We start from the raw sequence: 40,487 nt of genomic DNA on the forward strand, positions 1-40,487 counted from the left end.
TGATCTGGGAGCTCGATCTTTTGTCTAAAATTGTGGGATCGACCCTCATGAGTTGACGTGGCACTGTATCCGGTGCTGGGCGGGGTCAAGTGTAAGTGTTGCTGGAACTGTCGCCTGAGACGGTGAGGCGAACAAAAACCAGACACCAGCCAAAAATGATTAGCGGATTGTGCAGCAAAAGTAACGGTTTGTACAATATTGTGCAAAGATAGGTATCAAAGGGTTCTAAACTTTTTTAGCCCCTATCTGGCAATCGACCCTCCCCCTAGGGGTGCGGTAATCTCTACAGAACGATCGGAGAATTTTAACGAATTTAATGTTTTGTTTCTGAATGTAAAGAGTTATGATGATAACAAGCCAGAAATAAGCGGGGATAATTTGAGATTGCTTCGCCGTCCGCCTTACACCACAACGGTATCCCGAAAGAGTGTTGAGATGGATAGGCGGTAACGGTAGCCCAAAAAGGAATACAAGCCTCCGGCTTAAGTCGTGGAGAGATAAAAATTTTAGAAGAAAGTTAAAGCTCCCTGATTCATCTGTGGAGTCAATCTAAAATCTAAAATCTAAAATCTAAAATCGACTGACGGTCGCCCCATCCCCTGCTCAATCCCGCAGGCGACGGATTGCGGGATAGCGCCTGAACCAAACAACCTGTTACTACTACTATGTAGTGAAGTGGGGCTGGTCATGATCCTCACTATAAAATGCCTAAGAGGGAAAGCTTGCAAGTACCTCAAAGGAAGTCCAATGTCCTGTTTTAAGAATGTTGGAAGCCTATAACCCGACCCCTGGCGGTTGGTATCGGTGATGTCACAAAATCAAAGACGGCTGTCGAATTGGTAAATTTAGTCACCATCGACGGAGCTGCCCTATACTCGATTGCTATTTAAGAAGGTGCGCGCAGGCGCAGCACCATAAAGAACTCTTATGAGTTCCTGCCGCCGAGCAGAAATCCGCATCCGAGTTGGGCAACTTAGAAGGCTAAGACTCGTTATTAGGAGCATTAATGAATTTATTGTTTGAAGGCTTAGGTCTTTCGGAAGAACTCGTTCTCCATCTGGAAACACTAGGCTTTACAGAACCTACTCCCATCCAAGTACAAGCAATTCCGCACCTGTTAGCAGGTCGCGACGTTGTGGGTCAAGCCCAAACAGGGACAGGCAAAACGGCAGCATTCTCGTTGCCCATCTTGGAGCGGATTGATTTAGATGTGACTGCGGTGCAAGCACTGGTGCTGACGCCGACTCGCGAATTGGCGATGCAAGTAACTGAAGCCATCCGTGATTTGAGCGGCATCAGCAGCGACGGCCCGGTAAAAGTGGGTCGCTCTCTGCAAGTTCTGACAGTGTACGGCGGTCAATCGATCGATCGTCAAATGCAGCGTTTGAAGCGCGGCGTGCACGTCGTTGTCGGTACACCCGGACGCATATTGGATATGCTCAGCCGCGGCAGCCTGAAACTAGACAAGGTACAATGGCTGGTTTTGGATGAAGCTGACGAAATGCTGAGCATGGGCTTTATCCAAGATGTGGAAAAAATCTTGGATGCTGCACCAAAAGAACGTCAAACGGCATTTTTCTCGGCGACGATGGAACCTTCCATTCGGAAATTGGTGGCGCGGCATTTGCGTAACCCAGTCAACGTCACCGTAGAACAGCCAAAAGCAACGCCAAAGCGCATCAGCCAAGGTGTGTACATGATTCCCCGCGGCTGGTCGAAGGCAAGAGCCCTACAGCCAATCCTAGAAATGGAAGACCCGGAATCTGCACTGATTTTTGTGCGGACTCGGCAGTCGGCAGCAGAACTCACCAGCCAACTGCAAGCAGCAGGTCACAGCGTTGATGAGTATCACGGTAATTTGAATCAGGCACAACGGGAACGTTTGTTGCATCGGTTCCGCCAATGTCAGGTGCGCTGGGTAGTGGCGACTGATATTGCGGCGCGGGGTTTGGACGTGGATCACTTGACTCACGTGATTAACTACGATTTGCCCGACAGTGTGGAAAGCTACGTTCACCGGATCGGACGCACGGGCCGGGCTGGTCGCGAAGGAACGGCGATTACGCTGATTCAACCGGTCGATCGCCGCAAACTGCGTTTGATTGAACGCCACGTGCGATCGAGCTTGACAGTGCGAAACATTCCGACACGGGCGCAAATTGAAGCACGTCAGTTGGAAAAGATGCAGGGTAAAGTTCGCGAAGCTTTGGCTGGCGAACGGATGGCATCTTTCTTGCCTCTGGTGTCTCAGTTATCCGAGGAGTACGACTCCCACGCGATCGCCGCTGCTGCTTTGCAAATGGCTTTCGATCAAAGCCGTCCTGCTTGGATGGGCGCTGATTACGCTCAACAAGAAGATCCCCCGATTGGTGGAGAAAACAGCGTCAAGCCTATCTTGATCAAAAAGCGGGCTAAGACTGGTGAGACGACTTTTTCTGGAGCACCGAGTGCTCCTGTTCCCCAGAACCGCTAATTGGTAGGGTGCACTCGGTGCACCTTATTTAGAATTATTGTAGAGGTGCGATCGATCGCACCTCTACTTTTTTTATGGGTAATATCAAATCCGTTGAGATCGGAATTATTCATCTCTCTCTTCTCTTCCTCTGTGCCCTCTGCGCTCTCTGCGGTTTAATTATTCCAAAACAACATAAGTCAATATGCAAGTTAGCGATCGGACAATTTCTGTAACTAATTCTACACTGAGAACGTTAATTGATGAATTGGGTACGGAGTGTCAAAATGTGATTGCTTTAATCTATCAGCTTCAGTTACCTGATTTGAGCGATCGACAAAAAGCTGAAATTATAGCAGAGTTCCTTCCTCTCTGCAATCCATCTGAACGTGCACTGCGGAGAGGATTTTCAGACACTAATTGCTGAGGAAATGACAAAATTGTCGGATGAGGATGAAGAGGATTAAGGAGACGCGGGCGATTCCCTACGGGATAGCTACGCACGCGCGTACATGAGGAAAAAGCCCTCCTGTCAACTCACCGAAGAGCTAAAAATCCTCATAAATAAGGAATAAAGTCCTTACTACAAACTTGTGAACCGGGACTTTTGCACTGTTATTTAATATTTCAGTTTAGCTGTGTGCTCACAATAATTTTTTGCACGCGATCGCCCTTAATTTCCACAATCAAATTAGAAGCCTTTTGGTCATTGCTGTAAGTCAAGCGAGTCACTCCACTTTTAACAGATTGCGACCCGTAACCGTAAGTTTTAACGACTTTTTGGCTGTTATCTCCTAGCTTCACACCATCCATTGTCAGAAACTTGGGATTGGTAGTAGAAACTAAATAAACTTTGCCCTCCCATGCTGCTACCGTCAATCCTGAGTAAGTTAGCGTGCGAATCTTGCCACCGATGCCAGGCCCAGCAGGTTTAGTTTCGTCGCGCTGCGGTTTTCCCAACTTACGTTTTGCCTCTTCTACAGCCATCCCCAACCGAACGCCGCCAATCCCCAGGCGCGAATAGTTCAGCGCCGCCGGCTTTTGTGTCGCGCTGAGCATTCTTTCTAGAGTCACAACAGTTTGATTCATAGCGGGAACAGGACGAACTAAAGCAGCAAATCCTAAGCTCGAAATTGCGAGATTCATCATGATGCCAGCGACGGCTGTTGTCACAAACATTTTTACCATTTTTTTATAGCTTTATTTGGCAATGTATTCGCGCGATCGCCCGCTCGATCCGGATTGATACTAATAGGACTTACACAAACACTCCTGCACGCACGGCGATGCTCTGAAACCGAATTTTTTTACCAAAACTACAGACAGAAACCCGGTTTTTACCATAAATCTTAGGCTTAACAGCGAGGTATTCAGCAAGAAATCGGGTTTCTAGCGCAACCTAGGTAAGTCCTGACTAATATTTTTTAAGCTTTGAAAACCGCCAATTTCGGGCGAACCGAATTTGCTCCCGCACAAGCTTGCGTCCGCCTGCGAGGAATGAAAGAAAGAATAAAGAGGTAAATCAACGCAAATTGCTGTGATATCCTAACAAAAGCCATATCTGCATAAAATAAGTAATTTAGATGACCGCAACAGATTCTGCTAAGCACCAAAAATCCAAGGCCCTCAAACCAGGTAGCCGCCGCCCCGCTAAAGAACTTTGCAGCGAGTGCGGTTTGTGCGATACATATTACATCCACTATGTCAAGGAATCTTGTGCTTTCTTAACACAGCATATTGCAGAATTAGAAGAAGAGATTCACGGGCGATCGCGCAATATAGACAATCCCGACGATTGGTATTTCGGAGTCAGCCAAAACATGATGGCGGCTCGCAAAAAAGAGCCGATCGAGGGCGCTCAGTGGACGGGAATTGTCAGCACAATTGCCATTGAAATGCTCGAAAAAGGAATTGTAGAAGGCGTTGTTTGCGTCCAAAATACTAAAGAAGACCGCTTTCAACCGATGCCGATTATTGCGAGAAATCGCGAAGAAATTCTGGCTGCAAAAGTCAACAAACCAACTCTCTCTCCCAATCTTTCAGTATTAGAACAAATCGAAAAATCTGGGATGAAGCGGCTGTTAGTAATTGGCGTCGGCTGTCAAATTCAAGCCTTGCGAACAGTCGAGAAAAAACTCGGTTTAGAGAAGCTCTATGTTTTGGGAACTCCCTGCGTGGATAATGTCAGCCGTGCAGGATTGCAGAAATTCCTAGACACGACTAGCCGCTCTCCCGAAACGGTGGTTTCTTACGAGTTTATGCAAGACTTTAACGTTCACTTCAAACACGAAGATGGTTCGGAAGAAAAAGTGCCGTTTTTCGGGCTGAATACTAAGGAATTGAAAGATGTTTTTGCTCCTTCTTGTTTGAGCTGTTTTGATTATGTGAATTCTTTAGCAGATTTAGTTGTGGGCTACATGGGCGCACCTTTTGGCTGGCAGTGGATTGTGGTGCGAAATGACACCGGGCAAGAGATGTTAGACTTGGTAACGGATCAGTTAAATACTCAGCCGGTGATGTCTAAGGGAAACAGAAAAGAAGCCGTTCAGCAAAGCATTCCGGCTTACGAAAAAGGGGTGACTTTGCCGATGTGGGCGGCGAAGTTAATGGGAGTGTTTATTGAGAGAATTGGGCCGAAGGGTTTGGAATATGCCCGGTTTTCGATTGATTCTCATTTCACTCGCAATTATCTGTACGTGAAGCGGAATTACCCGGAGAAATTAGAGGCTCATGTGCCGGAATATGCTAAGCGGATTGTGGGGCAGTATAAGTTGCCTGAGTGAGGTGATTCGGAGAGTTTTTAATAAATGTTTTGCAGGGACACGGTATTGCCTTCTTTCCTTCAGTCCGGCAGGGGTTTAAACCCCTGCCTCAAAGCTTAAGTCCTTTGAAAAGGACTGAATCAATTATTGGTTGTGTTTGTCCAAGATGGCTTTAACTTTCAATTAGATATATAAAATTATGACACTTATAGTGGCACAGAAATATATCAATTTACCAAGGTCGATCGCACTTACTTGTTGTGCGATCCTAGCATTATCTGCAAATGGACTGTCTGCGAAGGCTGCAGAAACGCGATCGGGAAACAGTAGACAAACATTTGCCGATTGGTGTCGCCAAAAAGCTGATTTGAACCCTGAAGCTAAACATACTGTTGAGGTACTTTTGGAGATAGCTGAAACTACTGAGTGCGATGCGGCTAATCAGAAACTTTTGACTCTCACGGAACTCTACCTCTACGGCAATCAAATCAGCGACCTCAAACCCTTACAATCTTTGACTAACCTGAATCGTCTCTCCCTCCACAACAATCAAATCAGCGACCTCAAACCTTTGCAATCCTTGACTAACCTGAATTGGCTCACGCTAGGAAACAATCAAATCAGCGACCTCAAACCTTTGCAATCCTTGACTAACTTAACTACGCTCGCGCTCGGAAACAATCACATCAGCGACATCAAACCGCTAGAATCCTTGACTAGCCTGACTGCGCTCGAACTCCACAACAATCTTCTGGGCGACATCAAACCCTTACAATCTTTGACTAACCTGACAGATATCTTCCTCTACAACAATAAAATCAGCGACATCAAACCCTTACAATCTTTGACTAACGTGCCTCAACTAGACCTCAGCGACAATAAAATCAGCGACATTAAACCGCTCGAATCCTTGACTAACCTGACTTTGCTCGTCCTCAGCAACAATCAAATCAGCGACATTAAACCGCTCGAATCCTTGACTAACCTGACTTCTCTGAGCCTCAGCAACAATCAAATCAGCGACATTAAACCGCTCGAATCCTTGACTAACCTGACTTTGCTCGTCCTCAGCGGAAATCTTCTGGGCGACATTAAACCGCTCGAATCCTTGACTAACCTGAGTATGCTCGTCCTCAGCAACAATAAAATCAGGGACATTAAACCGCTCAAATCCTTGACTAACCTTACTGGGCTCTTCCTCGATACAAATCTTCTGGGCGACATCAAACCGCTCGAATCCTTGACTAACCTGACTTCTCTCAGCCTCAGCAACAATAAAATCAGCGACATCCAACCCTTGGAATCTTTGAGTAAGCTGAGCATTCTCGACCTCAACGGAAATCCGATCGCTCCTAAAACCTGCCCTCTCAAACCAGAGTCTATCTGTAAGTGGGAACCACAAACTGAACCATAAAACTTTAGTAGAATTACACCCGATCGCACTTAAATATTTCAGTCGCGAATCAAACCACATTTTGTATTACTATGCAACTCCAAATCCTGTATATTCACGCGCATATGGTGGCTGAATTCCTAGCACAATATCCTCTTTGGGTACTCCCATTTCTACCAATTCATCAGCAATCTGCCTGTCAGTTTGATTTCGCTGAATCCAGATTTTGCCATTTTTAATATCCAAATGAAACACACAGTTATACACGCGGCGGTGTCCGTCCCATCCTAAATCGACGGCTAGATAGCGATCGTTTTCTCGATCGAAAATTGTTTCTACCTCAATTTCTCCGTTAATTGGTGCTATTTTGCTGTCTTCAATTAGGAGTTTTTGAATGCACTGACGGTAATGCTCTAGTCGATCCATTTGACTATTGCCTCCTGAACTGGGTTATACACAATAAGCTTGACTTGGTGTTGTCGAACCGACGCTTGAGGTAACTCCCGACTGAAAAAAGATTCGTAAGTTGCGATGGGAACTGCCAAATATAGAGTGCGATCGGGTTCGAGCTTTTCTAAGACTAAACGGTAATTTAAAAATTGTCCCAACGCGGTATGAAAATCAGAGAGAGCTGAAGCGCTTAAAAAACTCTTGACTTCTACTGCAATTTTTTTTCCTGATTTTTCCGCCGCGAGGAGTCGTTCAGCTCCCAAATCGATTTCGACTCTCTCATTCTCGGCAAATTCTAGCCTGAGAGGATCGTGAGTAACCACCCACTCAGATTTTTCAAGACCTCGCTTCACAGCATTATGAAATATATCCTTAGCTGACACTGGTTATACCTCACCTCTAAACCTATCTTAACTGATTGGAGTAAACTTGTAGGGTGGGTCAGTGAAAAACCCCTGAATTATTGAAAAAATAACGCCAACTGACGCACCCTACAGTTGGTATAAGAGCCCGATCGCCCGTTAGCGAAAGCGTTGCGATCCGAAGGAAAGCCGGCCCCTACGGGGGCTACGCCAACGAAGAGGATCGCACACCAACATCCTCCTACAAATCAGCAGCGTGCTGCTTCAATTCATCCAAAGAAACGTATTCCAAAGTCAAGGCGTGAGTCGCGGCCAAAACCACAGGCGGCGCAACTCCCGCATCCATTGCTTCCTTCCACCGAGACGCACACAAGCACCAGCAATCCCCAGGCTTCAAACCGGGAAAGTTAAATTCGGGAACCGGAGTGCTCAAATCATTTCCATTCGACTTTGTGAATTGCAAAAACTCTTCTGTCAGTTGAGCACAAACAGTGTGAGCCCCAAAGTCGCCACCACCTGTATTGCATTTGCCGTCCCGATAATATCCTGTCATTGGCGAAGTGCAGCAAGTCTCTAACTTTCCGCCCAGCACATTTGTAGCTTCCGTCACCATCGCAACTCCTGAGTAAAACTCTTCGATCTAATTTTACACAAATCGTTGTTTATATATTTTTTTCCATTGGAAAGTTGATGAGTTTTTGTCCTCTGCGTTCTACTTCTTGTTTTCTAATCACAATAAATCCCTGGGTTTCAAAAAAAGGTCGAGCTGTAATGCTGGCTTCGGTAAATAACTTGTTAATTCCTAATTCTTTGGCTTTTGACTCAATTTGTTTTAAAATTAGCCTGCCTACTCCTTGTCTTTGAAAATCTTGATGACAGTAAAAGCGATCGATATGGCCGCTTGCTTCTAATTCCCCAAAACCTGCAATTGTATCACCCTCTTCTGCTACGAAAGTAAATTTACTGCTTAAACTTTTAGTCCAACTTTCAATATTGATATCCTCTGGAGCCCAAGCATCTACTTGTGCTTTTGTGTAATCGCGGATGTTGACTTCGTGTACCGTGTCGTAAAACAGTTTTACAATTTGTTGGGTATCACCGATTTCGTAGGTTCGTACTCTCATAAATTATCTGACTGCGATCGCTTCTTTAATATTAATTTGAAATTTTTAACCGCCGATGAACGCGGATGGATGTTGGCTTCTACCATTTTGTCTCATTTCTTGCAGGGCGATGGGTCAAAAAATTCTTCCCTATCCCTTGACAAACTCTACTACTCTGTGTTCTATTAAATATAACGACTGTTCGATATATATCAATCCTGCCCGCTGACCCCAAAAATCAATTTTGTAGTGATTGATACTATATCGCACGTTCGATATAGAATTATCAGACCAATAAATTTTAGACTTTAGATAATCTAAAATCTAAAATCTATTCACCCATGCCAAAAATAGTTGACCGCGATCAATACCGCAAAGAACTACTCAACAAATGCTTTGAGATATTTGCCGAAAAAGGTTACTCCTCAGTAACTATGCGCGAAATTGGATCGGGAATCGGAGTTTCTACAGGAACCCTTTACCACTACTTCTCAAGTAAAGAAAGTTTGTTCGAGCAGTTAATTGAATACTTGAGCTATGAAGATACAAAAGAAGAAGCACTTGCCGAACTGGGAAATCCGCCAACCCTAGCAAAAAAAGTTGAAAAACTGATGGATTACCTCAGCCAAAATGAGGATTACATTCTGAAAAGTTTGTTAATGATATTTGATTTTTGTCAACAAAAGACTCCCCAAGAAATTAATAACAATCAAACGCTTCAGCAATCGGGAAAGCGTTACGAAGAGGCAGTAACTTGCTACTTAGGTATCTCCGATCCAGCGCTCGCTAAATTTATCATTTGTTATGTTGACGGTTTGCTGGTAAGAAGGTTTTATCAAGGTGAAAGAATATCTCTGGCAGAACAATTGATTGTACTAAAAGAAATGTTGCTCGCTTATTTAGAAAAAAACTAGCTGCAAGTAGAGGACAAGTATGAATTTTCAATCTTGGATAGAACCTAAAAATCGATTAGTAATCGGAATGGCAATTGCTGGCAGCATCATTACCATCGGCACAGCTTTTTACGGGATTTCTCAGTTTGCACCGTTGGCTCAAAATACGGAACCTTTGCCAGCAGAAACACCGTCGGTGAGGAAAATAACGGCATTGGGAAGATTGGAACCGCAAGGAGAAGTGGTTCGCTTGGGAGTATCGCAGAGTTTAGATGGCGATCGCATTTCCCAGCTTTTAGTCAAAGAGGGCGATCGAGTCAAAGCAGGACAACTAATCGCGATTTTGGATGCGCGCGATCGGCTGCAATCTGTTTTAGATGAAACTCAAGAGAAAGTCAAAGTTGCTCGCTCCCGTTTAGCACAAGTAAAAGCTGGTGCAAAGTCTGGAGAACTTGCAGCACAATCTGCCACAATTGCCAAGCTAGAAGCGGAACTGCAAGGCAACAAAGCTGCACAACAAGCAACAGTCGATCGCCTGCAAGCACAATGGCAAGGCGACAGAAGCGCACAGCAGGCAACTATCAGCCGAATCACGGCCCAGTGGCAAGGGGAGAGGAAAGCACAACAGGCAACAATTAGCCGAATACTGGCACAATGGCAAGGAGAAAAAACTGCACAAATAGCAGCGATCGACAAATTACAAGCCGAGTTTAATAATGCTCAAACTGAAGATTTCCGACATCAGCAACTCGCGGGTGAAGGTGCAATTTCTAAATCCGTAAGAGATACTAAGCGGCTGGCATTAGAAACAAGTCGCCAGCAAATTAAAGAAGCACAAGCTAATCTCAGCCGAATTAATAATACGGCAAAGCAGCAACTTGAAGAAGCGCAAGCAAACCTCGATCGCATTAACAATACAGCCAAACAGCAAATTAACGAAGCAGAAGCAAACCTAACTCGCATTAACAGTACATCAATCCAGCAGCTTAACGAAGCTCAATCAATACTCAAACGCATTCAAGAAACTGGCATCGAACAACTAGAAGAAGCGAAATCAACTCTTGACAAAATAGCCGAAGTGCGCCCCGTGGACGTGCAAGCAGCCGAAGCTGAGATCGAAAGTGCGATCGCCCAAGTGAAGCGCGCCCAAACCGAGTTAAATCAAGCTTCCATCCGCACGCCCAATGCGGGAAAAATCCTGAAAATTCATACTCGCGCTGGTGAAAAAATTAGCGATGACGGCATTGCAGACTTAGGAAAAACTGACCAAATGGTAGTCGTTGCGGAAATTTATCAAACCGACATCAGCAAAATTAAGCTGGGACAAAATGCAGCCGTGACTAGCCAAGCATTTTCCGGAGAGTTGCAGGGAACTGTCAAAGAGATTGCGTTAAAAGTAAGCAAACAAAATGTGTTTAGCAACCAACCAGGAGAAAACTTGGATAGCCGAGTAGTAGAAGTAAAAATTCACCTGAATCCTGAAGATAGCAAACAAGTTTCGGGATTGACCAATTTGCAGGTACAAGTAGCAATTAAACAAAACTAAAGTCTTTACTAAAAACCTTGGAGGATTGAAAATTATGGCAGAATTTGGTCCCGATCCGAACCGACCTTATCCGATGGCAGACCAGCCCAGGGTTTGCTTTATCAAAAACTTCATAAAATCCCCCAATATTATCGTCGGCGATTACTCATATTATGACGATCCAATCGACCCAGAAAATTTTGAAAGAAATGTACTTTACAATTACGGGAGTGAGAAATTAATTATTGGTAAATTTTGTGCGATCGCCACTAATGTCAAATTCATTATGAACGGTGCAAACCACAAATTAGACGGCATTTCTACCTATCCTTTTCCCGTCTTTGGGAATGGTTGGGAAACAGCCATGAATCTATTAATCGAACTGCCAAGTAAAGGCGATACCGTCATTGGCAATGACGTTTGGATCGGCTATGAATCGGTGATTATGCCGGGAGTCAAAATCGGCGACGGTGCAATCGTGGCCGCCAAAGCAGTTGTAGTAAAAGATGTTCCCGCTTACACCGTTGTCGGTGGAAACCCCGCACGTTCAATCAGACAGCGTTTCAGCGATGCTGAAGTTGCACAACTATTAGAAATTAGGTGGTGGGATTGGGAAATTGACAAAATTTCTCGCAACATTAACTTAATTATGCAATCTGATATTAAAGCGCTCAGTAATGCTGAGTAAACTCGCCAATATAGCGATTTAAAACTAAAAACATGGAGGTTTTCCAATGCTTCAAATTGCATACTTAGTTCTCTGTATTCTGGGCACTGCTTTACCGTATTCCCAGTTTGTCCCGTTTCTCTTAGAAAAAGGGTTGAATATTAACGCTTTCTTCGGACAATTGTTTGCAAATCAAATATCCGGCTTTTTTGGTATGGATGTAATCGTCTCTGCCGTGGTTTTTTTGTTTTTTGTATTTAGCGAAGGTTCGCGTCTGAGAATGAAAAACTTGTGGATTTATATTGCCACTTTACTGGTTGGTGTTTCCCTGGGTTTGCCTTTATTTCTCCTAATGCGGCAACGCAAACTTGAAGAAACAGCTTCAATCTGATATATTGCACCATTCGTGTGAAGTAGGGGCGGGTTCACCAATAGCTTGAAAAGTTGCAGACAGGTTAAATAAACCCGCCCCTACCCACCCAAAAACCCCTTATTGACATTGGTGCAATATATCAGTTCAATAGTCCTGGACGCATGGGGGCCCATGCGAAACCGGGTTTTTTTACGAAAAGACGCGTTAGAGCATCGCAGATTCGGTAAACAACCCGGTTTCGAGGAGTCGGAGTGCGCGAGCGAACTGTTCAAATAACAACAATAAATAACCAATTCCCAATTCTGAATTCTCAATTCCCAATGCCCAATGCCCCATTCCCAATTCCCCATTCCCAAACAAAATTTATGTTTCGCAAAACACCCCTTGCATGGTTGCAAGTAACTAGAGAAAAAACTCGCCTCGCTGTTGCTATAGCAGGAATTGCTTTTGCAGATATTCTGATTTTTGTGCAACTGGGATTTCAAGATGCACTATTCGATTCTGCCGTTAAGCCGCACCAAAGTTTACAGACAGATTTAGTTTTAATCAATCCTCAATTTGAAACTTTTGCTGCGGTAAAAGACTTCAACCGAGAGCGACTTTACCAAGCACAAGGAGTAGAAGGAGTAAAATCCGTCACTTCCTTATATATTGGTATGGGAGAGTGGCGAAATCCCACAACCCGCACTACTCGATCGATTTTAATTTTTGGAATAGACCCCGGAAACATAACATTTAATTTGCCTGATGTCAATCACAACTTGCCTCAACTTCAAATGTTTAATCATGTGTTGTTTGACCAATCTTCTCGACCTGAATACGGCGAGATTGCCAATATTTTTAACAAAGAATCTACCCTCGAAACTGAACTCAATAAACGCAATATTCAAATAGGAGGAGTCTTTACTCTCGGTACTTCCTTCGTGGCTGACGGCAATGTCATTGCCAGCGATTCTACATTCATGAACTTATTTCCCGATCGCACACCCGATCGAGTTGATGTCGGCTTAATCAACCTACAACCCGATGCCGATATCAAAAAAACCCAGTCAGCGATCAAAGCTATATTGCCCGATGATGTCAAAGTTTTAACCCTAGCAGAATTTGCAGAAATTGAAAAAGGTTATTGGGCAAATGCTACTCCGATCGGCTTTATTTTCGGATTCGGTACAATTATCGGATTCGTTGTTGGTCTGATTATTGTTTACCAAATTCTTTACTCGGACGTTTCCGATCACTTAGCGGAATATGCGACTTTAAAAGCAATGGGATATAGCGATCGCTATTTAGTCGGAGTCTTAATTCAGGAAGCTCTGCTATTAGCTGTATTAGGTTTTATGCCGGGAATTGTTTTAGCCAACGGACTGTACTCGCTAGCACAATCTGCCACTTTACTGCCAATTGCGATGACAACAAATCGAGCGGTTGTAGTGTTAAGTTTGACGATCGTGATGTGTACCGGTTCCGGCGCCCTCGCCCTCCGCAAACTCCAATCAGCCGACCCTGCAGACATCTTCTAATCTGCGTTCATCAGCGTCAATCGGCCTGCATCTGCGGTCAAAAAAACTCCCCAAAATCACCATGCAAACCCTAAATTTTCCCGCTAACCCAACTACCGCAACCGAACCAGTAATTTCAGTCCAAAACCTCAACCATTACTTCGGTCAAGGCTCTCTCAAAAAACAAGCCTTATTTGACATAAATCTCGACATCCACCCCGGAGAAATAGTCATTATGACGGGGCCCTCGGGTTCGGGCAAAACAACTTTATTGACAATGTTAGGGGGGCTGCGTTCGGCTCAAGAAGGCAGTCTCAAAATTCTTGGGCAAGAAATACAAGGAGCTAGCAAAACTCAGTTAACTAAACTCAGAAAGCAAATTGGCTATATTTTTCAAGCACATAACTTGATGACATTCTTGACAGCCAAGCAAAACGTGCGAATGTCTTTGGAACTGCACGCAGAAATGTTAAATCAGAATATGGATGCTTTGTCAATAACTATGTTAGAAGCAGTGGGTTTGGGAGAGCGGGCTAATTATTACCCCGAAAATTTGTCGGGAGGGCAAAAACAAAGAGTTGCGATCGCCCGCGCGTTAGTTAGCCGCCCTAAAATAGTTTTAGCGGACGAACCAACCGCCGCTTTAGATAAAAAATCCGGGCGAGATGTCGTAGAAATTATGCAAAAACTAGCAAAAGAACAAGGCTGCACGATTTTGCTAGTAACGCACGATAACCGCATTCTCGATATTGCCGATCGAATTATCTACATGGAAGACGGCCGTTTGGCAACAAATCCGCGTCTGGTAATTAGTGATTAGTCACTTTATTTGCTGGGCCCACAGCCTCGATCGCATCCTCAAGAGCGATCGATACATGAGTCCAATGAGTTCCCCCCTGACAAAAAGCCACGTAAGGCTCCCGCAGAGGCCCGTCAGCCGAAAACTCCGACGTACTCCCATCAATAAAAGTACCCCCAGCCATCACCAACTGACTTTCATACCCGTGCATCGGAGCCGGCACCGGATCTAAATAGGAACCCACAGGGGAATTTTGCTGAACGGCCCGACAAAAAGCAATTAACTTATCAGCAGAACCGAATTCGATCGCCTGAATCACATCTCGTCTTCTAGCCAAAGGCATAGGATTCACTCGATAACCCAACTTATAAAAAACATAAGCCGTCAAATGATTGCCCTTCATCGCCTCCCCCACACAGCCGGGAGCCATAAACAAACCCTGAAACAGCAACCGATTCAAATCAAAAGTTGCGCCGCCGCTGCTGCCAATTCCTGGCGCCGTCAAGCGACAAGTTGCCGCCTCCACCAAATCAGCCCTGCCGGCAACGTAGCCTCCAGCAGGGACGATCGTACCCCCCGGATTTTTGATTAAAGAACCAGCCATCAGATCCGCACCCACAGCAGTAGGTTCGCAATCATCAACAAACTCCCCGTAACAATTATCAACAAAGCAAATTGTGTTAGGATTCTGATGTTTGACTATGGCGACGATTTTTTCAATCTCAGAAATAGACAAACTCGACCGCCAAGAATAGCCGCAAGAGCGCTGGATAAAAACTAGGCGAGTCTTTGCTGAAATAGTAGAGCTCAATGCCTGCCAATCCACACTTCCTTCGCGAGTTAGAGGCAACTCACGGTAACTAATGCCAAACTCAAGCAGTGAACCTTGACCTTGCCCGCGCAAGCCGATCACTTCTTCTAAAGTATCGTAGGGAGAACCAGCCACTGCCAACATTTCATCACCAGGACGCAGGATGCCAAAAAGAGCACAGGCGATCGCGTGAGTACCCGAAACAAACTGTACCCGGACAGCCGCAGCCTGGGCCCCTACCACTTCGGCAAACACCCCGTCCAAAGTCTCCCGACCCAAATCATCGTGGCCGTAACCCGTAACCCCTGCAAAATGGTGGACTCCAACCCGGTGGCTGCGAAAAGCTTTTAAGACTCGTTGAAGATTTTGCTTGACTGTAGTGTCAATACCAGAAAAAATCTGAAAGAGTGCCTGTTCTGCTTCCTGTAGCCGTGAAACGCTATTCATCTATACCTCGCTCACCCTTTGCGTGCGCGCTGTTCATTATGGCGTAGATGCGGCCCCTAGTTTGTAAACATAATATATTCATGACGATTGCAACTTCCAAAAAAACTTCTCCTGATTGGCCTGTCATAGGCTTTATGGCCTTTCTGCACATCGGTGCTTTATTTGCTTTGCTGCCGGGTAATTTTAGCTGGTCTGCGGTCGGGCTAGCACTCTTCCTGCATTGGGTAACAGGTGGTTTAGGAATTACTCTCGGATATCACCGCCTCGTCACCCACCGCAGTTTTCAAACACCGAAATGGCTAGAGTATTTTCTAGTTATTTGCGGTACCCTTTCCTGTGAAGGTGGCCCGATCGACTGGGTAGGAATGCACCGGTTACACCACATACATTCCGACACCGAAACAGATCCCCACGATTCCAATCAAGGCTTCTGGTGGAGCCATATGGGTTGGATGCTCTCGGATCTCCCGATCAGAGTTGAAATCCCCCGCTTTACTAAAGACATCGGCGACGACCCAGTATACAAGTTTCTCCAAGCATATTTTATCCCCATCCAAGTTGTCTTCGGTGTGTTGCTTTATTTATTAGGCGGCTGGTCTTTCGTGGTTTGGGGCGTGTTTCTGCGGATCGTGGTGGTGTTCCACTGCACTTGGCTGGTTAACAGCGCTACCCACAAATTCGGCTACCGCACCTACGAATCGGGCGATCGCTCGACCAACTGCTGGTGGGTGGCTCTGCTCACCTACGGCGAAGGCTGGCACAACAACCACCACGCCTTTCAATACTCGGCTCGCCACGGTCTCCAATGGTGGGAAATCGACTTCACCTGGATGACAATTCAATTGCTGCAATCGCTGGGTTTGGCAACCAAAGTGAAATTAGCAGAAAAATAGCGATCGGCAATTAGTCATTGGTTGTCGCTCATCAGTTCTGGACTAATAGCTTGTGACCAATGGCTAATCCTGTTTTTGCGATCGGTATAGGTTGGGTTGAACAGAGATCGAATCCCCTGGTGCGATCGACCCAACCCAAACCCGAATCAGTTATAATATAATTGGGAACAAAAAATTTTGTTTAGCAGCCAAAGTTTTTATTTTCAGAATATAGCAATCCTAAATCATTTGCATAATTATTGTAGGGGTAATCCCACGCCCGGTTGCCCGATAGATAGGGGGTAGGCACTCTTAGCACTACCCCTACCAATTTATCTGAATCATTTAGGATTGCTATACAACCGTAAATTTTTTTCAATCCTAATCCCAAATCTATCATTGATTCTTTATTAGTTTGGGCAAGTGTGCAGCAAAAAAGTTCACTGCTCAATCCCAACTATTATGCGTGAATCTAGCTCGGCATCTCATCAGAAATCAAAAAGAGAATGACAATTGCAACGCAAGAAAAACTCCAATACAATTGGAAGCACGTTATTAGTTTAGCAGGACTTCATATCGGCGCTTTGTTCGCACTGCTACCCAGTAACTTCAATTGGACAGCAGTTGGTTTAACAGTATTCATGCACTGGATAACCGGCGGTTTGGGAATAACTCTCGGATGGCATCGCCTGCTCACCCACCGCAGTTTTCAGACACCAAAATTCGTAGAATACTTTCTAGCATTTTGCGGAGCCCTTGCCTGTCAAGGAGGAATAATTGATTGGGTTGGGCTGCACCGATTGCACCACACCCACTCTGACCAAAATGCGCTCGACCCTCACAATGCCCAAAAGGGTTTTTGGTGGAGTCACCTCGGCTGGATGCTATATAAAGGTCCAGCTCACGCTGAAATTCCCCGCTGCACAAAAGACATTTCGAGCGACCCCTTTTACCAGTTTTTGCAAAATTACTTTCTGCCAATTCAAATCGCCTTTGGCGTGTTGCTTTACTTAGCAGCCGGCTGGCCCTTTGTAGTTTGGGTAATTTTTGTCCGCTTAGTTTTCGTTTATCACTGCACCTGGTTTGTTAACAGCGCCACTCACAAATTTGGCTATCGCACTTACGAAACAAAGGATAGTTCTACTAACTGTTGGTGGGTGGCTGTCCTGACTTACGGCGAAGGCTGGCACAACAACCACCATGCTTATCAATACTCTGCGCGTCACGGGATGGAATGGTGGGAGATTGACTTCACTTGGATGACAATTCAAGTTTTGGAAGCACTAGGTTTGGCTACTAAAGTGAAATTACCAGCAGCAAAATAGCAGCAATTCTGTCCTAGACGCAGAACCAATGTAGGGTGGGTACTTCGCACCTTACCGCTTCAGAAACCCGGTTCCTTTAAGAAACCGGGTTTTTTGGTTACTAATAACCTATGACTAATTAGCCCGTTTTTGCTCGCCCCGGCCGCGCAAATATTCCGCTAAAAACGCCAATCCTCCCGAACCTACTATCAACAGCACGCTGAGAGCATTAATATCAGGTTTCACCCCAGTCCGAATCCGGCTAAAAATTTCCATCGGCAGAGTTGTAGTCCCGCTACCTGCGGTAAAACTCGCAATCAAAAAATCGTCCATGCTGAGGACAAAAGACAGGAGACAACCCGAAACAATTCCGGGTATTAATTGAGGGAGCAAAACTTTAATAAAAGCTTCAACAGGCGTTGCACCCAAATCCAAGGCAGCCTCTTCTAAATACGGGTTTAAATCGGCCAATCTAGTAGAAACAGCTAGGGCGATGTAAGCCAGACAAAACACAACGTGAGCGGCGACAATCGTCCACAAACTCAGAGGAATCGCCAGCGCTGCTAAAAATACCAGAGTAGCAACTGCGGTAGCAATATCTGGAATAATAATCGGCAAGTAGGAGACTCCCTGATATAAACTCTTGCCTGGAAAGCGGTAGCGGGCTAAACCAACCGCCATCAAAGTGCCGAGTACCGCCGAGATTGCCACTGCACAAACAGCCACTGTTAAACTGTTTCTCAGGGCAATTAAAATCCGCGTATCGCTAAATAATTTAACGTACCAATCTAAGGTAAATCCTTCCCAGCCGGCGCTAAAACGCGATTTGTTAAAGCTGTAAAAGGTGAGTACCAGGATGGGCAGGTACATATAAAAAAACATCACAACGGCAAATATTACCTGCCAAGAAACCTTAAATTTAGGTTTTAAGTACATATCGGCTTGTATGTCCTCCTGTGTATTTTCGGGGGTATTTTCCATTTCTCGGTAATCGGTAATTGGTAATTAATTGGTAATTGGTAATTGGTAATCGGTTGTTGTCAGTTGTTATTTGTGAGTAGCTACCAATAACCAGTAACCAATAACTAATGACTAATAACTACTGACTAATGACTTCTTTAAATTGCATTACGATCGCCATATTTGAGCAAAAGGGCAATTCCGATACTCACTGCAAAGATTAATACCATACTCAGAGCCGAACCCAGACCCCAATTTTGAGTCGCCCCCAAAAATTGATTGTAAATTAAACGAGCCGCCGTCATGCTCGAAGCTCCACCGAGCAACTCTGGATCGACAAAATCGCCCAAACAGCTAATAAATACTAGCAAAGAACCCGCAGCAATTCCGGGCATCGTCTGAGGTACTGTCACTTTCCAGAAAGTTTCCACTGGGTTCGCACCCAAATCCTGAGATGCTTCTAGCAACCTGCGGTCTAACTTTTCCAAAGAAGCGTAGAGAATTGTCACGATATAAGGCAAATAACTGTAAGCCATGCCGATTAAAACTGCGGAGCTTTGATTAAGCAATTCTAGAGGAGGAATGCCTACAAGTGCCAGCAGCGAGTTGAGAACCCCCGTAGGACGCAGAATTGTAATCCAAGCATACGATCGCAACAGCGAAGAAGTCCACAGCGGCAACACAAAGCCTAACAAAGTTAAATTCCGCCACTTTTTCGACACATTGAGGGCGATCCAGTAAGCGACGGGAAATCCCAGCAGCAAACACAGAATAGTAGTCCCCGTTGCGAAAAAGAGCGATCGACCCATCACCTGTAAATTCAGCGGCTCAAACACTCGCAGGTAATTGCCGATTCCCGAAGGATTCACCAAATCTCCTGGCTTAATATTCGGAACCAAACTAAGCTGAAAAATCACCAAAGTTGGTATGACTAATAATAAAAGCAGCAACAAGCCAGAAGGGCCCAGCAATGCCAGTGGCCCAGCCCACGCCGACCAGCGAGAAACAGTTTCAGCCTTCGAGGGAGAACCGGGAGGAAGAGGAGGGGGAGCTTGAGTGGAAACAGCCATAAATAAATAGTTTTGAGTTTTGAGTTTTGATTTGTAGGGGCGGGTTTCACCTACAATAATCGCCTAAAATAAACAATCTCATAAACCCGCCCCCACCCCACGGTAAATCGAAATGTAATGTAGGGGCGGGTTCACCTACAATCATCGCCTAAAATAAACAATCTCATAAACCCGCCCCCACCCCACGGTAAATCGAAATCTACATGAAATTTATGGCAATAAATAAGATTAGCCGCTGGTTAATTGAGTCCAATAGCGATCGTACACGTCTATAAATTTTCCTACCGGCGCAACACCTTCGCAATTTTTCAAAGTTGCCTCAGAAGGGAAAAGAATTTCATTTTCGCGGACTTCCGGCGTCAGCAAACTAAAAGCATCTTCCGAAGGAGTTGAGAAACTGAGCCGTTCTACTAAAGAAGCAGCGACATCCGCTTGCAGCATAAAGTTAATCCACTTATAAGCTGCTTCTGGATTGGGAGCACCTTTAGGAATTACTAAAGTGTCAGTCCACAGAGAAGAACCGCTTTTTGGCACAACATAGCGCAATTTGTCATTATCTGGAATTACCTCATTAGCATCAGAAGAATAACACATAGCTACCTTCAAATCCCCCGTCAGCATTTGTGGCCGCCAAGCATCAGTGGTAAAAGATGCGATCGCCGGTTTGAGTTCAACCAACTTTTCATAAGCTTGTTTCACTTGCTCTGGGTTCGTAGAATTGAGAGAATAGCCCAACATTCGCAACGCAGCACCCATAACTTCTCGAACATCATTTGCCAGCGTCATTCGCCTTGCTAACTCCTGTTTGTGCTTCCACAAATAGTCCCAATCTTCAGGAGCTTCTTTGAGCTGTTCGCTGTTGTAAATTAAGCCTGTGGTTCCCCAACTCACAGGGACGCTGTAGCGGTTTCCTGGGTCATAGACGGGGTTTTGGAACTGTTTTTTTAGCCGATCGAGTCCGCCCAAAATCGAGTGGTCTAATTGGCTCAACAGCCCCAGTTCCGTCATCTGAATCACCATGTAGTCAGACGGGTAAATGATGCTGTAGGCGCGGGCGCCACCGGCTTGAACTCTCGCCAGCATCGACTCATTGGAGTCGAATACATCTGCGATGACGCGGATGCCTGTTTTTTCGGCAAAGCGATCGAGCAAAGCGTTATCGGTATAGCCGGCCCAAGTATAGATGAAAAGTTGGTCGGCAGAACCTTGGACGGGAGGAGCAGATTGCACGTCTGCAAGTCGCCAGCCGCAACTCGAAACAGCTAACCCGGAAATTGTCGCCGCCGAATTTTTTAGGAACTGACGGCGTGTAGAATTAGCCGGGAAAATCCTGGTAATTGGTAAGTTAGTCGGAGGCACAGTTCGATTTTAGATTTTAGATTTTAGATTTTAGATTTGGAGATTGAAGATTGAAGATTGGGGAATTGGGAATTGGGAATTGGGAATTGTTCTATGTTATTTGTTAGGATAACCAACCACCAACAAATAACCAATGACTAATGACTGATACCAACTACCAACGGCCAACTGACTAATTCCGATCGCCCAAAGCGAGACAATCAGTAGTTCCCCAGTAAGCGTAAATCGGCGTGTGCGGGTCTGGGAAAGAACCGCCAGTATTTGGCTGGCGCACTGTAATTTTATCGCCCGAAGCCAACTCAACGACGTAATGAACGTGCGTGCCCATGTACATAGTATTTTTGAGCCGCCCTTCAAAACAGTTGACCGACACTTCCGGCTGGTAGAGATTCAAATATACTTTTTCCGGCCGAACGCTGACAACAACCGAGTCGCCTGTGACACCATTCCACATATCCGACTGCTGAACGATGATTTTCAGATTGGCTGATGTGCGAACTGTGATAGTCGATCGGTCGATCGATTCTACCGTACCCGCAAACAAATTCGTATCGCCAATAAAATCCGCCACAAAAGCCGTCTGCGGACACTCATAAATTTCTTCAGGAGAGCCAATTTGCTCAATCCTGCCCTCGTGCATCACCGCAATCCGGTCAGACAGACTCATCGCCTCTTCTTGGTCGTGAGTCACCATCACAAAAGTCAAACCCAATTCTTGATGCAAATTCGACAGTTCCAACTGCATCTGCTTCCGCAACTTCAAATCCAGAGCACCCAGAGGTTCGTCCAACAGCAAAACCGCCGGTCGATTTACCAGAGCTCTCGCCAAAGCCACCCGCTGCTGCTGGCCGCCCGACATTTGACCGGGAAACCTGTTGGCGAAAGATTCCATTTTCACCAATTGCAAAACTTCCCGTACCCGTTCTTCAATTTCCGCTTTCCCCAGCTTTTTGATCCGCAATCCAAAAGCGATATTGTCCCAGACATTCATGTGTCCGAACAAAGCATAGCTTTGAAACACAGTATTTACCGGACGGCGGTAAGCTGGAGTGTTGGTCATCGACTGGCCGCGAATCATCAATTCGCCCGCCGAGGGAGTCTCGAACCCAGCGATTAAGCGCAGTGTCGTAGTCTTGCCGCAGCCACTGGGCCCGAGGATGCTAAAAAATTCTCCTTGGCGGATGTTGAGGTCAACTCCGCGGACTGCGGTTTCGCCGTTAAATACCTTAAAGACCTTGCGGAGTTCAACGTCAAGCGCTGTATCCGTTGCTGTCGTACCTTGGTTGAGTGCTGTCTGAAACATATTCGCCCTTTCCTGGGGGTAATGCACGCCACTTAAATACAGTTTAAGTTTAGACTTTTCTGTATTTTAGGTGAGGAATGTTGGATGTAACAGGTTTTGGGATTTGTTCTTTAAATTCTATCCCAGAGCGCACCATTGTCAGCAACAGGCAAGATGCCTGTTCCACAAAGAGTAAATTTTATTGTGGAACAGGCATCTTGCCTGTTCATAAAAGCCTTATTGAGAATGGTGCAACATCTCAGATCAACTGGGCATCTATTTATTCTCAGGACTTGGCGTGGGAGAGGGTTTTTGCGGTTTCTCTGTTTTGGGTGCTTCTGCTTTTTTCCACTCTGACAAAGGTCGTTGGACGGCATTTTTAAAGTCAAAAGGCACTAGCAGCACGGGCAAATTTTGGGCGGAATTTTGAGGGGGCGCTTCCGGCGGATTGGCTTGAGCGTACAAGAAGCGGCCGCTAAAGTCTGTTTTGCCTAAAACTAGGCGGTGAGTTTCCTGGTTGTCCAGTTTTACTGTGACTGTAGCTTGGGGTTGGTCTAGACCGAATTCTGGCAGTTGAGCAGCAGTAGTATTAATCGTGCGATCGCTCTTTCCTGTTGCCAGCCTGTCTAGCAAAAAATCCACCGATGCCTGACTCGCGTGTGCTTGCACTGGCAATTTCATTTCCCAGCTAGACTTGCCTCCTTTTGTAGCATAAACTCGCTCAAAAGTCAATATTTTTTCGGGAGTTTTGACTGTAAAGAATTGTACGCGATCGGAGTTAAAAGCAAAAATTTTCTGTTGTTCTTCCTTAGCAGCTTCCTGTTTAGGAGCCACTTGCATCTCGAACAAAGCAACCAACCCAGTCATGCTAAGTGCGACGGCTATCAATACAAATGTATTTTTCTGCAATTTCATAGTAACTGGGAATTGGGCATTGGGAATTGGGCATTGGGCATCGGGAATTGGGAATTGGGCATTGGGGAGTCTGTTATTAATAACAACTGACAACTGACAACTGTCAACTGACAACTGTCAACTGTCAACTAACTTATCTTCTCTTCCACCAGATAGCGCCCCCAATTCCCAGTCCGAGTAAAGGCCAAATTAGCCAAGCTAAAACCAGCAATCCTACTTGGATAGCCGTCATGTTAATGCGACGGTTAGTAGCTTTTTTCGGACTGATAGAAAAGCTTTGCTGGTCTGGTTTACTCAACCAACTGACTGAATTGAGAAACACGTCGCTATTGAGTTGTTGGTCAAACCAACCGTTAGTCACAAATTGAGATGTGCCAATTACTACCATTCGCGATGTTTTTCTAGGAGTTGAAGGCGCAGAAGGAGTTGCGGTTGGACTGGGAGATGCTGTGGGAGATGCTGTGGGAGATGCTGCTGGTGTTGGCGAAGTCGTCGGTAATGCTGGAGGCGTTGCTTCTTGCGAGACAATCACCGAATAGCTGATTGGGGAAGCTGTTGGCGAAGTTGTCGGCGATGGTGAATCTGTCGGCGATGGGGAATCTGTCGGCGATGGGGAAATTGTCGGTGAGGGTGAATCTATCGGTGAGGGTGAATCTGTCGGCGATGGTGAATCTATCGGCGATGGTAAATCTGTCGGCGATGGTGAATCTGTCGGCGATGGGGAAATTGTCGGTGAGGGTGAATCTATCGGTGAGGGTGAATCTGTCGGCGATGGGGAAATTGTCGGTGAGGGTGAATCTATCGGCGATGGGGAATCTGTCGGTGATGCTTGGGGTGAAGGCGAGGGTGAAGTAGGTGTTGGTGAAGGTGAGGGCTTTGAGGGAGTGCTGTCAGTGGTCGATCGAACTAAAGCTACACCTAATAATAGCGGGCCTTGTTTATCGGTCTTCTGATCGAACTCCAATTTCTTAGTCGTTAAATCGCTTTCCGCCCAACTTTCCTGACTCGTCCAAATCAGCGGTTTTGCCTCTATCCCTTCTACTGGCGAGTTTTCCAAAGCACGCGCAAACGGATAAAATGAAATGCCGTTGCCAAAACTTTGAGTAATCGGATGTTCGCCGTAGCGCCTGACTGTGGGAACCGTGGGGCCCAGCCCAAATCTTTGACCAGTGCCCGAAGCATCGATGGCCAAACGGGCGTCTAGTTTTACGCCCCATTCTTCCAGCAATTTGCCCAATCCCGTATCAATTGCCGGGTCTACCATTAACAATAAACTGCCGCCGCGATCGAGATAAGCTCTTAGTGCTTTAATTTCTGTATCGGAAAACGGTTTGTCCTGGCCGGGAACGATTAAAGCATCTGCATCTTCTGGCACTTCTTTGCGTTCGGTCAAATTCAGGGTTTGGACGTTGTAGTATTTATCTTTCAAAGCTTTTTCAGCTTGCTGAATTCCGCCTTGACCTTCCTGTAGCGGGCGGGCTCCTTTGCCTTGCAAAAAGTAAACTCTAGCAACGCGAGTGCTCAGGATTTCTTCTAAGCCATTGGTAAGTTTTATCTCTGAAAGACCTTGATTTGGGTCGCTACCAAAAGCGGTGCCACCTTTTTGCAGTACCTGTTTTCTGTCGCCGGATTGCAGGTAAACTTCTCCGATGCTAGTAATACTAAATTCCCGCGCTTTTCCAGGTTGGGTCTGCGGGTCAACAAACTCGAATTGGAACTTTTCGCCTCCCTCGCGTTTGTAGCTTTGCAGCAATTCTTTAATTTGGGGATTTTGGATGGGGTCAAATACCCAAACTTTGACTGTTTGTTGCAGGTTTCGCAGTATTTGTTGAGTCTGCGGCGCAAGGGTAAATTGTTGGCTTTCGGTTAAGTCGATGCGGACGGGATAGCGAACGGCTATGAAGTTAATTACTCCGAGTATCACAAAGACGGCGAGGGTAGCAATCAGGGCGTTGGTGCTGGCTTGGGTGGAACGCTGCCCCCAAAAGCTTTGTTCGTAACTCAAATATAGCAGCCAAAGGGCGATCGTCACTGCTCCGGCAATAACTAAACCGACTGTCAGCGGGTCCCATACTCCAGATACAAGTGCTGCTGTTACACCCGCTGCGATGAGGAGGGGGCCCAGCAAAAAAACGTATTTCCAATTTGTTTTCCTAATTTTCATAATGTAAATATTGAGTGACAAAATTATGGTTGAAGGATGTTATTCTATATCGCATTAGCCTGCAACCATGCTGTTAAATCGGATGGCTTGTTGAAATCGATCACGGCATCTCCTAGTTCTTCTAATTCCTGTATACCTAATTGACGGATGCTGTTTTCAGTTTCCGGTTGTATTGTGCCTAATCGCTTCACTAGCTGACGCAATATTAACGAGAGTTGAGCGGCTTTTGTCACCTGTTCTCTTGCTACATCTATGGCAATCTGCTGGTCTAGAATCCACAGTTCTTGCTTCTGCAATTCATTTAATTCTTCCTGAGTGAAGTTTGCCTCGCTGGCAATTCTAAAAGCTTTCTGAATTTCGGGAACTGCACTGAGTGTTTCTGGTACTGTCTCCAGAGTGCTGGTCTTTTCGAGAAAGTAAATCCATTGATCTGCCGTTGTTTCTAATTCTGCTAATTCCTTGCTAAATTTTGGCAGTTCGATAAATACTAATTCTATTTGAGTATCTGGACACTCAAACTGTTGCTCTTTTTCTTTGAAAACAAACCGTGACATAAATTCCGGCTGATTTTCAAACATTTCAAAGTCGGCAATTTTTAAGGAAATTACTGTTTTTAGTCTTTCGTAGCGCTCTTTTCCTGTTAATTGTTGGCTGTAGCTTTTGGCAGCGTTGTACAAAACTCTGTTCCCAAAGGAAGGCACGTTGATCAGTTGAATTTCAACTAGGGCGATTCTGCCGCCGTTAATTGTGGCTTTGACATCTAGGTGTGTGTCTTGGGTTGCGAGAGTTTGAGGTTCTGGTTGGGATTCGATTATTTCTAAGTCTTCGATGACCGGCTGTGCTTCATAAAGGATGGCGTTTAAAAAATTAATCAGGATGTCTTTGCTGTCGCTGGAACCGAATATTTTTTTGAACGCAAAGTCGATTTTGGGATTGATAAATCTCATTGTTTGAGGTATTTTGTAGAATGATTAACAGGGAAAAATAACCTTCCCTTTGCTCTTTACTTCTCTTTACTTTGGCAAAAATAACCTTCTCTGTCTCTGCCTTGTCTAGTGTTTTTAAGAACGCTGATATCGCAAGGCATCGATGGATTGGGCGGTCAGAAATACTCCTAAAATGATGTAACTGGCAAACATAATTAAACTGCTGGTATCGAAAACTCCCTTGACAAGATTGGTGTAATTTGTTAGGAGCGACAAATGTCCTAATGCTGTTCCGAAGGGGCCACCGATACTGACGGCGACTGCATCGATCACCCAGAGAAATAATACTAGAGTGAAGGTGAGGATGGCTGATAAAATTGTGCTGTCGGTGAGGGAGGAAATAAACATTCCGAGGGACAATACTCCTGCTGCTAGTAAGATTAAGCCGCCGTGTCCTAGCAGAAGAACTCCGGGGGGTACGGGTGGGGTTGAGGAACTGAGGGCGATCGCCTCGCAGAACAGCAGGGGCAGCAACATTGTGGTATAAAATGTTAAAACTCCCAGGAGTTTGCCGGTAGCAACTGCCCAGTTTGTTAAGGGCGATGTGGCTAATAGTTCTAAGGTTCCACGTTTGCGTTCTTCTGCGTAAAGTCCCATTGAGAGTACGGGTAGTACGAACAAGGAAAGGGAACCCATGATTCGCAGGAAGAGTTGCAGGAATTCGTAGGCTACGTCGATGGGAGGTTCGGTAATTCCCATTTGGTCTCGCTGGCCGATTTGGGGAATTAACCCGTCGGGGGCGAGGAGGATGGCTATTAAAAAGTAGCCGGTGATTAGCCAAAAGACTGCTGCGATGGCATAGGCTAATGGCGATGCAAAATAGCTTTGTAGTTCTTTGCGGTAAATTGCGACAATATTACTAATCATTACTAACATTTAGGAATTGGGAATGGGTAATTGGGCATTGGTAATTGGTTCATTCTGAGTCGCCTGCGGGTGGTGTTTCACTGCTGTCGCTATCCTGTTTTTTTCTTTCTATTGGTCGCTTTTTGGTAACAGGTGGCTGTTCGGGCGGAGAATCGCTACTCGGTTGTGGCTTTTTTTTAATTGGCCGATTTTTTACAACTGGTTGGGATTCTGGTTGAGAACGTTCGATCGACTTTGGTGCATCTAAAATCGGTTCAGGTTCTAGTGGAGAAAGTTCGATCGACTTTGGTGCATCTACAATCGGTTCAGGTTCTAGTGGAGAAAGCTCGATCGACTTTGGTGCATCTACAATCGGTTCTGATTCTGGCTGAGAAAGCTCGATCGACTTTGGTGCATCTAAAATCGGTTCTGATTCTGGCTGAGAAAGCTCGATCGACTCTACTGTTTCTACAATGAGTAGATTTTCGACTATCGGTTCTGACTGAGAAAGTTCGATCGACTCTTGTTTTTCTACAATTTCCAGAAAATCTGCCACTGGTTGCATTTCTGGTTCTAAATCGCTTATTTCCTCTGGTGTTTCTGCAACTGCTTGGGATTCTGGTTGAGAAGGTTGGCTCGACTCTACGGTTTCTACAACTTGCAGATTTTCGACTATCGGTTCTGGTTGAGAAGGTTGGCTCGACTCTACGGTTTCTACAATAAGTAGATTTTCGACTATCGGTTCTGGTTCATGATGCTCGATCGACTCTACGGTTTCTACAATAAGTAGATTTTCGACTATCGGTTCTGGTTGAGGATGCTCGATCGACTCTACGGTTTCTACAACTGGTTCGGATTCTGGTTCATGATGCTCGATCGACTCTACGGTTTCTACAACTTGCAGATTTTCGACAACCGGTTCTGGTTGAGGATGCTCGATCGACTCTACTGTTTCTACAACTTGCAGATTTTCGACTATCGGTTCTGGTTCATGATGCTCTATCGACTCTACGGTTTCGACAACTGGTTCGGATTCTGGTTCATGATGCTCGATCGACTCTACGGTTTCTACAACTTGCAGATTTTCGACTATCGGTTCTGGTTGAGAATGCTCGATCGACTCTACGGTTTCTACAATAAGTAGATTTTCGACAACCGGTTCTGGTTGAGAAGGTTGGATCGACTCTACGGTTTCTACAACTTGCAGATTTTCGACAACCGGTTCTGGTTCATGATGCTCGATCGACTCTACGGTTTCGACAACTGGTTCGGATTCTGGTTCATGATGCTCGATCGACTCTACTGTTTCTGAAACAACGGGCAGATTTTCGACTATCGGTTCTGGTTCATGATGCTCGATCGACTCTACGGTTTCTGAAACTTCTAGATTTTCGACAACTGGTGCTGGTGGAGAAGGTTCTATCGGGAGTTTCTCACTTTTATAAAAAACATTTTTTACAAAAGTGAGCATCCTGCTTGCTTGTTTAGATATCTGTAGCGAGTAAGATCCTCGGGTTTCTGTGACACCCAAACGGTGATGCTTCGCTTCACTCAAATCTACGGTTTCTGCAACTGGTTCAGATTCTGGTTGAGGATGTTCAATCAACTCTGCGGTTTCTGCAACTGATTCTAATTCTGGTGGAGAAAGTTCTATCAGCTCTACGGTTTCTGCAACTGATTCTAATTCTGGTGGAGAAAGTTCTATCGGCTCTACGGTTTCTGCAACTGATTCTAATTCTGGTGGAGAAAGTTCTATCGGCTCTACGGTTTCTGCAACCGGTTCCGATGCGGAATGAGAATCAGAAAGTAACTCTTCAGCTTCTGCAACTGGTTCCGATGCTGAATGAGAATCATAGAGAGACTCTGGTTTATTTGAAACGGGCAGATTGTCCGGGATGATCGTCGGTTGCGATTCAGATTGATGAGAATCGGCGATCGAGTTTTGAATTTCTGCTGCTTGTTGCAGATTTTGATCGACCTCCGGTTCGCTGTGAACCAGATTTTCTTCTGGTTTCTTTTCAGCCGCTGTCAGCCTTAAAAAGACATCTTCGAGAGTAGCGCGAGAGCGACGCATTTCGCACAGTCCAAATCCAGAGGCGACGATAGCTGTAGCAATTTCTCGTCCGGGTTCTCTTTCCGATTCGCACAATGCCCGCAGGCGGTAGCGATTCACTAAATATTGCTGGCTTGGAATCAATTCCACCGATCGAACTCCCGGCACATTTTCCAAAGAAGGCAACAGCAGACTGTTTACCAAATCCGCCTCCCCTTCCACTTCGAGTTCGTAACCCTCTCCTACAGCCAACTCTCCCATCAAATTTTCGGGACTACCCGCAGCGACGATTTTACCGCGATTGATGATGGTGACGCGGTTGCAAGTCATGCTGACTTCCGGCAGAATGTGCGTGGAAAGGATGATTGTGTGCTGGCCACCCAGACTTTTGATTAAATTGCGGACTTCGATGATTTGTCGGGGGTCGAGGCCGACGGTTGGTTCGTCTAAGATAATGACCGGTGGATCGTGGACGATCGCCTGCGCGATACCGACGCGCTGGCGAAATCCTTTAGAAAGTTTGCGGATTAAAACTTTGCGTTTATCAACCAGGCCGCAGCGTTCGATCGCGGAGGTAACTCGTCGCGCGCGATCGCCCGCAGGCACTTGCTTAATCCGGGCGACAAAAAACAGAAACCCTTCCACAGTCATTTCTGGATACAGTGGCGGGTTTTCCGGCAGATAACCGATGCGCTGTCTGACTGCCATCGAGTTTTCGTGAACATCCATGCCGGCGATGCGGGCCGTACCGCTGGATGCCGGCAAATATCCCGACAAAATCCGCATGGTTGTGGTTTTACCAGCGCCGTTTGGCCCCAAAAAACCGAGAATTTCTCCTGATTCGACCGAGAAGGACACGTCCGCGATCGCTGCGGTCGAACCGTAAGTTTTGCTTAACTCATCTACTTCAATCATTTTCCAATACTTTCAGCCTCTAAGTACCTGATTTCTATCAACACTCTAGCAAAACAGCCATTTTAGAGGCTTTTTGGGCCTTGTTTTTGCCTGTTCACCTGTCCCAGTGTCCCTTATCCAGTAGTCACTTACAAGCGAGCTCTTCTATCAATCTTCTACCGACCCGTTAGCGGTATTTGCGATTAAGCAAGCGTGCCTCAGAACAAAACTGGGTTTTATGTTAATTGCTATTTTAGATTTTGGATTTTGGATTTAAGCAAAAAACCCGTTACCTCTAGCAGCGCTAACGGGTTGAGTAAAATAATTCATTTTCAAGTTTTGTCCTTACCGACACCACACTGTGTTTGCACGGGAACCTAGTGGCCGTAAATTCTCGTTACCCTTATCGATCACTTCTTTCCACCATGTCCTACCGTACCTATCCCGTAGGGAATCGCCGTAGTGCATTTTATCGAGCTGGTAGGCAGTAAAACCGCGCACTATCATACCCGACCGAGTGACTACCTCGCTCCAATAGGCGGGTTTTGTTGGCGACGGGGCAGGATCAGGAATCTGTTCGTTCTTCGACCACCCCTTCCCTTCCAACATCTAAAGATTGTCGGTTTTGGTCAGGGGTGGATCTCTTCACTCACGCGCATTCCTTCCGACGCTCACGCCCTGCGGTAGAGCGCGGGACTCCTGCTGTCTAGTTGAAGCAAAATGCTAGGTAGTAGGGTGCGGCGCGGGGAAATGATTAGCCGATGTACATCGAATCCCTACCAACCGACGCACCCTACCAGTAGGTTCTGTGCCTAACCAAACCCTCAACTAGCTGCCTTCGATGTTGTTAGGCGCTGTTTCTAGGTTGATATCGGCATTAAAAACAATCACAAATTGAGCCTTGGGGATTAACTGCCGGACGATCCGCAGATAGCCGTCAGCATCGGAATGCCTGAAAAAGTGGGCCACAGTGATTCGCTGCATATTGGGAAGCAGGCGAACAACCAACCACCTGTTAAGGCGCTGTTTGTAGGGCATAATTAAGTTTGTCTCCATTCAGTGTTGGAGCCAAAGCCAGTTCAATGCTTGTCTAGGGCGGGGACTGGCTTTTGACTTTTGTTAGACTTTGTGTCTATCTCTAGGTTAGGACACCAACTACATATAGTCAACTGAATAAATAGAATCAACTGAACTAAGTACGGGATAGATAATGACGCTGGGGCAAAAGCTAAGAGAAAGACGTGAAAGTCTAGGTTTGACTCGAATACAAGTGGCAAGAGCGTGTAATGTGGTGGAATCCACAGTAATCAACTGGGAAACCGACAGACACGTCCCCAAGCTATACCCAGCACAGATGAAAGCCCTGTGCGACTTATTGAAATTCTCGATCGAAGATTTAGTAGTGTAGCTTGGGGAGTTAAGATCGAGTAGGTTGGACAATCGCGCTTTTTTGCAGAGAGGGCGATCGCTTTCTATTTGGATTACTGCTGCTGAAATTGAGCCAACAACCAAGCCCCTACCTGTGCTTGATCTTCAGTGCGACTCCGCCGCAAAGCCTCTTCCAACACAGCAATAGTTAATCCCGGCAAAACTTCCGATCGCACAAGCCGCCGACTGCCATTATCAGCAATAATAGCAAAGGCAATAATTTGAGATTTCTGCACGTCTACTACCCAATATTCAGCAACTTTTAACTCTTCGTAAAGCAACCGTTTTTCACCAATATCATCAGCCAAAGTTGAGTCAGCAACTTCTATGACCAAATCTGGCGGTGGGGTAACGTCAAGACTTGCGATCGAACTTCCCCTCGGTGCTAATTGCGCTCTTTCTCCAATATAGTATGATACATCCGGTTGACACTCTCGCACTCCTGTTTTCCGGTAGCTACAGTTATCCAATCCGTTAAGAGAAATACCTTTGATAGTACAAAATAGGTTAATTGCGAAAAGTGCGATCGCATTATCTCGTGAATGATCAGGCCCTACTGACATAGTTTCAATCCTCATTTGTCCGTTGCGGTAATAGCATTTGGCTTTACTGTAAGCTGGGTCATCTGCCATCGCGATGAATTCTTCCCATGTCGCTACCACCCAGATATCAGTTGGCAATTTAGTCTTTAGTCCACTCATTTTTTTATCCCAAATATCTCGATCGTATAACACCACTCAATCAAATGCAAACCCTGTTCTCTCTACTCTTCCTCTGCGCCCTCTGCGCCCTCTGCGGTTAAATAAAAAAAATCTCAACTCCTTTTCCAAATCTTAATTTCCCCCAACCAACCCGCACTAACAATAGTCTTCCCATCGCTGCTAATAGCCACAGCACTAACATAGCCAGAATGCCCGCTCAAATTACCTCTCAAATCCCCCGATCGCACATCCCAAAGTCTCACACTCTTATCCCAACTCCCAGTAACCAGCGTAGTGCCATCCCGACTAAAAGCCACCGACCAAACCCCGTCAGTATGCCCGCTCAAACGCCGAATTAACAGCCCGTTGACCGCATTCCACAACCCAACAGTGCCATTGCTGTTTCCCGCAGCTAAACTTTTGCCGTCGGGAGTAAAAGCTAGCGACAAAACAGCCAAGTTTTTGCCGCTAATCGTGCGAATTGCTTGACCTGTAACTAAATTCCACAACCTAATTGAACCGTCTTTACCGCCACTAGCTAAAGTTTTGTTGTCAGGACTGATTGCAACAGCATTCACCAACCCAGAATGCCCACTCAAAGTCCGCAGCAACTCTCCTGTTTTTGGGTTCCAAATCTTAATCGTTTTGTCCCAACTACCGCTGGCTACAAATTGACCATCAGGACTAACGGCAACGCTCGAAACAGCATTGGAATGCCCGCTCAAAGTCCGTACAACCGCGCCCGTTTCTAAATTCCAAATTTTCACAGTTTTGTCGTCGCTGCCGCTAGCTAACACCTTGCCATCCGCACTCGCAGCCAGTGCGTTTACGGCTTCCGTGTGTCCTTGCAGGGTAGTTTTTAATTGCCCGCTGGGAAAATTCCAAACAGAGATTGTGCCGTTGCTATTTCCTGTAGTAAAATAAGCTGAAGCTAGGGCAAGGGAACTGACAACTTCCGAAGGCCCTTTGAGGGTATTTGTGGCAGCAAAGGCGATCGCACTTGCGGGCGTGCGGGGCGCATTATTCGCCGGAGTTTTCGGGTTTCCGGCAGTAGGAGATTGGGGAACTACTGGCAGGGAAATAGTCGATCGCCATTTCATGAAAGTATTAATTTCTATCCCCGCCGCCACGATTTTATCGGAGTTTTCCTCTAACCTAACAATGCCGTTAATTGCGACAACTCGCCCCGCGTCATCGAGCACCGGCCCCCCACTCATGCCCGCTCTCACTAAGTTGTTGTAGACCAAAGTATAGCCGTTCCAGGGAGTTTGGCGGCCGGTAAGCTGGCCTTCCGTGGCGAGGAAAATCGGCTGTCTCAGAGAACCGCCGGATATCGGCCAGCCCGCCACATAAGCCTTGTTTCCCTTAGTTGCTGCGGAATTAGCTAATTGAGCCAGGGGGTAGCTTTGAGTGCTGCTGAAGGGGACGATCGCCAAATCCGCACCGGGCATTCGCCGCACGAGGCTGTATGATACAGAGTGAGCTTTGCCGTCGGGAGTTACGACCTCGTAATCGCCAGCTTTATCGACAACGTGCCAGTTTGTGAGAATATAGTATGTGCTGCCCTGCTTCTCTAAAATTACTCCTGAACCGCCTTTTGGCCCCTGGATGCGAACAGTAATTTGTTGGGCAACGGTTTTAACTTTGTCGGCGGTTAATGCGAGGGCGATTTGAGGTGATGTCAGTGGGATGAGGGCGATCGAACTCAGGGCGATCGTAGCACTCAAAATAGCCGGAATTGTTCTGCTGTAATTCATTTTTTTTTTCAACTTAACATAAACTTCTTCAGTCCTCTTGAGAGGACTTCAGCTTTGAGCAAGGGACTTAAGTCCCTTGCGGACTGTAACCGCAGGTGCAAAATATCAATACTAAGGCATCTGCACTTGACAAAACCAAACGCTTGGGTTATTATATGTAATATATATAAAATTTTTTAAAATTAACGATAAAATTATGCCCAAAGTTATAGAAGACATCAAGAACAATTTATTTGTTTACATATATACTAACGACCATATCCCCGCTCATGTCCACGTCTTTAAAGGTAGAAAAAATGACGCTAACCAGATGGAACTCAAGATTAATATTGGCAGTGAGGAAGCACCTCCTACTTTAGTTTATGCTCACGATCTAATAAAGAATAAAGACATCGTGAATGCACTTAAACTTATAGCGACCAATCAAGAAATGCTGTTAAGTAAATGGGAGGAAATACATGGCATTTAAAAACTGGGACAAAGAATTAACCGAGGAAAATCTCCGAGAGCAAATAGCCAAAGCCAAAGAAGCATGGAAACAAGCCGAGGCGACAGAACCCCGCGCCGAATCCGTGCATTACAATCAGTCGGAAGATTTAATTGCGATCAAACTAAAAAACGGTGCTATTTTTTCTTTTCCGCCAAAGCTGGCACAAGGCTTAGAAGGTGCTTCACCAGAACAACTTGCTGATGTTTGGCTACCTCCTTCCGGTAGCAGCGTCCACTGGGAAAGCTTAGATGTTGATTTTGGTATTCCCGAACTTATCGCAGGTATTTTTGGGACAAAATCTTGGATGGCTGAATTAGGTAGAAAGGGAGGACAGGCAACTTCAAGCTCTAAATCAGCAGCAGCACGGAAAAATGGCAAGAAAGGCGGACGACCTAAAAAGAATATTTCTGTTAATTCTTGAAATCCTTTTGATGTGTCAGATACCAGCGAATTAAATCCCCGAATTCTTGGATAATTCGGGGATTTCGCATTCAATTTTATGCTAAATCAAACAGCAAAAATTCCGCATCTTCCGCCGCTTCAATCGCCAACTCAGACTCGCCACTAACCGCCGCAGCGTCGCCATTTTCCAAAGTCAAACCGTTCAGCAAAACCGAGCCGCGAGCAACTTGCACCCAAGCATGGCGATTCGGCTGCAAAGCATGAGAAACCCGCGAATCTTTATCCAAAACAGCCGCATACAAATCCACATCTTGATGCACTTTCACAGCACCATCTCTGGCATCTCGCGCCGCCACTAACCGCAGTTTTCCGTGCCTTTCTGCTAGGGGAAATTCGCGCTGCTCGTAACTCGGCTGCAAGCCTTTTGTATCGGGTAACAGCCAGATTTGCAGCAAATGAACCGGGTCTGTTTGCGAGTTATTGAACTCGCTGTGCTGGATACCCGTACCTGCACTCATCCGCTGCACTTCACCGGGTTTAATCACTGCACCAGTACCCAAACTATCCTTGTGTTCTAAGGCTCCTTCTAATACATAAGTAATGATTTCCATGTCGCTGTGTCCGTGAGTGCCGAAACCTCTGCCGGGGCTAACGACATCCTCATTAATTACCCGCAAAGAGCGAAAATTCATATAATTTGGATCGTAATAGCCGGCAAAAGAAAATGTGTGGTAACTGTCCAGCCAACCATGATTAGCGTGTCCTCTTGCTTCACTTTTTCTAACGGTAATCATCTTCTCCTCCTAATTTAAAAATCATGAAAATTGTGGTGTTTGTTTAGCAGCCCTGGACGTAGAAACCGGTTTCTTTTAGGATAGTAGTGCATCGCAGCTTTAATATCGGTGAAAAACCGGGTTTCTTTGGTATTGATGCCTAAGTCCTATTTAGTTGTCAAATGAAACCAAAAGCGGTTGATGCACGATTGGTTTCTCCTTGATTATTGCTGCCTTTAAAGTTTGCTATGAGCGCCGTCGCAAAATGGAGAATTTGCGGTAGACTTGCAGTTGCACATCGCCACAGTTTTTTTCTCAGTTACTTCAAAAGCTAGCGGCACAAATTCGCTACCTTTATGGGAACCGTCACAAAAAGGCTGATTCTTAGCTTGACCGCAGGTGCACCAGTAGTAAGTACCGGGTTCAAGTTCCATAACGGCGGGTTTGTTATCAGCAATCACAGGTTGGCTCATCGTGTTCTCCTTTTTGATTGATGCCAGATGCAGGAATATATTTATTGGTTTAGTTTGTTTGATTTCTGCGATGTTTCTACTTTAAACCGAGTCAAGCTATTATGGGAAGTACGCACTTAAAAGTAGGGTAGTTACCAAAAGGATACTATGCAAGTCCAAGAAGTAAAAGTCGATCGAGCAAATTGCCCTGTAGAACGCACTCTAGAGGTGATAGGCGGGCGCTGGAAAGTCTTGATTCTGCGGGAGTTGTTTCCAGGAGTGAAGCGCTTTAACGAGCTGCAACGAGCTGTCAACGGCATTACTCAGAAGATGCTGACGCAGCAACTGCGGGAAATGGAATCAGACGGGATCGTGCACCGGGAAATTTACCTGCAAGTGCCGCCAAAAGTTGAATATTCGCTAACGCCTTTGGGCGAAAGTCTCAAACCGATTATTAATGCCATGCACGAATGGGGAATTCAGCATATTAGCGAAGATGGAAAATGAGCGGTTTCTAGATGGTTTTTTCCGTCTTCCGACAGATTTCAAATTTTCCAGCTAGTTCAAGAATAATAATATGAACAACATAGAGCGTCTCGCCACCCTCAACCGCATCCGCAAACTCAGCCGCTTGATGGATACCGCCATTGGCATCCCCGGCACTAAATTTCGCATTGGTTTAGACCCCATTATCGGTTTAGTTCCGGGTGCTGGGGATATCGTAGATACCGCGTTTTCCGCCTACCTAATTTATTTAGCAACTCGATTCAATATTCCCCAAAAAACTCTAGGGAAAATGGTTTACAATATCGGTCTAGAAGCCGTGGTTGGTTCCGTACCTTTAGTCGGAGATATCTTCGATGCTTTTTATAAATCAAACATGAGAAATCTGGCGCTTTTAGAAGCACATCTCGAAGAAGTTGAACCAGAACTAGCCGCAGTTGCAGAACCTATTCCTGAACCTATTAAATTGTAGGGCGGGTTTCACAAACAATAATTGTAAATAACCAAAAATCTCTCAAACCCGCCCCCACCCAACGAGAAATGCCGCGCCTATTTTTCGCATTAAAAATGTAGGGGCGGGTTCACCAACAATAATTGTAAATAACAAACAATCTCTCAAACCCGCCCCCACCCAACGAGAAATCCCCGCGCCTATTTTTGCATTTAATATAAATCAAGGTTGATGTGGATTATTTGTTAGGTGGGGGCGGGTTTCTTAGATTGTTCATAGCTGGCCGATATTATTCGTAAAACCCGCCCCTACATTTTAATCATTGATGTCGTTTAACCGCTTCCACGAAAGCAATAACATCCGCTTCCAAAGTATTAAAAGCCGTTACCAGTCTAACAGTACATTCATCCCACCGATAAAACAGAAAACCCTCAGCTAAAACCGCTGTAATTACCGATTCTGGAAGTTGAATAAAAATCTCGTTGACTTCAACCCGATGGAAAAACTTCGTTCCCTCAACTCCCGCTAAACCTTCGGCTAATTTTGCTGCCATATTATTTGCATGAGCCGCATTCTTTAGCCACAAATCATCCGTTATATACGCTTCCAACTGTGCCGACAAAAACCGCATTTTCGAGAAAAGATGCCCGCTGCGCTTGCGGTAAAAAGGGAAAGTCTTTGCTAATTCTTGATTAAAAAAAACCACCGCTTCCGCAGCCATTGCGCCGTTTTTTGTCGCTCCAAACGAGAGAATATCCACACCAGCCCGCCAAGTGACATCCGCAGGAGAACAGCCAAGACTCGCAACAGAATTGGCAAAGCGAGCTCCATCCATGTGCAGGTGCAAATTGTGAGCGCGAACTACTTCCGAAATGTGGGAAATTTCTGCTGGATGGTAGACTGTGCCGGCCTCCGTTGCTTGAGTGATGCTGACGGCTGCGGGCTGTACGTGATGGACGACACCTGCACCAGCGCGATCGAGTATTTTTCCTAAAGTCTCTGCCTCTATTTTACCATGATTTCCTGTTACTGTAACTAACTTGGCACCGCCTGTAAAAAACTCCGGCGCGCCGCATTCATCTACATTAATATGAGATGCCCCGTGACAGTAAACAGCGCCGTAAGGAGGAGTAACAACCGCCAGGGCTAGAGCATTAGCAGCAGAACCGGTTGCTACAGGAAAAACAGTCACAGATGTCTCGAACAAATCCGAAAATTTAACTTGCAAACGCTGCGTATATTCATCATCTCCGTAAGACATCACAGCACCGCAATTAGCCGCTGCAATCGCCGCCATAATTTCCGGCGAAACCCCGGTTGCATTGTCGCTACAAAAATTCATTAGAATAATTGGTAAATAGAATCTATAATATAACTCAACACTCAACCGTCAACAGTAAAGCATTAAACCAAGAGGCAGAATTATGGCAGAATACCGCCAAATAGAATACCGCATCGGCAAAGACGGCAAAATTACCGAAACCGTCCTCAACGCCACCGGTTCGAGTTGCACCGAAACCACCGCCGGAATTGAAAAAGCCCTCGGAAAAGTAGAATCTCAAGACTTGCTGCCAGAATACTACGAAGGCGAAGAAAATTTGGTCGTTGAACAAACCCAGACTTTAAAACAAGTTTAGAAGAGTTAAAGATGTTTGATATCCTGGGTGCAACAGTTGATGTAACAACACTGCCTGCCTTCAGCTTCGCCCTAGCTGTCGGGGGCATTTTTCTAATTTTAGTCTATCTTTATGCTGCATCTGAGGCGGGAGATGCGATCGAGTTTAAGTACGATACAATTCTGCGGGAACGCATGAATCAGCTAGACATTCTCGATTGGCAAGACTTAGGCGAAAAAGCAGGCTTAAGTCGCTTTGGGGTGCGCTTAGTGCGGCAGGGAGACGTGGGAAAACTCACGCTAGACCAACTGAGGCGGCTGGCAACAGTGCTGAATTTGAATTTTCAAGAGTTCGATCGCACTTTGAGCGCGCTGCCAATGTCGGCTACAATCACAAATAATCCCAGCGAAATTGAAGAATTGAGGCAGCAGTGTTTCCGGCTGCGAGAAGAATTGCAGCAGCAAAAAGCTCAACTAACTGCCGATTTCCGCCGCGCTACCTTTGAACAGTTGCAAACTTTGTTAACCAACTATCCCGCCGCCCGCAAAATGGCTGAAGCCAAGCCGGATATGCCAGCCAAAAATCTCTCAGCTTTGTTTACTCCCTTAGAAAACCTGTTATCAAGCTGGGATTTTCAAACAATCGGTTCTGCTTGGGAACAAACTGCTTACAATCCGCAGTTGCACCAGCCGGATGTTGAGGATATAACCGAAGGAGAATTAGTTTATATTCGGTTTGTCGGCTATCGGGAGGGAGAGCAAATTCTTACTCCTGCTAAAGTTAGTCGTACCCTTCCAGCGGGAATGAAAAATTAAATCTAAAATCTAAAATCACTATGACTACACTTGCCAATGAAAAATAAAATCTAAAATCTAAAATCTAAAATCTAAAATCTAAAATCTAAAATCTAAAATCACCATGACTACAGTTGCCATTGACTTCGGTACCAGCAACACGGTTGTCTGCATTCTTAACCCGGATACGCAAACACCAGAAACTTTGAGATTGGGCGAGATGTCCCGCATTTTTAAAACGAATAATTCGGGCGGAGATGTTCGAGAAATCTCTGTAGTGCCGACTTTAGTATTTGTGAAAAATGCCGAAGAGTTGGTGCTGGGAGAAAAAGTGCGATCGCAGCGTTTGGGGCAATCCCAACCAGACCGTTTTTTCAAAGCTTTTAAACGCAATTTAGCCGCTGACTTTCAGCCCCCACCCCGTAATATCGACGGCGAAACCTACACATCCGAATCAGTAGCCGAACAGTTTATCACAAGTATTTGGAAACAATTATATTTACAAAATATACAGGCAGAAAAAGTAATCTTTACAGTACCAGTCGGAGCATTTGAGCGATATCTAGATTGGTTTCGCGACTTAGGAGAAAGTTTGGGAGTTGCGGAAGTTCAGGTAATAGATGAATCCACAGCCGCCGCCCTGGGATATGCAGTACAACGCCCCGGTTCTCTAGTTTTAGTAGTTGATTTTGGCGGCGGAACTTTAGATTTAAGTTTAGTTCGCACTGCTCTAACCCCCCCCTTACCCCCCCTTACTAAGGGGGAGAGAAATCTCGCTTCCCCCCTTAGCAACGCGGGGACAAATCTCGCTTCCCCCCTTAGCAACGCGGGGACAAATCTCGCTTCCCCCCTTAGCAACGCGGGGACAAATCTCGCTT

General features: G+C 45.7%; 40 protein-coding genes and 1 pseudogene. 20 read left to right on the top strand and 21 right to left on the bottom strand.

Going from position 1 to position 40,487, the window contains the following annotated elements:
- The first annotated feature begins 1,006 nt into the window (after positions 1-1,006).
- Positions 1,007-2,473 (top strand): DEAD/DEAH box helicase, encoded by a 1,467-nt coding sequence (locus QUB39_RS00660; RefSeq protein ID WP_333052713.1) that lies wholly within the window; start codon positions 1,007-1,009, stop codon positions 2,471-2,473.
- 184 nt (positions 2,474-2,657) lie between these two features.
- A complete protein-coding gene (locus tag QUB39_RS00665) occupies positions 2,658-2,879 on the top strand; it encodes a hypothetical protein (RefSeq protein ID WP_333210490.1) in 222 nt (73 codons plus the stop codon).
- Between the two features lie 200 nt (positions 2,880-3,079).
- On the opposite strand, the gene QUB39_RS00670 is transcribed toward QUB39_RS00665, so the two are convergent.
- Positions 3,080-3,640, bottom strand: coding sequence for a hypothetical protein (locus QUB39_RS00670; protein ID WP_333274686.1), 561 nt, complete (start codon positions 3,638-3,640; stop codon positions 3,080-3,082).
- A gap of 395 nt (positions 3,641-4,035) precedes the next feature.
- On the opposite strand from QUB39_RS00670, the gene QUB39_RS00675 reads away from it, so the two are divergent.
- Positions 4,036-5,235, top strand: a complete 1,200-nt coding sequence (locus QUB39_RS00675) for a Coenzyme F420 hydrogenase/dehydrogenase, beta subunit C-terminal domain (protein ID WP_333484975.1) — start codon at positions 4,036-4,038, stop codon at positions 5,233-5,235.
- Between the two features lie 178 nt (positions 5,236-5,413).
- Entirely contained in the window at positions 5,414-6,628 is a 1,215-nt protein-coding gene (locus QUB39_RS00680; RefSeq protein WP_333484976.1) for a leucine-rich repeat domain-containing protein, read from the top strand.
- 69 nt (positions 6,629-6,697) lie between these two features.
- Here QUB39_RS00680 and QUB39_RS00685 read toward each other — a convergent pair whose 3' ends face one another.
- The 4 genes from QUB39_RS00685 to QUB39_RS00700 all read right to left on the bottom strand — a co-directional run bounded on the left by QUB39_RS00685 (position 6,698) and on the right by QUB39_RS00700 (position 8,543).
- Complete coding sequence (locus QUB39_RS00685; RefSeq protein WP_333484977.1) at positions 6,698-7,033, bottom strand: XisI protein; 336 nt, start codon at positions 7,031-7,033, stop codon at positions 6,698-6,700.
- Positions 7,021-7,440 carry a XisH family protein gene (locus QUB39_RS00690; protein ID WP_333233991.1) on the bottom strand — a complete coding sequence of 140 codons (420 nt, stop codon included), beginning with the start codon at positions 7,438-7,440 and terminating at the stop codon, positions 7,021-7,023. The genes QUB39_RS00685 and QUB39_RS00690 overlap by 13 nt, the downstream gene beginning before the upstream one ends.
- A gap of 220 nt (positions 7,441-7,660) precedes the next feature.
- Positions 7,661-8,032, bottom strand: coding sequence for a DUF2237 domain-containing protein (locus tag QUB39_RS00695; RefSeq protein WP_333041417.1), 372 nt, complete (start codon positions 8,030-8,032; stop codon positions 7,661-7,663).
- Positions 8,033-8,081: 49 nt separating this feature from the next.
- The gene (locus QUB39_RS00700) at positions 8,082-8,543 is read right to left on the bottom strand and encodes a GNAT family N-acetyltransferase (RefSeq protein ID WP_333484978.1); all 462 of its coding nucleotides are present in this window, start codon (positions 8,541-8,543) and stop codon (positions 8,082-8,084) included.
- Between the two features lie 320 nt (positions 8,544-8,863).
- On the opposite strand from QUB39_RS00700, the gene QUB39_RS00705 reads away from it, so the two are divergent.
- The 6 genes from QUB39_RS00705 (at position 8,864) to QUB39_RS00730 (ending at position 14,299) form a co-directional block, all read left to right on the top strand.
- A complete protein-coding gene (locus QUB39_RS00705; protein ID WP_333484979.1) occupies positions 8,864-9,436 on the top strand; it encodes a TetR/AcrR family transcriptional regulator in 573 nt (190 codons plus the stop codon).
- Positions 9,437-9,455: 19 nt separating this feature from the next.
- Positions 9,456-10,961 carry an HlyD family efflux transporter periplasmic adaptor subunit gene (locus QUB39_RS00710; RefSeq protein ID WP_333484980.1) on the top strand — a complete coding sequence of 502 codons (1,506 nt, stop codon included), beginning with the start codon at positions 9,456-9,458 and terminating at the stop codon, positions 10,959-10,961.
- Positions 10,962-10,995: 34 nt separating this feature from the next.
- On the top strand, positions 10,996-11,628 hold the full coding sequence (locus tag QUB39_RS00715; protein WP_333484981.1) for a Vat family streptogramin A O-acetyltransferase: 633 nt from the start codon (positions 10,996-10,998) through the stop codon (positions 11,626-11,628).
- A gap of 46 nt (positions 11,629-11,674) precedes the next feature.
- A complete protein-coding gene (locus tag QUB39_RS00720; protein ID WP_333484982.1) occupies positions 11,675-11,998 on the top strand; it encodes a DUF2834 domain-containing protein in 324 nt (107 codons plus the stop codon).
- 347 nt (positions 11,999-12,345) lie between these two features.
- Entirely contained in the window at positions 12,346-13,500 is a 1,155-nt protein-coding gene (gene devC, locus QUB39_RS00725; protein WP_333484983.1) for an ABC transporter permease DevC, read from the top strand.
- 61 nt (positions 13,501-13,561) lie between these two features.
- Positions 13,562-14,299, top strand: coding sequence for a DevA family ABC transporter ATP-binding protein (locus QUB39_RS00730; protein ID WP_333484984.1), 738 nt, complete (start codon positions 13,562-13,564; stop codon positions 14,297-14,299).
- Here QUB39_RS00730 and QUB39_RS00735 read toward each other — a convergent pair.
- Positions 14,289-15,536, bottom strand: coding sequence for a methionine gamma-lyase family protein (locus QUB39_RS00735; RefSeq protein ID WP_333484985.1), 1,248 nt, complete (start codon positions 15,534-15,536; stop codon positions 14,289-14,291). The genes QUB39_RS00730 and QUB39_RS00735 overlap by 11 nt on opposite strands.
- 80 nt (positions 15,537-15,616) lie before the next feature.
- Between QUB39_RS00735 and QUB39_RS00740 the strand changes: the two genes are divergently transcribed.
- Both QUB39_RS00740 and QUB39_RS00745 read left to right on the top strand, forming a co-directional pair.
- Positions 15,617-16,429, top strand: coding sequence for an acyl-CoA desaturase (locus QUB39_RS00740; RefSeq protein ID WP_333210514.1), 813 nt, complete (start codon positions 15,617-15,619; stop codon positions 16,427-16,429).
- A gap of 485 nt (positions 16,430-16,914) precedes the next feature.
- Entirely contained in the window at positions 16,915-17,733 is an 819-nt protein-coding gene (locus tag QUB39_RS00745) for a fatty acid desaturase (RefSeq protein WP_333052724.1), read from the top strand.
- A gap of 114 nt (positions 17,734-17,847) precedes the next feature.
- Here QUB39_RS00745 and QUB39_RS00750 read toward each other — a convergent pair whose 3' ends face one another.
- The 10 genes and pseudogenes from QUB39_RS00750 to QUB39_RS00795 form a co-directional block, all read right to left on the bottom strand.
- On the bottom strand, positions 17,848-18,693 hold the full coding sequence (locus QUB39_RS00750) for an ABC transporter permease (protein ID WP_333210517.1): 846 nt from the start codon (positions 18,691-18,693) through the stop codon (positions 17,848-17,850).
- Positions 18,694-18,830: 137 nt separating this feature from the next.
- Positions 18,831-19,742, bottom strand: a complete 912-nt coding sequence (locus QUB39_RS00755) for an ABC transporter permease (protein WP_333233983.1) — start codon at positions 19,740-19,742, stop codon at positions 18,831-18,833.
- A 228-nt stretch (positions 19,743-19,970) separates the two neighbouring features.
- Positions 19,971-21,101, bottom strand: a complete 1,131-nt coding sequence (locus QUB39_RS00760) for a spermidine/putrescine ABC transporter substrate-binding protein (RefSeq protein ID WP_333052727.1) — start codon at positions 21,099-21,101, stop codon at positions 19,971-19,973.
- 172 nt (positions 21,102-21,273) lie between these two features.
- A complete protein-coding gene (locus QUB39_RS00765) occupies positions 21,274-22,404 on the bottom strand; it encodes an ABC transporter ATP-binding protein (protein WP_333210519.1) in 1,131 nt (376 codons plus the stop codon).
- A gap of 255 nt (positions 22,405-22,659) precedes the next feature.
- Complete coding sequence (locus QUB39_RS00770) at positions 22,660-23,391, bottom strand: DUF4340 domain-containing protein (protein ID WP_333052729.1); 732 nt, start codon at positions 23,389-23,391, stop codon at positions 22,660-22,662.
- Positions 23,392-23,431: 40 nt separating this feature from the next.
- Positions 23,432-25,462: a Gldg family protein gene (locus QUB39_RS00775; RefSeq protein ID WP_333052730.1), complete on the bottom strand. Its 2,031-nt coding sequence runs from the start codon at positions 25,460-25,462 to the stop codon at positions 23,432-23,434.
- 44 nt (positions 25,463-25,506) lie between these two features.
- Positions 25,507-26,409: an Rpn family recombination-promoting nuclease/putative transposase gene (locus QUB39_RS00780; protein ID WP_333210524.1), complete on the bottom strand. Its 903-nt coding sequence runs from the start codon at positions 26,407-26,409 to the stop codon at positions 25,507-25,509.
- A gap of 114 nt (positions 26,410-26,523) precedes the next feature.
- Positions 26,524-27,324, bottom strand: coding sequence for an ABC transporter permease (locus tag QUB39_RS00785; protein WP_333052732.1), 801 nt, complete (start codon positions 27,322-27,324; stop codon positions 26,524-26,526).
- A 1,882-nt stretch (positions 27,325-29,206) separates the two neighbouring features.
- A pseudogene (locus tag QUB39_RS00790) lies at positions 29,207-30,262 on the bottom strand (ABC transporter ATP-binding protein); the annotation flags it as partial.
- A gap of 807 nt (positions 30,263-31,069) precedes the next feature.
- On the bottom strand, positions 31,070-31,279 hold the full coding sequence (locus tag QUB39_RS00795; RefSeq protein WP_332999805.1) for a hypothetical protein: 210 nt from the start codon (positions 31,277-31,279) through the stop codon (positions 31,070-31,072).
- Positions 31,280-31,451: 172 nt separating this feature from the next.
- Here QUB39_RS00795 and QUB39_RS00800 point away from each other — a divergent pair, with 172 nt between their 5' ends.
- Positions 31,452-31,649 (top strand): helix-turn-helix transcriptional regulator, encoded by a 198-nt coding sequence (locus tag QUB39_RS00800; protein WP_332970604.1) that lies wholly within the window; start codon positions 31,452-31,454, stop codon positions 31,647-31,649.
- A gap of 73 nt (positions 31,650-31,722) precedes the next feature.
- Here the strand turns inward: QUB39_RS00800 and QUB39_RS00805 are convergent, their stop codons facing one another.
- Both QUB39_RS00805 and QUB39_RS00810 read right to left on the bottom strand, forming a co-directional pair.
- Positions 31,723-32,370, bottom strand: coding sequence for a Uma2 family endonuclease (locus QUB39_RS00805; protein ID WP_333210529.1), 648 nt, complete (start codon positions 32,368-32,370; stop codon positions 31,723-31,725).
- 113 nt (positions 32,371-32,483) lie between these two features.
- Positions 32,484-34,127 carry a WD40 domain-containing protein gene (locus QUB39_RS00810; protein ID WP_333052735.1) on the bottom strand — a complete coding sequence of 548 codons (1,644 nt, stop codon included), beginning with the start codon at positions 34,125-34,127 and terminating at the stop codon, positions 32,484-32,486.
- A gap of 196 nt (positions 34,128-34,323) precedes the next feature.
- On the opposite strand from QUB39_RS00810, the gene QUB39_RS00815 reads away from it, so the two are divergent.
- Both QUB39_RS00815 and QUB39_RS00820 read left to right on the top strand, forming a co-directional pair.
- Positions 34,324-34,596 (top strand): DUF4160 domain-containing protein, encoded by a 273-nt coding sequence (locus QUB39_RS00815; protein ID WP_333052736.1) that lies wholly within the window; start codon positions 34,324-34,326, stop codon positions 34,594-34,596.
- Positions 34,586-35,038: a DUF2442 domain-containing protein gene (locus QUB39_RS00820; protein WP_333210532.1), complete on the top strand. Its 453-nt coding sequence runs from the start codon at positions 34,586-34,588 to the stop codon at positions 35,036-35,038. Before QUB39_RS00815 ends, QUB39_RS00820 begins: the two co-directional genes overlap by 11 nt.
- A gap of 76 nt (positions 35,039-35,114) precedes the next feature.
- Here QUB39_RS00820 and QUB39_RS00825 read toward each other — a convergent pair whose 3' ends face one another.
- Entirely contained in the window at positions 35,115-35,813 is a 699-nt protein-coding gene (locus QUB39_RS00825) for a pirin family protein (protein ID WP_333052738.1), read from the bottom strand.
- A 215-nt stretch (positions 35,814-36,028) separates the two neighbouring features.
- Entirely contained in the window at positions 36,029-36,265 is a 237-nt protein-coding gene (locus tag QUB39_RS00830) for a CDGSH iron-sulfur domain-containing protein (protein ID WP_333052739.1), read from the bottom strand.
- 147 nt (positions 36,266-36,412) lie between these two features.
- On the opposite strand from QUB39_RS00830, the gene QUB39_RS00835 reads away from it, so the two are divergent.
- A complete protein-coding gene (locus tag QUB39_RS00835) occupies positions 36,413-36,751 on the top strand; it encodes a winged helix-turn-helix transcriptional regulator (protein ID WP_015177415.1) in 339 nt (112 codons plus the stop codon).
- 70 nt (positions 36,752-36,821) lie between these two features.
- Entirely contained in the window at positions 36,822-37,220 is a 399-nt protein-coding gene (locus QUB39_RS00840) for a DUF4112 domain-containing protein (RefSeq protein ID WP_333210535.1), read from the top strand.
- A 298-nt stretch (positions 37,221-37,518) separates the two neighbouring features.
- Here QUB39_RS00840 and QUB39_RS00845 read toward each other — a convergent pair whose 3' ends face one another.
- Positions 37,519-38,541 carry a beta-eliminating lyase-related protein gene (locus QUB39_RS00845; RefSeq protein ID WP_333210537.1) on the bottom strand — a complete coding sequence of 341 codons (1,023 nt, stop codon included), beginning with the start codon at positions 38,539-38,541 and terminating at the stop codon, positions 37,519-37,521.
- An 82-nt stretch (positions 38,542-38,623) separates the two neighbouring features.
- On the opposite strand from QUB39_RS00845, the gene QUB39_RS00850 reads away from it, so the two are divergent.
- The 3 genes from QUB39_RS00850 to QUB39_RS00860 form a co-directional block, all read left to right on the top strand.
- Positions 38,624-38,836, top strand: coding sequence for a DUF2997 domain-containing protein (locus QUB39_RS00850; protein WP_333129970.1), 213 nt, complete (start codon positions 38,624-38,626; stop codon positions 38,834-38,836).
- A gap of 11 nt (positions 38,837-38,847) precedes the next feature.
- Positions 38,848-39,630, top strand: coding sequence for an XRE family transcriptional regulator (locus QUB39_RS00855; protein ID WP_333210539.1), 783 nt, complete (start codon positions 38,848-38,850; stop codon positions 39,628-39,630).
- Between the two features lie 103 nt (positions 39,631-39,733).
- The coding region (locus QUB39_RS00860) for an Hsp70 family protein (protein ID WP_333408721.1) at positions 39,734-40,487 on the top strand (754 nt) is incomplete at its 3' end.

Source organism: Microcoleus sp. AT8-B5 (genome assembly GCF_036705565.1).
In the GTDB taxonomy this organism is placed as follows: domain Bacteria; phylum Cyanobacteriota; class Cyanobacteriia; order Cyanobacteriales; family Microcoleaceae; genus Microcoleus.

Coding starts and splice junctions, on each gene's coding strand:
- QUB39_RS00830 (WP_333052739.1), bottom strand. CDS start 36,265: ATGAGCCAACCTGTGATTGCTGATAACAAACCCGCCGTTATGGAACTT.
- QUB39_RS00795 (WP_332999805.1), bottom strand. CDS start 31,279: ATGCCCTACAAACAGCGCCTTAACAGGTGGTTGGTTGTTCGCCTGCTT.
- QUB39_RS00850 (WP_333129970.1), top strand. CDS start 38,624: ATGGCAGAATACCGCCAAATAGAATACCGCATCGGCAAAGACGGCAAA.
- QUB39_RS00805 (WP_333210529.1), bottom strand. CDS start 32,370: ATGAGTGGACTAAAGACTAAATTGCCAACTGATATCTGGGTGGTAGCG.
- QUB39_RS00775 (WP_333052730.1), bottom strand. CDS start 25,462: ATGAAAATTAGGAAAACAAATTGGAAATACGTTTTTTTGCTGGGCCCC.
- QUB39_RS00715 (WP_333484981.1), top strand. CDS start 10,996: ATGGCAGAATTTGGTCCCGATCCGAACCGACCTTATCCGATGGCAGAC.
- QUB39_RS00695 (WP_333041417.1), bottom strand. CDS start 8,032: ATGGTGACGGAAGCTACAAATGTGCTGGGCGGAAAGTTAGAGACTTGC.
- QUB39_RS00735 (WP_333484985.1), bottom strand. CDS start 15,536: ATGAATAGCGTTTCACGGCTACAGGAAGCAGAACAGGCACTCTTTCAG.
- QUB39_RS00855 (WP_333210539.1), top strand. CDS start 38,848: ATGTTTGATATCCTGGGTGCAACAGTTGATGTAACAACACTGCCTGCC.
- QUB39_RS00825 (WP_333052738.1), bottom strand. CDS start 35,813: ATGATTACCGTTAGAAAAAGTGAAGCAAGAGGACACGCTAATCATGGT.
- QUB39_RS00810 (WP_333052735.1), bottom strand. CDS start 34,127: ATGAATTACAGCAGAACAATTCCGGCTATTTTGAGTGCTACGATCGCC.
- QUB39_RS00685 (WP_333484977.1), bottom strand. CDS start 7,033: ATGGATCGACTAGAGCATTACCGTCAGTGCATTCAAAAACTCCTAATT.
- QUB39_RS00785 (WP_333052732.1), bottom strand. CDS start 27,324: ATGTTAGTAATGATTAGTAATATTGTCGCAATTTACCGCAAAGAACTA.
- QUB39_RS00845 (WP_333210537.1), bottom strand. CDS start 38,541: ATGAATTTTTGTAGCGACAATGCAACCGGGGTTTCGCCGGAAATTATG.
- QUB39_RS00835 (WP_015177415.1), top strand. CDS start 36,413: ATGCAAGTCCAAGAAGTAAAAGTCGATCGAGCAAATTGCCCTGTAGAA.
- QUB39_RS00700 (WP_333484978.1), bottom strand. CDS start 8,543: ATGAGAGTACGAACCTACGAAATCGGTGATACCCAACAAATTGTAAAA.
- QUB39_RS00705 (WP_333484979.1), top strand. CDS start 8,864: ATGCCAAAAATAGTTGACCGCGATCAATACCGCAAAGAACTACTCAAC.
- QUB39_RS00815 (WP_333052736.1), top strand. CDS start 34,324: ATGCCCAAAGTTATAGAAGACATCAAGAACAATTTATTTGTTTACATA.
- QUB39_RS00720 (WP_333484982.1), top strand. CDS start 11,675: ATGCTTCAAATTGCATACTTAGTTCTCTGTATTCTGGGCACTGCTTTA.
- QUB39_RS00745 (WP_333052724.1), top strand. CDS start 16,915: ATGACAATTGCAACGCAAGAAAAACTCCAATACAATTGGAAGCACGTT.
- QUB39_RS00765 (WP_333210519.1), bottom strand. CDS start 22,404: ATGTTTCAGACAGCACTCAACCAAGGTACGACAGCAACGGATACAGCG.
- QUB39_RS00740 (WP_333210514.1), top strand. CDS start 15,617: ATGACGATTGCAACTTCCAAAAAAACTTCTCCTGATTGGCCTGTCATA.
- QUB39_RS00840 (WP_333210535.1), top strand. CDS start 36,822: ATGAACAACATAGAGCGTCTCGCCACCCTCAACCGCATCCGCAAACTC.
- QUB39_RS00660 (WP_333052713.1), top strand. CDS start 1,007: ATGAATTTATTGTTTGAAGGCTTAGGTCTTTCGGAAGAACTCGTTCTC.
- QUB39_RS00730 (WP_333484984.1), top strand. CDS start 13,562: ATGCAAACCCTAAATTTTCCCGCTAACCCAACTACCGCAACCGAACCA.
- QUB39_RS00675 (WP_333484975.1), top strand. CDS start 4,036: ATGACCGCAACAGATTCTGCTAAGCACCAAAAATCCAAGGCCCTCAAA.
- QUB39_RS00710 (WP_333484980.1), top strand. CDS start 9,456: ATGAATTTTCAATCTTGGATAGAACCTAAAAATCGATTAGTAATCGGA.
- devC (WP_333484983.1), top strand. CDS start 12,346: ATGTTTCGCAAAACACCCCTTGCATGGTTGCAAGTAACTAGAGAAAAA.
- QUB39_RS00680 (WP_333484976.1), top strand. CDS start 5,414: ATGACACTTATAGTGGCACAGAAATATATCAATTTACCAAGGTCGATC.
- QUB39_RS00755 (WP_333233983.1), bottom strand. CDS start 19,742: ATGGCTGTTTCCACTCAAGCTCCCCCTCCTCTTCCTCCCGGTTCTCCC.
- QUB39_RS00780 (WP_333210524.1), bottom strand. CDS start 26,409: ATGAGATTTATCAATCCCAAAATCGACTTTGCGTTCAAAAAAATATTC.
- QUB39_RS00750 (WP_333210517.1), bottom strand. CDS start 18,693: ATGGAAAATACCCCCGAAAATACACAGGAGGACATACAAGCCGATATG.
- QUB39_RS00665 (WP_333210490.1), top strand. CDS start 2,658: ATGCAAGTTAGCGATCGGACAATTTCTGTAACTAATTCTACACTGAGA.
- QUB39_RS00820 (WP_333210532.1), top strand. CDS start 34,586: ATGGCATTTAAAAACTGGGACAAAGAATTAACCGAGGAAAATCTCCGA.
- QUB39_RS00800 (WP_332970604.1), top strand. CDS start 31,452: ATGACGCTGGGGCAAAAGCTAAGAGAAAGACGTGAAAGTCTAGGTTTG.
- QUB39_RS00670 (WP_333274686.1), bottom strand. CDS start 3,640: ATGGTAAAAATGTTTGTGACAACAGCCGTCGCTGGCATCATGATGAAT.